The organism is Ewingella sp. AOP8-B2-18 (assembly GCF_052376015.1).
In the GTDB taxonomy this organism is placed as follows: Bacteria; Pseudomonadota; Gammaproteobacteria; order Enterobacterales; family Enterobacteriaceae; genus Ewingella; species Ewingella allii.
The window spans coordinates 1-55025 of record NZ_JBQSVB010000015.1 but is presented as its reverse complement, the minus strand read 5'-3'; the positions used below and the strand labels follow the sequence as shown (position 1 = coordinate 55025).

General features: G+C 52.8%; 67 protein-coding genes and 2 pseudogenes (1 of these 69 running past the window's edge). 18 read left to right on the top strand and 51 right to left on the bottom strand.

Annotated elements, in window-relative coordinates; all coding sequences use genetic code 11:
• From traG to ACT3RR_RS20785, 30 genes are all read right to left on the bottom strand, one after another.
• Positions 1-303, bottom strand: partial view of a conjugal transfer mating-pair stabilization protein TraG gene (gene traG / locus ACT3RR_RS20930; RefSeq protein WP_496201066.1) — the 5' portion only. It extends 2970 nt beyond the left edge of the window; the window shows 303 of its 3273 coding nt (coding positions 1-303); the start codon lies at positions 301-303; its stop codon lies off the left edge, out of view.
• Positions 296-1663, bottom strand: a complete 1368-nt coding sequence (gene traH / locus ACT3RR_RS20925; RefSeq protein ID WP_448313620.1) for a conjugal transfer pilus assembly protein TraH — start codon at positions 1661-1663, stop codon at positions 296-298. The genes traG and traH overlap by 8 nt, the downstream gene beginning before the upstream one ends.
• An 8-nt stretch (positions 1664-1671) precedes the next feature.
• Complete coding sequence (locus ACT3RR_RS20920; protein WP_496201065.1) at positions 1672-2118, bottom strand: hypothetical protein; 447 nt, start codon at positions 2116-2118, stop codon at positions 1672-1674.
• 94 nt (positions 2119-2212) lie between these two features.
• A complete protein-coding gene (gene trbB, locus ACT3RR_RS20915; protein WP_496201064.1) occupies positions 2213-2854 on the bottom strand; it encodes an F-type conjugal transfer protein TrbB in 642 nt (213 codons plus the stop codon).
• Positions 2851-3063, bottom strand: a complete 213-nt coding sequence (locus ACT3RR_RS20910; RefSeq protein ID WP_448313622.1) for a hypothetical protein — start codon at positions 3061-3063, stop codon at positions 2851-2853. The genes trbB and ACT3RR_RS20910 overlap by 4 nt, the downstream gene beginning before the upstream one ends.
• Positions 3056-3532 carry a hypothetical protein gene (locus ACT3RR_RS20905; RefSeq protein WP_448313623.1) on the bottom strand — a complete coding sequence of 159 codons (477 nt, stop codon included), beginning with the start codon at positions 3530-3532 and terminating at the stop codon, positions 3056-3058. The genes ACT3RR_RS20910 and ACT3RR_RS20905 overlap by 8 nt, the downstream gene beginning before the upstream one ends.
• 39 nt (positions 3533-3571) lie before the next feature.
• Positions 3572-3832 carry a hypothetical protein gene (locus ACT3RR_RS20900; protein WP_250981452.1) on the bottom strand — a complete coding sequence of 87 codons (261 nt, stop codon included), beginning with the start codon at positions 3830-3832 and terminating at the stop codon, positions 3572-3574.
• A gap of 14 nt (positions 3833-3846) precedes the next feature.
• Entirely contained in the window at positions 3847-4644 is a 798-nt protein-coding gene (gene traF / locus ACT3RR_RS20895; RefSeq protein WP_250981471.1) for a type-F conjugative transfer system pilin assembly protein TraF, read from the bottom strand.
• Positions 4644-6482, bottom strand: a complete 1839-nt coding sequence (traN, locus tag ACT3RR_RS20890; RefSeq protein WP_250981451.1) for a type-F conjugative transfer system mating-pair stabilization protein TraN — start codon at positions 6480-6482, stop codon at positions 4644-4646. The genes traF and traN overlap by 1 nt, the downstream gene beginning before the upstream one ends.
• On the bottom strand, positions 6482-7108 hold the full coding sequence (gene trbC, locus ACT3RR_RS20885) for a type-F conjugative transfer system pilin assembly protein TrbC (protein WP_250981450.1): 627 nt from the start codon (positions 7106-7108) through the stop codon (positions 6482-6484). The genes traN and trbC overlap by 1 nt, the downstream gene beginning before the upstream one ends.
• Positions 7109-7117: 9 nt before the next feature.
• Complete coding sequence (gene traU, locus ACT3RR_RS20880) at positions 7118-8110, bottom strand: conjugal transfer pilus assembly protein TraU (RefSeq protein WP_448313527.1); 993 nt, start codon at positions 8108-8110, stop codon at positions 7118-7120.
• A complete protein-coding gene (locus ACT3RR_RS20875; protein WP_448313528.1) occupies positions 8080-8652 on the bottom strand; it encodes a hypothetical protein in 573 nt (190 codons plus the stop codon). The genes traU and ACT3RR_RS20875 overlap by 31 nt, the downstream gene beginning before the upstream one ends.
• 2 nt (positions 8653-8654) lie before the next feature.
• Positions 8655-9050, bottom strand: a complete 396-nt coding sequence (locus tag ACT3RR_RS20870) for a hypothetical protein (protein WP_448313529.1) — start codon at positions 9048-9050, stop codon at positions 8655-8657.
• Positions 9037-9750 (bottom strand): hypothetical protein, encoded by a 714-nt coding sequence (locus tag ACT3RR_RS20865; RefSeq protein ID WP_448313530.1) that lies wholly within the window; start codon positions 9748-9750, stop codon positions 9037-9039. Before ACT3RR_RS20865 ends, ACT3RR_RS20870 begins: the two co-directional genes overlap by 14 nt.
• On the bottom strand, positions 9750-10025 hold the full coding sequence (locus ACT3RR_RS20860) for a hypothetical protein (RefSeq protein WP_014695883.1): 276 nt from the start codon (positions 10023-10025) through the stop codon (positions 9750-9752). The genes ACT3RR_RS20865 and ACT3RR_RS20860 overlap by 1 nt, the downstream gene beginning before the upstream one ends.
• Positions 10022-10642 carry a type-F conjugative transfer system protein TraW gene (gene traW, locus ACT3RR_RS20855; protein ID WP_377434709.1) on the bottom strand — a complete coding sequence of 207 codons (621 nt, stop codon included), beginning with the start codon at positions 10640-10642 and terminating at the stop codon, positions 10022-10024. The genes ACT3RR_RS20860 and traW overlap by 4 nt, the downstream gene beginning before the upstream one ends.
• Positions 10639-11073 carry a type-F conjugative transfer system protein TrbI gene (gene trbI / locus ACT3RR_RS20850; RefSeq protein WP_213053024.1) on the bottom strand — a complete coding sequence of 145 codons (435 nt, stop codon included), beginning with the start codon at positions 11071-11073 and terminating at the stop codon, positions 10639-10641. Before trbI ends, traW begins: the two co-directional genes overlap by 4 nt.
• A complete protein-coding gene (traC, locus tag ACT3RR_RS20845; protein WP_448313531.1) occupies positions 11066-13735 on the bottom strand; it encodes a type IV secretion system protein TraC in 2670 nt (889 codons plus the stop codon). Before traC ends, trbI begins: the two co-directional genes overlap by 8 nt.
• Before the next feature lie 109 nt (positions 13736-13844).
• A complete protein-coding gene (traV, locus tag ACT3RR_RS20840; RefSeq protein WP_448313532.1) occupies positions 13845-14411 on the bottom strand; it encodes a type IV conjugative transfer system lipoprotein TraV in 567 nt (188 codons plus the stop codon).
• Between the two features lie 116 nt (positions 14412-14527).
• The gene (locus ACT3RR_RS20835) at positions 14528-15202 is read right to left on the bottom strand and encodes an adenylosuccinate synthase (protein ID WP_448313533.1); all 675 of its coding nucleotides are present in this window, start codon (positions 15200-15202) and stop codon (positions 14528-14530) included.
• On the bottom strand, positions 15199-15588 hold the full coding sequence (locus tag ACT3RR_RS20830) for a hypothetical protein (RefSeq protein ID WP_448313534.1): 390 nt from the start codon (positions 15586-15588) through the stop codon (positions 15199-15201). The genes ACT3RR_RS20835 and ACT3RR_RS20830 overlap by 4 nt, the downstream gene beginning before the upstream one ends.
• 20 nt (positions 15589-15608) lie before the next feature.
• Positions 15609-15995 (bottom strand): hypothetical protein, encoded by a 387-nt coding sequence (locus ACT3RR_RS20825; protein WP_496201063.1) that lies wholly within the window; start codon positions 15993-15995, stop codon positions 15609-15611.
• A gap of 132 nt (positions 15996-16127) precedes the next feature.
• On the bottom strand, positions 16128-16499 hold the full coding sequence (locus tag ACT3RR_RS20820) for a hypothetical protein (RefSeq protein WP_496201062.1): 372 nt from the start codon (positions 16497-16499) through the stop codon (positions 16128-16130).
• Positions 16500-16506: 7 nt separating this feature from the next.
• Positions 16507-16710, bottom strand: a complete 204-nt coding sequence (locus tag ACT3RR_RS20815; protein ID WP_200227467.1) for a hypothetical protein — start codon at positions 16708-16710, stop codon at positions 16507-16509.
• A gap of 12 nt (positions 16711-16722) precedes the next feature.
• A complete protein-coding gene (gene rfaH, locus ACT3RR_RS20810) occupies positions 16723-17262 on the bottom strand; it encodes a transcription/translation regulatory transformer protein RfaH (RefSeq protein ID WP_496201061.1) in 540 nt (179 codons plus the stop codon).
• 14 nt (positions 17263-17276) lie between these two features.
• Positions 17277-18677 (bottom strand): F-type conjugal transfer pilus assembly protein TraB, encoded by a 1401-nt coding sequence (traB, locus tag ACT3RR_RS20805; RefSeq protein WP_496201060.1) that lies wholly within the window; start codon positions 18675-18677, stop codon positions 17277-17279.
• On the bottom strand, positions 18674-19405 hold the full coding sequence (gene traK / locus ACT3RR_RS20800) for an F-type conjugal transfer protein TraK (protein ID WP_448313540.1): 732 nt from the start codon (positions 19403-19405) through the stop codon (positions 18674-18676). The genes traB and traK overlap by 4 nt, the downstream gene beginning before the upstream one ends.
• A gap of 4 nt (positions 19406-19409) precedes the next feature.
• Complete coding sequence (locus tag ACT3RR_RS20795; protein WP_113877811.1) at positions 19410-20009, bottom strand: TraE/TraK family type IV conjugative transfer system protein; 600 nt, start codon at positions 20007-20009, stop codon at positions 19410-19412.
• Between the two features lie 51 nt (positions 20010-20060).
• On the bottom strand, positions 20061-20363 hold the full coding sequence (traL, locus tag ACT3RR_RS20790; RefSeq protein ID WP_037035618.1) for a type IV conjugative transfer system protein TraL: 303 nt from the start codon (positions 20361-20363) through the stop codon (positions 20061-20063).
• Positions 20364-20371: 8 nt separating this feature from the next.
• Positions 20372-20797 (bottom strand): type IV conjugative transfer system pilin TraA, encoded by a 426-nt coding sequence (locus ACT3RR_RS20785; protein ID WP_014695870.1) that lies wholly within the window; start codon positions 20795-20797, stop codon positions 20372-20374.
• A 199-nt stretch (positions 20798-20996) separates the two neighbouring features.
• Here ACT3RR_RS20785 and ACT3RR_RS20780 point away from each other — a divergent pair, with 199 nt between their 5' ends.
• Positions 20997-21611 (top strand): Arc family DNA-binding protein, encoded by a 615-nt coding sequence (locus ACT3RR_RS20780; RefSeq protein WP_496201059.1) that lies wholly within the window; start codon positions 20997-20999, stop codon positions 21609-21611.
• A gap of 43 nt (positions 21612-21654) precedes the next feature.
• Here the strand turns inward: ACT3RR_RS20780 and ACT3RR_RS20775 are convergent, their stop codons facing one another.
• Positions 21655-22044, bottom strand: coding sequence for a relaxosome protein TraM (locus tag ACT3RR_RS20775; RefSeq protein WP_496201072.1), 390 nt, complete (start codon positions 22042-22044; stop codon positions 21655-21657).
• Positions 22045-22794: 750 nt separating this feature from the next.
• On the opposite strand from ACT3RR_RS20775, the gene ACT3RR_RS20770 reads away from it, so the two are divergent.
• Positions 22795-23337: a lytic transglycosylase domain-containing protein gene (locus tag ACT3RR_RS20770; protein WP_496201058.1), complete on the top strand. Its 543-nt coding sequence runs from the start codon at positions 22795-22797 to the stop codon at positions 23335-23337.
• 128 nt (positions 23338-23465) lie between these two features.
• On the opposite strand, the gene ACT3RR_RS20765 is transcribed toward ACT3RR_RS20770, so the two are convergent.
• The 18 genes from ACT3RR_RS20765 to parM all read right to left on the bottom strand — a co-directional run bounded on the left by ACT3RR_RS20765 (position 23466) and on the right by parM (position 36728).
• Positions 23466-23756: a DUF5983 family protein gene (locus tag ACT3RR_RS20765; protein WP_200227449.1), complete on the bottom strand. Its 291-nt coding sequence runs from the start codon at positions 23754-23756 to the stop codon at positions 23466-23468.
• A 57-nt stretch (positions 23757-23813) separates the two neighbouring features.
• Positions 23814-24638: a DUF932 domain-containing protein gene (locus tag ACT3RR_RS20760; protein ID WP_454834645.1), complete on the bottom strand. Its 825-nt coding sequence runs from the start codon at positions 24636-24638 to the stop codon at positions 23814-23816.
• A gap of 92 nt (positions 24639-24730) precedes the next feature.
• Positions 24731-25102, bottom strand: a complete 372-nt coding sequence (locus ACT3RR_RS20755) for a hypothetical protein (RefSeq protein WP_421589735.1) — start codon at positions 25100-25102, stop codon at positions 24731-24733.
• A 695-nt stretch (positions 25103-25797) separates the two neighbouring features.
• Positions 25798-26598 carry an N-6 DNA methylase gene (locus ACT3RR_RS20750; RefSeq protein ID WP_496201057.1) on the bottom strand — a complete coding sequence of 267 codons (801 nt, stop codon included), beginning with the start codon at positions 26596-26598 and terminating at the stop codon, positions 25798-25800.
• Entirely contained in the window at positions 26595-26969 is a 375-nt protein-coding gene (locus ACT3RR_RS20745; RefSeq protein ID WP_496201056.1) for a hypothetical protein, read from the bottom strand. Before ACT3RR_RS20745 ends, ACT3RR_RS20750 begins: the two co-directional genes overlap by 4 nt.
• Before the next feature lie 50 nt (positions 26970-27019).
• Positions 27020-27265, bottom strand: coding sequence for a hypothetical protein (locus tag ACT3RR_RS20740; RefSeq protein WP_496201055.1), 246 nt, complete (start codon positions 27263-27265; stop codon positions 27020-27022).
• Positions 27266-27350: 85 nt separating this feature from the next.
• A complete protein-coding gene (locus tag ACT3RR_RS20735) occupies positions 27351-27707 on the bottom strand; it encodes a hypothetical protein (protein WP_496201054.1) in 357 nt (118 codons plus the stop codon).
• A gap of 47 nt (positions 27708-27754) precedes the next feature.
• Positions 27755-28126: a hypothetical protein gene (locus ACT3RR_RS20730; RefSeq protein WP_250981643.1), complete on the bottom strand. Its 372-nt coding sequence runs from the start codon at positions 28124-28126 to the stop codon at positions 27755-27757.
• A gap of 629 nt (positions 28127-28755) precedes the next feature.
• Positions 28756-29436, bottom strand: a complete 681-nt coding sequence (locus ACT3RR_RS20725) for a plasmid SOS inhibition protein A (RefSeq protein ID WP_496201053.1) — start codon at positions 29434-29436, stop codon at positions 28756-28758.
• A gap of 50 nt (positions 29437-29486) precedes the next feature.
• Positions 29487-29870, bottom strand: coding sequence for a conjugation system SOS inhibitor PsiB family protein (locus ACT3RR_RS20720; protein WP_496201052.1), 384 nt, complete (start codon positions 29868-29870; stop codon positions 29487-29489).
• A gap of 103 nt (positions 29871-29973) precedes the next feature.
• The gene (locus ACT3RR_RS20715; protein ID WP_496201051.1) at positions 29974-32022 is read right to left on the bottom strand and encodes a ParB/RepB/Spo0J family partition protein; all 2049 of its coding nucleotides are present in this window, start codon (positions 32020-32022) and stop codon (positions 29974-29976) included.
• Positions 32023-32092: 70 nt separating this feature from the next.
• Positions 32093-32374: a DUF905 family protein gene (locus tag ACT3RR_RS20710; RefSeq protein ID WP_496201050.1), complete on the bottom strand. Its 282-nt coding sequence runs from the start codon at positions 32372-32374 to the stop codon at positions 32093-32095.
• A 730-nt stretch (positions 32375-33104) separates the two neighbouring features.
• Entirely contained in the window at positions 33105-33329 is a 225-nt protein-coding gene (locus ACT3RR_RS20705; protein WP_496201049.1) for a hypothetical protein, read from the bottom strand.
• The gene (locus ACT3RR_RS20700; RefSeq protein ID WP_496201048.1) at positions 33326-34009 is read right to left on the bottom strand and encodes a DNA methyltransferase; all 684 of its coding nucleotides are present in this window, start codon (positions 34007-34009) and stop codon (positions 33326-33328) included. The genes ACT3RR_RS20705 and ACT3RR_RS20700 overlap by 4 nt, the downstream gene beginning before the upstream one ends.
• Positions 34010-34548: 539 nt before the next feature.
• Complete coding sequence (locus ACT3RR_RS20695; RefSeq protein ID WP_413536286.1) at positions 34549-34782, bottom strand: hypothetical protein; 234 nt, start codon at positions 34780-34782, stop codon at positions 34549-34551.
• A 295-nt stretch (positions 34783-35077) separates the two neighbouring features.
• On the bottom strand, positions 35078-35311 hold the full coding sequence (locus ACT3RR_RS20690) for a hypothetical protein (RefSeq protein WP_496201047.1): 234 nt from the start codon (positions 35309-35311) through the stop codon (positions 35078-35080).
• A 37-nt stretch (positions 35312-35348) separates the two neighbouring features.
• Positions 35349-35744, bottom strand: a complete 396-nt coding sequence (locus ACT3RR_RS20685) for a plasmid partitioning/stability family protein (RefSeq protein ID WP_224266898.1) — start codon at positions 35742-35744, stop codon at positions 35349-35351.
• 18 nt (positions 35745-35762) lie between these two features.
• Complete coding sequence (gene parM / locus ACT3RR_RS20680; RefSeq protein ID WP_421589578.1) at positions 35763-36728, bottom strand: plasmid segregation protein ParM domain-containing protein; 966 nt, start codon at positions 36726-36728, stop codon at positions 35763-35765.
• A 269-nt stretch (positions 36729-36997) separates the two neighbouring features.
• Between parM and umuD the strand changes: the two genes are divergently transcribed.
• From umuD to ACT3RR_RS20640, 8 genes are all read left to right on the top strand, one after another.
• Positions 36998-37420, top strand: a complete 423-nt coding sequence (gene umuD, locus ACT3RR_RS20675) for a translesion error-prone DNA polymerase V autoproteolytic subunit (protein WP_224267004.1) — start codon at positions 36998-37000, stop codon at positions 37418-37420.
• A complete protein-coding gene (gene umuC / locus ACT3RR_RS20670) occupies positions 37420-38694 on the top strand; it encodes a translesion error-prone DNA polymerase V subunit UmuC (protein WP_496201071.1) in 1275 nt (424 codons plus the stop codon). The genes umuD and umuC overlap by 1 nt, the downstream gene beginning before the upstream one ends.
• A 499-nt stretch (positions 38695-39193) precedes the next feature.
• Positions 39194-39844, top strand: a complete 651-nt coding sequence (locus tag ACT3RR_RS20665) for an AAA family ATPase (RefSeq protein ID WP_140475075.1) — start codon at positions 39194-39196, stop codon at positions 39842-39844.
• Between the two features lie 30 nt (positions 39845-39874).
• Entirely contained in the window at positions 39875-40144 is a 270-nt protein-coding gene (locus ACT3RR_RS20660; protein WP_496201046.1) for a ribbon-helix-helix domain-containing protein, read from the top strand.
• Positions 40145-40225: 81 nt separating this feature from the next.
• Positions 40226-41044, top strand: coding sequence for an FRG domain-containing protein (locus ACT3RR_RS20655; protein ID WP_496201045.1), 819 nt, complete (start codon positions 40226-40228; stop codon positions 41042-41044).
• A gap of 327 nt (positions 41045-41371) precedes the next feature.
• A complete protein-coding gene (locus ACT3RR_RS20650; protein ID WP_275859725.1) occupies positions 41372-42253 on the top strand; it encodes a RepB family plasmid replication initiator protein in 882 nt (293 codons plus the stop codon).
• Positions 42254-42676: 423 nt separating this feature from the next.
• On the top strand, positions 42677-43615 hold the full coding sequence (locus ACT3RR_RS20645; RefSeq protein WP_213052962.1) for an Rpn family recombination-promoting nuclease/putative transposase: 939 nt from the start codon (positions 42677-42679) through the stop codon (positions 43613-43615).
• Between the two features lie 102 nt (positions 43616-43717).
• Positions 43718-44317 carry a DUF2913 family protein gene (locus ACT3RR_RS20640; RefSeq protein ID WP_496201044.1) on the top strand — a complete coding sequence of 200 codons (600 nt, stop codon included), beginning with the start codon at positions 43718-43720 and terminating at the stop codon, positions 44315-44317.
• Positions 44318-44380: 63 nt separating this feature from the next.
• On the opposite strand, the gene ACT3RR_RS20635 is transcribed toward ACT3RR_RS20640, so the two are convergent.
• The gene (locus tag ACT3RR_RS20635; RefSeq protein WP_496201043.1) at positions 44381-47002 is read right to left on the bottom strand and encodes a TrlF family AAA-like ATPase; all 2622 of its coding nucleotides are present in this window, start codon (positions 47000-47002) and stop codon (positions 44381-44383) included.
• A 346-nt stretch (positions 47003-47348) separates the two neighbouring features.
• Here ACT3RR_RS20635 and ACT3RR_RS20630 point away from each other — a divergent pair, with 346 nt between their 5' ends.
• The gene (locus tag ACT3RR_RS20630) at positions 47349-47996 is read left to right on the top strand and encodes a recombinase family protein (RefSeq protein WP_491728786.1); all 648 of its coding nucleotides are present in this window, start codon (positions 47349-47351) and stop codon (positions 47994-47996) included.
• 64 nt (positions 47997-48060) lie between these two features.
• On the opposite strand, the pseudogene ACT3RR_RS20625 reads toward ACT3RR_RS20630, so the two are convergent.
• A pseudogene (locus ACT3RR_RS20625) lies at positions 48061-48303 on the bottom strand (GNAT family N-acetyltransferase); the annotation flags it as partial.
• Between the two features lie 131 nt (positions 48304-48434).
• Here ACT3RR_RS20625 and ACT3RR_RS20620 point away from each other — a divergent pair.
• The 7 genes and pseudogenes from ACT3RR_RS20620 to ACT3RR_RS20590 form a co-directional block, all read left to right on the top strand.
• A pseudogene (locus ACT3RR_RS20620) lies at positions 48435-48644 on the top strand (GNAT family N-acetyltransferase); the annotation flags it as partial.
• 300 nt (positions 48645-48944) lie between these two features.
• A complete protein-coding gene (gene dgoR / locus ACT3RR_RS20615; protein WP_496201042.1) occupies positions 48945-49643 on the top strand; it encodes a D-galactonate utilization transcriptional regulator DgoR in 699 nt (232 codons plus the stop codon).
• The gene (locus tag ACT3RR_RS20610) at positions 49640-50536 is read left to right on the top strand and encodes a 2-dehydro-3-deoxygalactonokinase (RefSeq protein WP_496201041.1); all 897 of its coding nucleotides are present in this window, start codon (positions 49640-49642) and stop codon (positions 50534-50536) included. The genes dgoR and ACT3RR_RS20610 overlap by 4 nt, the downstream gene beginning before the upstream one ends.
• Positions 50520-51137, top strand: coding sequence for a 2-dehydro-3-deoxy-6-phosphogalactonate aldolase (locus tag ACT3RR_RS20605; protein ID WP_496201040.1), 618 nt, complete (start codon positions 50520-50522; stop codon positions 51135-51137). Before ACT3RR_RS20610 ends, ACT3RR_RS20605 begins: the two co-directional genes overlap by 17 nt.
• Complete coding sequence (dgoD, locus tag ACT3RR_RS20600) at positions 51134-52282, top strand: galactonate dehydratase (RefSeq protein WP_496201039.1); 1149 nt, start codon at positions 51134-51136, stop codon at positions 52280-52282. Before ACT3RR_RS20605 ends, dgoD begins: the two co-directional genes overlap by 4 nt.
• Before the next feature lie 158 nt (positions 52283-52440).
• Positions 52441-53757 (top strand): MFS transporter, encoded by a 1317-nt coding sequence (locus tag ACT3RR_RS20595; protein WP_013575994.1) that lies wholly within the window; start codon positions 52441-52443, stop codon positions 53755-53757.
• 9 nt (positions 53758-53766) lie between these two features.
• Positions 53767-54717 carry a 2-hydroxyacid dehydrogenase gene (locus tag ACT3RR_RS20590; RefSeq protein ID WP_496201038.1) on the top strand — a complete coding sequence of 317 codons (951 nt, stop codon included), beginning with the start codon at positions 53767-53769 and terminating at the stop codon, positions 54715-54717.
• Positions 54718-55025: the final 308 nt, after the last annotated feature.

The window sequence follows — 55025 nt, the reverse complement described above, 5'->3', positions numbered from 1 at the left end:
CATGGCCAGCCCCAGCGGCACATTGTCCACCTCGTACACGGCGGCCGGGTCGGTGATGTCGAGGATTTGAACTGACCGTTTTGGCACCAGTAACACGGACGTAATAAACATAAATACGGCCAGCCAGTGCATAAAGACGCGCGGATCACGGGTTTTGATAAAGGACACCATCACCCCCAGCACGCCGAACGTGCTGACGATACGGAGCAAGGTATCAAACGTATCGGCGCCCAGAATGGTCACGACGCCGTTTAACACCTGCCGCCACATGTCCCCGCCGAATATCGTATAGACTTCAGTCATTGCTGGTACCCCACCGGTAATTACCCTGATATGACGTTGAAATAATGGTCGAGACCTGTTGCTGGAGGTACTGCATGTTGCGGTCAATCCCGTCCAGCGCGTTCTGATCGGCCGCCGACTGCAGCTTCATGTTGGCCAGCAGCTGCTGTGCCTGGGCCACGTTCTGCCGCAACTCACCTGCCGCCTGTTCCGGGAAGTTTTTCCCCGCCAGCGACTGACTGGCCTGCTTCACCAGCTCCTGCAGGTACTGGATCATTAAATCCTGCGCGATGTAATCCGCCACCTGGATGAGGTAGGTCGGGCTTTGCCCCATACTCTGCGAGTTGGTCAGGTATTTCAGGACGGGGACAGAGGTGGTGTTGAGAAACCCTTTTTCCTGGTCGGATAAGCCGGTGTCATCCGTCAGCTTCTGGTTCATGGACAACATGATGTTTTGGACCAGCGTGACCAGCGCATTATTGCTGCTGATGGTGACGCTGGCCACCGTCGGCCCGAGGCAAAGGTCGGGTTCATCACAGCCGTAAATCTTGGCGGTCCCGCCGCGCATCAGTACGGTGATCACATCCCGGTTATCCACCATCGGCGTCAGGATAGTCACCTGCCCGGCGCTGTTGAAAATGATGGATCCGACGATACTCATCACCAGCTCTTTCAGCTGGCGGTTCCCGTCGAAAAGATGATTGCGCCCGAGCGCATCCCAGATGAGATTTTTGTTCTTCAGCACCTGGTCTTTTTCATTGGCGTTGGCCCGATTCGTGACGCTGTCACCCTGCCCGCCGACCGTGCACCCCTGCCGGGATGAGGCCCAGTCCGAGAAAATATTGTCATCACCGGCAATGTCCTGGCAGATTTTCTGGTTGGAGAGCTGGGACACGGGCCAGAGGCCCCCGATGATCCCCTGCGCTGCCTGGCATGAACTCATGTTGGCGGAATTCACGTCGGAGGCGATTTTTTGCAGAAAGTCTTTGGCCTGTTTCAGTTCAGGCACCATCGTCTGCAACGCCAGGTCGAACGCGTAGCCCGCCGCATTACTCATGATTTGCTTGGCAAAGCGCTGAATTTCCTCACCACTGATAAATGAGAAGGCGCCCAGATAGGCATCAATGCCCCCGCAGCCGGAATTCAGGGAAGGCACCTGCATCGAGATCAGTTGGACCTGTTTTACCGGATTTCGCAGATAAACCGAACCGCCGGTGATGTAGCCTGCGGCCTGCCCTTGCCAGGCCTGCGCTTTGGAGACGTTGCCGTCATAGCCCAGACTGCCGAAAAATCCGTTCAGGTCGCCCTGTACGTCGGCCAGCGCCGGTGTGCTGATACACATTGCGGTCAGTAATGTCAGCATGACCTTTTTGAGTTTCATGGGTATCCTTATATTTGTGGTTTACGACCCAGACAAAGCAGACAAAATATTGTCCATAGCAAGAGGTCGGAAAATCTAGCGCCGCCCGCCACAACATCCGGATAATTACGCTGACTGAAAATCCAGAACGCCGTACCCAAGCTGGCTGCAATAATGACTCCATAGCGTTGAAGCCAGCCTTTGAGTGTGGGCAAGCCTGAATAGATTTCGTGGTCTATATAAAGGCACCCAACAGGCAACAGGGTGAACAACCACCCGGGCAGGCTGTACAACCTCATGTCTGCCAGATACCGCCAGCCTGCATCGGGGGGAAACGTGGGGATGGTATCGACACGGGTGTAGAAGAAAAACCACCACGTTGTACCGCACCAGATAATGGCGCACAGCAGCACAAGCCTTTCAGCGGGTGTTCTCTTCGTCTTTACCGGCTGTGCGCACGGATCTGTTGTCTTCATCTTTTTTCTTCCTTTGGGATAACCACGACGTCACCGCTCAGCGGGCGGCGTTCTCAGGCTCGATGTTCATCTACTGTCGGGGAATGGACGTTCGTTACTGCGGGCTGACGGCCTGACTGGAAGGCACCGGCCCCAGCGTATTGGAGGGCAGATTGTCGATATCCGCCTCAATCATCAGCGCGACGCGCTGGCTCAGGGTGCCCATGTCGGTATCCCCCTGATAAAGCGGAAAAGCCGCAATGGTATTGTCCGGACGCGGGGTGGCGACGTTAACCAGAAACGTGGTCGGCGTGGCGATGGGCAAGCCATTGCCAAAAAACGTCATGATTTCACCCGCCAGCGGCTCATTGGCGCCGCGTTTACGGGGAATAAGGGCCACCGGAAAGGACGTATCACCATAGCCGTCAAGCGTATAGGGATAAACCTTGATACCGACCTCATCTGACCACTGCTTTAACTTCGGGTCGAATTTCGCGCTGTACGGACACCCCCGCTGCATAAACACCACGATGGCATAATTGTTCAGGTTCACCTCGCGCCCGTCGGTGAGCGTCATCATGTGCGGCGCACGATTTGAGGGAATACGCGCCTGCGGTAACCCCAGGTCAGGCAGCGCCGGTGACCAGTTCGTTTGTGTCTTGGACCTTTCCAGTGCCGCTATCTGGTCGGCCACGGTTGCCTGCGCGACCAGCGGAGTCATCAGGCAAAAGAAAGGCAACAGAAGGGTAAGTTTCACGATTTTGCCTCCCGGTTCTTCCTGTGCGCCTTACGGTGTGCGAGGACTTCAGACGCGATGAGCACGACCAGCGACAGGATAAGGCAGGTGAAGGTTGAAAAAACCAACACCTGTCGCGTCAGCGTCGCCGAGTAGGCCAGCAACTCACTCAGGCAGTTAGCGAGGATGCCAAGCAGAAATAACACGGCCACGACGGGCAAATTATTCATGTTTTTGCTCCTGTTTCCCGCCCTGAACCGCCATGCCAAAAGCCGCCACGGACATCCGGCCTTTACGTGCCACCATCAGCCAGCGTGCGGCCAAATAGACACACGCGTAAAGCGTGGTAATAAGCCCGTAGAGATTAAGCAGGTTGTGATTAAACCCCGTGATATAGGTTTCACGGCTCACCTGTTCGGGGACACATTGGTAAGGTGACGGCGTGACCGGCTGCGGTAGCGCCCGTTCATTGACTGTCATGCCCGCCGGGAGAGCAGCACATCCCCATACGTTACCCGGCGCGGCCCCCTCCACCAGCCCTTCGGCCTGACGGATGACAAACGCCCCCGGCGAAGGCCAGGCATTAACCACTATAAAGAGAGAGAAAATAAACACCGGCCCGATGACCATGATATCGAGCACGAGCCTGACCGCAGCCCAGCCGGCTGCGGCGCCCGTTTTGAGCGCTGAAAGTTGCATGAGAAATCCTCGGTTCTGAAGAAGGGGTTAAACGGGGGGTTAGTCGGTGAGGTCTGCCGCGTAAGGCACGATACGTTCACCGACACTCAGGAAGGAGCAGAGCAAGATGAAATCGCCCGTCCCCTGCTGTGGGCAATAGTCAAAGTTCAGCATGTCGTCCATGAAGTGCGCCTGTATCGCACTTTCCAGCGCATGACAGTCCAATCCGGGGCGCGTTGAAAATGTCACAACGTCATACTCAATGCCGGTGAACGTTTCACCTTCCCTGATGCTTTCAATATTAAGAATAATGCTTTGCATAATGGGGTCTTACTTTAGAAGTTAGGTTTGAAACCCGTGGCCACGTTCAGGAAGCGCTTCGCCAGGTCATCCTGTGTCATAAAGCCATAAGCCAGCGGACGAAAGTCGCGGGAGGCCGGGTTAACCAGGAATAAAGCGGGGAAATGGCTGATGCCCATCCGGGCACTTTGCCCTGCGTCCTGGCGGCTGTCCGGCACCTGCGGGGAGATTTGACCGTCCACGCTCACCGGAATTAACGAGATATGCCGCGTGCGGGCAAAGTCAGCCACCACCCCGGCCATCTGCGCATCAATCGGATCACTGCCGCGATAGAAGTAAAACATCCCGTACTGGGCAGACAGTTCGCTGATGGCCTGTGCCTGTTTGGCCTGGTCGCTGGCTTGCTGCAGCGGTGCCGTACTGTTGTAGTGCGGGTGTTCGAGGTTGTAATCCAGATCGGGATGATCCAACTGCGCCACCGCAAACGACTGGCTGAACATCGATGCCCTGTCCGTCCAGAACTTCTGCCAGCGCAGGAAGGTGGCGGTATTTTCGCTCGACGGGTTAAGAATGGCCCGGTCCAGCGCCTCCTTCGTGTAACGCTTGAGCACTGCCGCCTGCTCTGACGGTGACAGCTTGCTAAAATCCGGCACTTGCGGGGACGGGGCCGGTTTGGGTGCCGGCGTGTCCGCCGGCTTCTTCGGTTCGTTGTACCAGTGCCAGCCGGTGAACGGATCCGCTGGTGTCACCACCGCATCAGCCGGTGTATCTGTACCGTCCGCCCACGCCGGGAGCGCGAGACTGAGCAGGCAGGCAAACCACAGTGTTTTCATCATTTCCCTCCGCCCTGCGCGTTAACCTGCGCCGCAATCCGGTCTTTCACCTGCTGAACCATCACCGACGAGTTCGGGATTTTCTGGTTGGTCATCAGGTCGCTGTAGAAATCAGCAAAGTTAATCAGGTCAAAGTTGATGGCCTGCAGCTCAGGCACGGTGATCCCCCGGCAGTTCGGTGAATCACCGCTGCCAAAACTCACACCCAGCTGATCGCGCCGCCCCTGCTCCTGAATAATGCGGGCCAGCTTGCCCCCGAACACGCAATACACCTGTTTTTTCTGAATACAAACGCCCAGCACGGCGCGATTGCAGGCCTCACCGACGCTGACTACCACCTTTTTCGCCTTGGCCTTGCCGATGGCCATTTCATCACTGTTGCAGTTCGCCAGCCCGGCGTTGTTCCCCCAGCCGGAGTCCACACAGCAGTTGGAGAATCCCGCCATTGCCTTGCGACAGGACATCGCCTGACCGGTAAAGGCTTTGATGTTGATCTGGTCGTTGACGACATCATCACCGGCTGATGCCAGTCCCGCGAGTTTGGCCACCGCCGTGTCAAAACCGCTGTCTCCGGCGCCGTTGGTATCGTCACAGTCCCCTGACATGCACAGGTAATTGCCGCCGCAGAGTTTGCCGGTAGAGGTGTAGGTCTTCTGGCACTGATACGTGACCTGTTGGTGCGAGCATTGCCCTGCCGTTTGTTCAGTACAGTGACTTCCGACGACGGTACAGCTGGCATCAGACATTAAAGCGGCACAGTTACCGTTACTGGCCGGCGTCGTCAGATAGGTATCGGTGTACTGCCAGCAGTCGCTGTGAACGGTGTAGGTCTGTCCGTTCACGGTGGTTGTCCTGTCGCCGCCGCCCACCGTGCATTGCGTGCTGATTAACTGGCCGCCCACGCTCTGGTCATCACACGCCTGCTGAACGTTGGTCTGGGGTTGATACGTTTGTACGGTAGTGACAGCCGTCATGCTGAGCGTCAGGGACGCAGATCCGTTACTAAAACCACGAATGATGCCGTCAAGGAAAGTCGTCTGGTGATTCACTGACCCAATCGTTAAAGAAAGCGTGACCGTCTCTCCCTGATTCATGTGATAGCCCGAAACAGACAGATTCTTTTGCGTGGTTCCCGAAATCCTGTCCGGTACGACCATCGCGTCCCCTAACACGCTCCAGGTGACTGTCCGGGCCAGATACCCCGACATGTTGAAGTTCGCCAGCTGAAGGTCGCCGGTAAAGGGTGCGACAAAGGTGGCATAAACCGTCAGGTTGTTGCGGTAGTAGGTGAAGTCCCCGGTATTGATTACCGCTGTCTGATTGGTTTGCGTCGTCACATACGTCCCACCTATCGTGACGGCACGGTTACAGCTTTGGGTCACCGCCACGTCTTTGTCGCAGGTGTAATTCTGGAAGGTGCTTTTACTGACCACTTTGTCCGTACACTGATCGTAGGTGCCGTTGACGACCGTGCCGGCAGTGCTCTCAGCATCCTTGCCGTTGGTAATGAACGGAGCCTTGGGGTCAATAGTCACCGCCGGATTGGTCGTGCCGGCGCTGATAACCGCCTGCCCGGCGTTGTTCTGGCCAAGTTCGGTCTGTCCTTTGTCACTGATACCGCCGTCTCCTCCCTGTACGCCCCCGTAATACCCGCTCTGTGACGGACTGGCGGTGTACCCCGGAATGACACTTGAGGGTGAGGTATTTTTCATCCCCGATGTGCCCTGACCGCTGTTAGATTTTCCGTAGCTGGAACCGGCATTAAAAGCATCGCTGACGGCATCGGCCTGTGCCCCCTGGGCACACAGCAGCAACAGTGGCAAAAGCAATCGCTTCATTATTTTCCCTCCGCCGTTTTCAGCAGCTGTGTCGCCGTCGCCGCACAATCTCCCCGGCGCACGACTTCTTCGAGTGCCTGCTTAACCGTCAGGCTGCCGTAAAGCACGTCATAGTTGCCCTGACAGGTGACCACCAAGGCGGGCACAGCCTTGATGCCGTATTGCTGATACAGCGTCGGGTCAATCTGCACCCCCGCCTCTTTATCTTTCTTGGACAGCTCAAACATCACCGAGGCCGTTTTGCGAAAATCGTTATCCAGCAGGCCACGCAGCGTCGCCGGTATACCAAAGCGGCGGGCATCGGCGAGCATGGGCAGTAACCCTTCTTCCGGAATGCCCAGACTCACAAAATAGAGCGCCTGCGGCGTGGGCCGGTCGGCGCTGTTCTGGTCAGCCTGGGACGCGGCGATTTCGTTTTGCAGCTGAGACACCTTATTTTGCTGTGCCGGTGGCAGGGTAATGTTCATGCCCTTCAGCTGCGCCTGGAACTGCTCAAGCTCGGTTTGCTTTTGTTTCATGTACGCCATATCACCGGCGGACACGGTGGGCTGCTCGGCTGCCTGCACGGATTGCGCGCAGAGCAGCGCGGCGCTGAGCGTCAGCGCCGTCATCAGGGGTCTGTTCATGGAAGGTCCTTACAGATAAGCGCAGTTACGCTTTCGCCACAGGAGGTAGCCGAAGTTCTTTTTGGATGTCGGGGCGTTATGTACCGGGCCCCACAGCTGCGTGGTCGTGCCAAAGGGGTGGCAGTCGCTGGCTTCGGGATACATGTTGACCATCTGATATCGCCAGCGGGATTTCGGGATAATCGGGGACGGATACTCGTAGCACACCGCCACGTCCGCCCCGACCGTCTCCATCACGAGTCCCTCCCGGTGCAGTTTGAACGCCATCCGTTCACTGACCAGCACCGACGCCTCAAGCGGCGAAAACTCGTTGCTGGTGTAGCCCGTGAAGGGGTACATCGACCCCTGCGCACCGGCACACCAGAACAGCGGGTCCAGCGGCACACCGGCTGTGGAGGCAATCGAGTCGGCGGCGCAGGCCCCCTGTGCCAGCAGGTTAGAGAACAGGCTCACTTCCGGGTTGATGATCATCGACAGCGTGCTGTCATTCCACAGCGGGTCAACCTCGGAAAGGTAAGCAATATCCATGTCGCCGGTCTGCATGCAACCGGTGCTGGTGATGATATTCAGCCAGTAAATCAGCGGATATTTATACCAGTGCACATGGTAGAACGCGCCGGGTGAAGGCTTGTCACTCTGCCCGCCGGTGCCGGTACCTGTCCGCCCCAGGTCAATTTTAAACCCGCCCATATTGACCATCACGCCAGGTTCGCGCGTCACGTCCGTAAGGGCAACGGGTTCCCAAAAGCCGATGGCCAGCCCCAGGCGGTAAAAAATGCCGTAAGGGCACAGCTGGATAGGCGATGCCGGATTGGGGGTGTCCGGGTGCGAACCGGAAGCCAGCTGAATGCTACCGAGCGTCATGGGAAACAGGCATTTCCAGCAGACATCACTGATAGGGTTCACCCAGCGGCCGTCTCCGGCGTTCGTACTGGCCGCCTGTGCCGGCATGCACAGAAAGGCCGTCCAGATTAAGGTAAGGCAGAGAATGAGCTTGCGCATTCGTCCTCCGGTTCCCTGACCCTGACCACCGGCATAACCTTCCAGCCCAGCCGTTCACAGCTGCCGATAAGCTGGATAAGAAACATCAGCGCCCGCCCGGACTGTATCTGATAGCCGATATCGGCTTCAACGTCTGTGCCTGCCAGAGTCATGTATTCCTGCCGCGCACGGTCGACGTCCCGTGCCAACATGTCCAGCGTCACCTCTGTCAATAGATATAATGAAGGCGGCCCCACTTCCCTGTCTGATAATGTGAAGCCGGCTCGCTGCAAACTGCGCAAAAATGCGGAGAAGATGGCATCGAAATATTCCTCATTCATCTGTAAAAACAGGGCTTTTCCGGTAACGGGTGCCGTGTATCGGTGCCGCGTTGAACGGATCTCATCGTCCATCCGTGCGTCATGCAATGGTTCGCCACGTTGCGTATTCGCTTTATACTCAAGCCAGTTGACTCCCACGAACACTAAAATAACGAGGTATAACGCCAGGAAAAATAATCGGGGGTGCGCTTTAGCCATTTCAATAAAATTAAACCATTCCATGCTTATTCAACCTTCTGATAGGAGGCGAAAGAAGCCACGTACAATCCGCGCTGACGCAATCGCCTGAGCATCCGGTGCACCTTCTGTGCACTTATGCCGGCAGCGATCTCCATCCGGATTTGGGCAATTTTCTCTTCGGGTTTGATGTGGGCGGGCAGTGTGCCAATCCAGGAGTAAAGGAGCATGTTGGCCAGCTGTGTGAGCACGATTTCAGGCACAGGAACTTCGTATAAAGGATTGGTACTCAGGAAAAGCCCGTGGTCTTTAAGCAGGTGCTCCACATCGAGGGCCACCGCCAGATAAAGCGCCTCTTCCTGCCCGCCTGTATTTCCCCCGGCGTCATGCTGACCGATAACGCACGTCAGCAATGACTTTAGCCAGGCGCTAACCGCGTTCACAATGTTTGCCCTGGGCATGTTCGCGATGTCGCTCAAAGGCAACGGCTGAGTATGCGCGAAAAGACCACCCCGCATCATCGTCATGCATCGTGCCTTCCGTTTTCCCCTGGTCTAAAAGTGTCGGGATATTGACCAGCCAGTCAGCCAGCGTGTCGTTCGGGGTCGTTCGGATCCCCTGAAGCAGGATGGCAAGGTGTTCTTGCGTACCGTCCCAGTCAATGCTTAACGGCGTAAACTCACGGGCAAAAGTGCCTGCTTGTGTTTCGCCGCCATAGGGGTCTGCAAAAAAGGAGTTCCCCTCAGGCGTGACGCGATAACGAAGACGCCAACTGACAGAACCGCGACTTGCGCCCGCAATATGCACGTCTTCATCACCTGTGATGTGCCCCGCCCTCAAACGGTCGGCGAGTTCACGCAAAACGGGGGGTAAATCAGTACGGGCAGTTTCCGGCTTCATCTCCACCAACAAGACCATTTGCTTTAATGGCCAGGCTTGTCTGAACCAACCTTCAGCGACATGATGTGGCGGTGTGGGCCGCGGCTGTTCAGGCAAGATTGCAGGGACGACGGGGGGTGAGTCCGTTTTTGTCCCCCTCCTGCGTATCGAGTCATACAGTAAGTAAATGAGCAGAAACACTTCGACCAAAATAACAAACTGTGCCTGATGGCTATGAATATCGATGTTCGTCAGGCTGTCCATCACACGCTCCTTTCTTTAGACAGAGGCCCGTGACGCTGGAGTACCGTGCGAATATCGTGCTCATTCAGTGACGCCAGGATGAGCGAGGTGCGAAGCTCAGCGCTCAGGGCCAGCAGCGTCTGCAGAGCCGCGCGGATAACCACCGATTCGGTGTAAAGCGGGTGCTCTTCGGTCATGGCCCGCAGGCCGTTTTTATCGGTATCGCCCAGCCGCACGGTGGTGGCAAAGCGTTTGATGTTATCCGCGTCGTGATTGTCTTTAACGCAGTGATTCATTTCAGTGCCACCTCCTCGACCTTGAGCGTCCTGTCGTCGCGGCTGATACGTACCGGCGTATGCTCGAAGCCAAATTTTGTTGTCAGGGTGCCGTACTGGTCGAAGTACACCGGTTCATCCAGCGCATTGCTGCTGTCCCGGATATTGCCGTTCACCAGAATAACTTTGAAATTAACCTGCCCGGCCAGCTGCTGTTTCACCCACTTCATCTGCGCGGGGTTGTCGCCGTCAATGAAGTACAGGGTTTCGCTAAACGGCACTTTATCCAACGGATTGACCTGGTCACCGGCACGGGCGATCACGTTACCGCGCATATCGCGGATAGTTTCACGCACGGTAAACGTCGGATCATAGTGCAGCGTGCGGTCGGTTTTCGCCGGGGTCAGGCCCGCCACCGGATCGGGGCGAACGGCGTGGGCTTTCACCCTGGCTTCGGCTTCGCGCTGGATCCTGTCCATCTCACCGCTGTCTTTCATGCCCTGCAGGCGCTGACCGATAAAATCCAGCAGGTCAGGCTCGGCTATCGGAAACAAATGACCAATAGTGCCCAGATCCTTTGCCCCTGCTGACAGGCTAAATAAGCCTGCCAGCAGGCAGATAACCCAGCGTGATGTCATGGTGCCTCCTGCATGCGGTGGGCAATGTCAGCCTGGATCTGAGGTGTGATGTCCAGTACGGGCATCACCACCGCCGGCGGCACCAGGATCAGGTCACCGTGCGCCTGTTGCCAGTCATTCAGGCTGGCTTTAAGCGCCTGATCAAACCGGGTGGTCAACACCCGTGCGCTGTTCTCATCCAGCTGCTTTTTAGCCGACTGCTGCATAAACAGATCGATGGTGCCCTTCATGTCAAAGACCACTGTCCGGCGCTGAAATTGTTGAGCGACCAGTGCGCTGATACCGGCACACACCGTGACCAGCAGCAGTGTCAGCAACAGTGCCACCGCCCCAGCCCGCACGAATTTCTTGTTGAAAAAACCGGCCTTACTGGCCGGTGTGATGCTGATGCCCTGCCTGACGTTTTGCGCGTCGATATCGGTTTCATTCACGGTTGATTTCCTCGGTTTCTTTCACACGCAACCCTGCCCAAATTTCCAGCTCGCGGATTTCGTCCTGATACATGTCGGGTTCAGAGGCCAGCAGGTAGGCCGCCTCTTCACTGGTGGCCCCCGCATCCTGCGCCTCGCTCATGTACTGGAAATCCTGCCCGCGCGTACTGAACATCGCCCGCGTGACCGGATCGACGAAAACGCGATGGAAGGAACTGTTTTCCCCGGTCGAAATCATCACCGAACTGAAGCCCGTTTCTTTCGCCGGCTGGAAGCCGCGAATGACCTGCGTTTCCAGCTCGGTAAATTGGTCAGGGTTGGCATTGAGGTAGGTTTTAAAGGCTTTGGCATCCTGCAACAGCGTCACCTTCGTCCCGCTACAATCCCAGGCTGCGGCCGCCGCCGGCGGTGCGGCCTGGTCTTTGGTCCCGGTGAAGTCCTTAATCCCCTGCGTGATGGTGATGAAGGCCCCACGGTGGCGACGCACCGTCCGGTAGCCGGTTTCGATAAAGCGTGCAGCATGCGGGTTAGAGCCGCTGAACAGACGCCAGGCTTCGTCGATAATGGCCACTTTTTTCAGGTCACGCGGCGAGTGGTACATTTTTTCCTGTATGGCCAGAATGAGCGAATACAGGATGGCGGACAGCAGGTGTGGCTGGTTTTCCAGGCTCAGCAACTCCAGCACGGCAAAGCGTGTTTCGCCATCGAGCGTCGGATTATCGGAGTTGAAGTACTCCCCGTTCGCCCCCCAGGTACACCAGCGGTCGAGCAGCAGAACCAGCTCGTTAATACGGTCACGGATGGTCGGCTGGGATTCGTAAGTGGTGGTGACTTCTTGCGAAATCATGTACGCCACCACGTCATCAATACGGGCTTTGTTGGCTTTCGCTTCCCAGGCCGCGACCACGCCTTTGAGCAGAATGGTTTCGCTGACCTTATCCAGCGGCTCGTTAGGGCTGGCCAGTACGGTCAGCAAGCCAGTGATGCCTTCTGCCGACTCTTTAATGTCCACCACGTTCGCAAAGGGGTTAAAGCGCAGAGTGGCACCGTCCAGGTATTTCCCGCCGGCTTGTTTACAGAAGTTTTTGTAGCTCGCCCCCATGTCGATAACCCAGGCGAAGCCGTGGGAGTTCAGCACCTGCCGCAGGATTTCCTGAATAAAAAAGCTTTTGCCCGCGCCGGTGGTCCCCGTCACCGCAATGTTGTAGTTAGTGCTACCACTGGTTTCGCTGAACATATCGAAAAATGCCAGCTGGTTACGGTAGGTCGGCAACGGACTGCCTATCGGTGACATTTGCCGCTCAGCCACCACCGGCATCAGGTTGACGGCGTTAAAGCTTTTACAACGCAGCGTCGAACCCATCACCACCATGTCTTCCCACAGCCCCTCCTGCATCATGAAGGGGAAGGAGCTGATCCAGTTTCGCAACTGCTGAAAGCGCGGGGCGGAGATTTCCAGATCATTTTTGCGAAAGACGTTGATGGCCGCCAGTTCACACGACTGTTGTTCGCTGGCGTCATCCGGCGTGAACAGGGTCAGGTTCAGCGAGAAATTGCACATGGCAATTTCGTTACTGGCCAGCCCCTGCCGCAGGTCTCGCCATTCCTCATACGCCCGCTGGGTGCCGGGGAAAAGCTTGGCGTAGGATGTACCGGCTTTCTTACCCAGGTCCTGCTCTTTACGAAACGCGTCGTTCTGGCTTTTTACCTGATCTTCCACGGATACCGTCCAGCTGAGGATGAACGGACAGGGAATACCCAGATCGGGAAAACGCATGTTCTGCAGATTGTCTGACGCCTGCCAGAGCGCAAACCTCGCCGGGGCTTTAGTCAGTTGCATATTCACAATACGGGTGCTGGCGACGGCGGTATCGCGGCTGTCTCCGAGGATTCGGTCCTCAGGCTGACGCGCGGTGGTCAACCGCAGATAGCCCGGACGCACTTCCATTTCGGTACTGTGGTCGACGCACTGGCGGTGCAGTTCCTGGTCGGTGTTCCAGTGATCGGGACTGCGGGTCACCTGTCCCGGCCGGTAGTTAAGCTGTTCCCGCATGATCGACAGAAATTCCGGGGCACCAACGCGGCGGGTTTCCATATGGGCCGCCATCAGTGAGACGCGCAGCGTCTCCCGCAGTTGCACAACGGCGTCCATCGCCCGGATACCGCCTCGCCCTGAGCGGGCATACACCAGAAACACGCGGTAGTTACGCAGATAAAGCGGGTATTCCCGGTCATTACTGAGTCCCTTCAGGGCCGCCCGCTCCCAGTAGGCTTTGGTGATGGCATTAAGCGGTTTCGCCATGCTGCCTTTCCACATATCCTTACTGAGGCCATTGTCGAGCATCTCACCCACACACTTACTGGCCACCATCAGCACGGTCACCGGCGTTTTGCGGGACATTTTTTTGCGCAACAGGTCATCGAGCGCCTGCACAACCTGCTGATTGGCCCCGGCCAGCGGGGCCACTTCCATGATGAAGCCGATGGATCGGCTGTTGATAAACAGTTCGGTTTTTTCATCATACATACGGTAGGGCAACAGGCTGGTGATGGACGGATAGCTCAGGCTTTGCTGCAACATGTCGGCCGCCATCTTTGCCCCGCCTTCATCTTTACTGCCGGCAAAAATGTTAGCCAGCTGGTCTAACCAGGAATCGCTCATGACGCCCCCATTTTTTCAAAGCGTTGTGAATAACAAATAGGATGCGGGGATGACGCAGGCACAGGCTGCGCGTCAATAAATTCGGGCGTTAAGGTCCGCTTCATTGGCCTCATTCCCCTTCACTGATCACGCGAAAATCGGCATCCCAGCGGGATTTGTTCTTCACGAACTCGACCACGGCGGGCTGATGGAAGCTGTCTTGCTCATCCACCCAGGGGGCGATCCACAGACGCTGCGTGGCATCGGGAATACGACGGGCGTCCACCTGTCCCGGACCGGCATAGTCAGCCGGCGTGATGGGGCGGATGGCCGAGAGAGATCGGGTGTTACTGCCTGCGACCGGAATGGTTGATGCCCGCAGCATGGCGTCGTTATTGGATACTGGCGTGCCGGCTATCGGCCGGGGGGCCAGACCGGCGACGCTGATGGGACGGTCAGGCGACACGTTGGGTTTGATGTTTGTTGTGGGAGCCAGTGACTCAGCGGCAGGCTTTGGGACGGTTTGCGCCTCCGCCGTCAGGTCGTCCAGGCTTTTGCCTTTGGCGGCCAGGTGACTGGCGTCTGACATGGACAGGCATTGATCAGTGGCTGTCTTGTTACAGTCGAAATCGGAATTCATACCGGCGCAGCCGGTCAGCATGCCGCACAGCAGCACGACAGGAAGGACTTTGAACATGGTGTTTACTCCGGATGCGGCGATGCCGCCGTTTGTGAAAGAAAAAATGAGTGAATGGTAGGCAGTGCAGTGGGGGGACTTTCTGTGTTCTGAATTACGGGTGCGCGATTCTTAGGTTAACGGGATAGTACATATGCGGGATTTGCGGGCAGAAGGCCGAACATTTCTTCATATCGTTGCACCAGGCGGCGGAGCGTATATGCTTCTGTTTCCGTTTTCTTCAGGTTTTGACGCAAATGGTCACACTCGCTGGCTAGCCGCGACTTTTCCCTGACCGCTTTTCGGACGACCTTTTTAGCGCCTTCTGGATCAGCAAATTTCGCCAATGCATAAGCCAGCATATCCAGTTCAAAACGCAGGTCTGTCGGATGTTGCCAGAACGGCGACAACTGGTGCCCCAGATACCCGCATGCGAGACAGCCACAAATATGACCGGCCTTCACCCTGACATGTCCGCGTGTGTTCACCCACAGCAGCCCCCAACGGTCGGGAAGATCATCAAGGCCGATTAAACCTTCCGGACAAATGTAATACCGGTAAGTGCCCATGCCCGTTATCTCGCCACTGCGGTGGGGTTTTGCCCGGTCAGCCAGAAAATCAGAGCGGCTGACCTTGGACTCCACCACCACCGAACCGCCGTCAAAACCCCACCGGTACGCAAAGACATCGGCGCGCTCACCACCGTACAGTCCGCCTACTTCCGTTAATGCCACCTGACAGCCGGGGCCGTTACCGCTCGCCGGACGCTTACACCACTTCGCCGCAATCGCGTTCAGTTCGTCATGGGTCATACGCCATAAACCTCGTATAACTTTGCCGCCACTCCCCCCGTTAACACGCAGCAGGCTTCTATCAAAAAGAGTGCGTTGATATCGTCAGCGTTTAATACCGGGAGACGCCAGGCCACGATGATCCAAAAGGTAAAACCCAACAGGCCCAACACGAGGGGGAACCCGAGTGCAGTCAGAATGATTTTTCCGTTGAATGATTTTCGTCTGCCGGCGAAGAAAACACTGAAAAGATAAATACTCCCCAAAAGCAGCGTGCACCGCCATATGCTCCATTCTGCCCGTATATGCGCGAACTGATTGATAGCGGCCCAGCCGCCAAAATAGGCGATAAACGCCAGGGCAAGAATGGCAAAGGGCCACCGGTTGTGCTTACTCAGCATCATCATAGTCTTCCCTATTCGTTGTGCTAATACTGCACGAATTGAAACATTCGGCCCCACACGGCACTCCCGAGTGAAATAATGCAATGCGTCATTAAAATATCGTTAATAAGGGATGGGCCGAGGTCAGGTAATTTCCAGGTGACAAAGGCACACAGCACAAACAAGACAGCCAGCACGCCCCAGAGCGCGACCATTATGCAGAGCGTATTGATGACCGAAAAATCAATTGCGCTGGCATAAATCAGAAACAGATAAATTGCGCCGACAACGAGGGCAAAGCGCCAATCACTCCAGTCTGCCGGTGTTGTTTGGTGTAATTCGTATGCCCATGTGCCATAAAATCCGAGGGTTATCAGACAAAGGATGACATAGGGAATACGGTTGTTTTTACAATCACTCAGAAACATCATGTTCTCCTCAATATTCCGAAGTTGAGGTCATTCAGATTAGCCGGGTAGTAAGCAGCGCAGATGTGGGGGAACCACCAGATAAAACGTCTTGTGACGTGCTGATTTCCCTAGCGTATGAAGGATAAAAATTGACTAAAGGCTTTCTACAATTCCTCCACAAATGACGCCATAACCTTCAATCAGGAACAGAGCCGCGACATCATCCGGTCTTAACTCGGGAAGCCGCCAGTAAATGACGACGACACCCAACAGCCATATCAGCCCTAAGAGCAGCGGAATAATGGATGCAACCAAGACGGTAAAAACGTCGAAATACTTATCCCTTGCGACGAAGTAAACCCAGACTAAAAAAAGGCTTCCTACAAGAAGATAACCCCGCCACCTCGGCCAGTTAACCTGCATCTGCGCATGCTGATTGATATACGCCCAGAGGTTAAAATAGGCGATAAACCCCAGGACAAGAATGGCAAAGGGCAACCGGTTGTGTTTACTCAGCATCATCATGTTCTCCTCAATATTCCGAAGGGCAGGCTTCCGGCCCACTGACTGGCTGCGTCGCGTTCCCGGCGTCAGCATCAGACTGGCCGTGCTCAAGTTTTTCAATGTCACTGAGCAGTGCCGACAACTCACAGGATGACGCTTTGCGCTTCCAGGCCTGGCGGTAACGCACTTTTAATGCGCCGAGCCGGATACGTTGTTCCCGATTTTTCACCACGTTTCCCCCTTTTTATGCCGCAGCTCCCCGCCCCAACACCCGGACACGCAGCGTTTCCGGTGCCCGGCGCCCGCTGACCGGCACCCGTACAACCTGATTCATCAGCGTCAGCATCAGCATGGCTCGCCTGGCTCCGTTGGGTTCGTCCCAAACGGCTTCCAGCCCTTCAAACACCCCGCTGAGCACCTCCACCCGGTCACCGTGCACCGGCATAGTCGGTGCAGGTGACAGGCAGTCATGGGTTTTGAGCCGCTCCACCACCGCATCGGGCACCACTGATGGCATGCCGCCAAAACTGATTAAGGACGACACCCCCCTTGTGCTTTTGATGGTGGTGGTGTGAATAACCTCCGGATCAAAACGCACGAAGATGTAACCGGGGAAAAGTGCCTGAGGTGACACCGTTTTAATCAGCGGGCTGCCGAGTAACATGGGGGTGATGACTTGTGCCGTATAAAGCGGCAGGAAACAGGTCACCCCCTGATTGTCCAAATGCTGTTGTGCGCGTTTTTCCTGTGCATACTGCGTCTGTGCCACGTACCAGTGTTCCATATCCCCTCCCCCTGTCAGTTAATGGTATCGCCCAGCTTCAGCTGGCTCGCCTGACGCAACACGTCATCAGGATTGAGGACGGCGGCGCGGGTGACGTTATTCACCTGCGTGGAGGCATTACCGGCCACCTGCTGCACGTTGTTCTGTGCGTCCCCTTTTTTGTCTTTATCCGCTTCAATGTCTTCAATGGTTTCCAGACGGAAGCCCTGCTGGAAGACCACGGTCACGCTGTTGCCCGCGCCGATGTCAATCACCGGATGATACTGCTCAGCCCGTTTTATCCAGTACTGGCTGAGCGTGTCAGCCGCCTTGCTGGCACCGCCGCCAATCCCCTGCTTAAACACATCGCCGGCACCCACTGACGCCGTAGCCCCCAGTCCGACTGACGGCGTTGCGGCTGACTTGATGCCTTCCCCGAAGCCAGAGAGCAGCCCTGCCATACCGGCGTAGCCGATGATCTGACCGTTACGCATCACCGGCTTGCCGCGAATACCCTGCTTGCCCTGATAGGCCACGTGTCCGTCAAACGGCATGTCGATATGCTTGCCGTTTTTCAGGATGCAGCTGATGTTTTTGGTTCTGACCTCACCGCGTTCGCTGGAGATGTCCCCCCAGATTTCGCCGGTGACGCGGCACTGGTCCATGTTGTAGGTTTTACCGTTGGGCATGGAGACATCACCAATCAGGGTGATGACCACGGGAGAGGTGTTCTGCTGACCGGTCACGCTGGCGTTGGCATCGGCCCCTTCAATCATTACCGCTTCCGAGAAGGAGCCGGACGGTATCCACGGCAGTTTGGTTTTCCTGGCCTGCAGTGAGGTATAGCTGAAAGTTTTACTGGTCATGCCCCCCAGATGGCCCGAGCCGGTGCCGGGGTAAAAACCGGCACCCTGTCCCTGACCCTGCCCCGGATAAAACTGACTGCCCTGCCCGCCCCCCGGCCCACGGTTGGGGTCGGTGACGTTCCACTGCGCGGGGCTGGCCGGGCCGGTGGCAACCGGGCCGTTTGTGCCTGCACCGGGACCGTTGGCTGTCCCGGATGGCGGTGCGCCGGGCACGGGCGCAGAAGGCGGCTGACTTTGCAGCTTACTCATGGCGTCCATGATTTTAGAAAGCTGTTGCTTGAGGGCTTCGTTTTGCTGCTGCTGGTCGGTTTTGAGCTGGTTCACGCTGCTTTCCAGCGCCGAGGTTTTGTTTTGCTGCTGGGCCAGCGCCGCCGTGGCCAGGTTGTCGGTAAAGGAGCTGGTGACCACGCCGCCGGTCATATCGACAGCTTTGGGTTTGGTCGGGTTCTTCAGCGCTGTCTGATGGTGGGCATACGCCCATATCCCGCCCCCGACGCCGAGGGCCACCGCGACACACACGCCGGTCATGACCCACTGCTTGCGGCGGGTCGTGGTGTTGATGTTGCTCATACCCCGCCCTCCGTTGCCGTGGAGAAGATAACCCACACGTACCCTTCACCGCCGGCGTAAAGGTTATGGGTGGACAACATCACGGCACGGACACCCTTCTGCCAGAACTGTTTCTCTGACAGCGATCGCGTGATGTAGCCAGTGTTTTTCATGCGATAGCGCATGACCAGCAGGTGCGAGCCGACCAGCTGGCGTTCAGGGGTCAGCAGGACGCCCGGCATCGGATTGTAGGCGGGTCCGCGCGCCGCTTTGGCTTCGGTATAGCTGTCAGGCACGCCGCCGTTCACCACCGTGCGGGCCATGCTCACCAGCGTTTTCTCCCAAGGCTGGCTTTCCTCCCAGGCTTTTGCATCCGGGTTGGCCTTAAGCGGTGCTGAGGCGGGGATAAGGTGCAGCGTATGTCCGCTGCCCGGCTTTGGCGTCACGTCCAGAGAGGCGCCGATACCGCTGGCCGTTTCCAGAAAGAGCGTGAAGTTCTGGCCGGTCAGCGGCGTGATAAGCAGTGCCCCGTCTTCGGTGTTTTCCTGGGTAAAGGCCCCGTCGGGGCCGGTGACGCGGGTGATAAGCTCACCCTCAATGACAATTTTGTTCGGGCTGGTATTGCTCAGCTGCGCTTTCAGGTGCGCATCATTTTCAAATACGGTGCCCGCCGGGCCGCTGACGTCGGCCATCGCAGCCGGTACGAGGCAGAGGCCGGCGACGAACGCGGCAAGAAGTCGTGCTTTCATGCGGTTATCCCTGATGCTGTTTTGACACGGGTTGAGGGGGCTGCACTTCGGGGAAGGCGGTCAGACGGATAATGCCGTCCACATATTTCACGTTGAGCCGGTAGGCTTTATGCACATCGGGGATGTCTAGCTTCAGGCTGCCGTTAGAGGTGCTGGCAGAGAGCGTACCGCTGACGATGATGTCTCCGGTCGCCGAGTCGAACGCCTCATCCTCGATGCGAAACACCGTGGAAATGCCGTTCTTCTTGATGTAATCCGCCTCGACGGCCAGCGCTTTTTTCAGCTCAGAACGGGCTTCGGGCGGTACCCAGCGCAACAGGGCGGCGTGCTGGCTGTCAACGGTGTCAGGCGTCACGCTCAGACGTAAGTTAACAAACGAGCGCACCAGCATGTTGTTCAGGTTGGCATCCCCCTGCGACGCATCGGAGGTGAATGACCGGTCAAATAACATCGGGGTGGTGATGGTTTTTTGCGTGGTCGCAAAATGCCAGGCCATTGCGCCGGTGATGCAGGTACCCACCAGGCTCAGAGCAAGGAGCGAACCGAGTGACGCCAGAGCCAGCATCGTCACCCGGTTTCGCGTTTCTTTCACTTGATACTTCATCGTTTCTTCCTTCGGGCAGGGAAAAGGCGCCACCCGAAAGTGGCGCACACGCTACTGCATCCAGTGACGGTTGCCTGAATCAGGCACCCGCCTGAACTGCACCCGGAAAAGCACCGTTGGCAGATACCAGTAAAGAAGGTTTAAGAGCCACCATGAGCCCTGGCCTTTTTTAAGATGTCGGATAAGCAGCCACAGAACGGCACCCACGCACAGCATCACGATAAAAATGTCGCAGAAGAACCCCGTCACCCCACAGGCTAAAAGCACAAAGGCTTCCTCGGGTGGCAGTCCGGCAACGCGTTTTTGCTGATTGAGAGTTTCCGGGAATCGATATTTCAACGAGTCCTGGTCCATAGAAGGAATTAATTAATGAGGGCGAAGAAAGCGCGGGTGATAAGGATGAGCATAATAAGGCCGGCAAATACCATCGGGTTACGGGTTTTAATAAAACCGGTCACCGACACGATAATTTCCGCCACATATAACACCCACTCCACCGTCGAACCATGACCAAAAGTATCATTGGCATCCGCTTTTTGCGTGGCCATTAAATCCGTTGCGTGAACCAGGTGAGGGGAAATAACAACCGCGAGGGCCAGCGCAAAGAAAATAAGATTTCGCCGGGCGGCGGGAGACTGCGAAATAACGGGTTTAATACGGTGAGAATAAAAAGCACTAAAGTAAAATGGAAGGTTGCCGATAACCCCCTTCTGGAGATTATGTCCCCCTTCAGGCAAAGCTACCGCTACCCCTTCCGTCATACCGGAATCGGTCATCACTGATTTCATTATGAAAAACCTCGATTTAAGTAATAAAAATGTCAGCGTGCGTAAACAGACGTAACGCCCGCCTATCTTACATTGAGTCAAAAAAAAAAAAACTGTGACACATATCACAGTTTTTTCAGTTTCTAAGATATTTCTTATCATCCACCGGTAGTAGGCTCACACTCTCATTTCCTGTGTTATTTCAATCAGGCACAAAAATATGAAAGTAAAAGAGAAGATATACGAACGGCGCGGCCGCCCGAGAAAGTATACGATGGGCGAAGTGCGTTACCGCGTACTCTGGGCGCCTGAAAATCTGCTGCTGGAGTTGCGCATTGCCGCCCGCGTTCGCGGGGTCAGCATGAACGATGAGGTGGTGGGCCGGCTGATTCAGTCGCTGGATTTCACCCCGAAAAAACCCATTATTAAAACCGAGGAGGGAGAGCGATTATTAGCCCTGGCCCGTTTGTTTGATGAATTTATTCAGGCGCACCTGGATATGCTGCGGGAAAAATATGCTCAGGAAGCCACGGTGGTGGATGATAAGCGGCAGTTTGTGGCCGGTAAAATGCGACGTTTTAGCAGCAGTTTCCCGGTGAATTTAAAAAAGGACATGGAAATCAGCGCGCGGTTTAATCAGCGCAGTATGAATCAGGAAATCGTTCAGCGCCTGTTAGGGTCACTCAGTTATTTTACTGAGCAGCAGTTGCCCGAAAATGAGGAAATAAAACGACTGCGTTCGCTGGCGATGCTGTTCGATGAATTCATTGTGTCGAAGGTGGCGGTGGCGGAGAACCCGTTAACGAATAAGGAAAATAACGAATTGGGATCTTAGATATCCTGACAAGATATGCCGGGCAGCCAGCCCGGCATAAACTTCACTCTTCTGCGATAAAATGTTTTGATTCCGACCTGTCTTCGGCGGCGCTCATGCCGGAGAGGTTTCTGTCGAGCAGTTCCTCCAGTTTTTCATTCCCGATCTCACCGCGCAGCTGCAAATACATTTCTGACATCATGGCCATCATAATGCTGATACCCTCACGGCTGCCGGAAACTTTGCGCATTAAATCCCGGTTAAATCCTTCCTGGTCAAAGCTATTTCCTTCGCCCTGGTGTTTTTTCACCATCAATCCGATGTTAACCAGTTCATTGACCACGGAGGAAAAGTTCACCTCGCCGTGCGAGGCGCCGTTTTGCAACTCAATCTGCACCAGCTCCAGCACTTCCCTTTCGGTTTTTTCTTTGAAATAAATATTGCGTCTGGCCATCTCTTTTTCCTGTGTGTCCGGCAGGGGTTTATTGCCGGTGATGTTCGCGTTATTTCCCGAGGTATTAGGCAACCGCATGGGTGAGATAAAGCGAAAGGTGTTATTCTGTTGGTGGCGATTATTCTGCCGAAACTCAGTGTGTGTCAATACGGCACTGCAAATTAACCTCGTCCGTTTTGGTTTGGGTGTGTTAATCCGGCACTGTGGAAAGTTTTTATGTGTGTGGGTTAGGCACTATATGCGTTTTGAATGTGTGTTAATCAGGCACTAGTGAGATTTTCAATGTGTGTTGATTAGGCACTGCACACATTTAGATGATATTCAACCCATTGATAAACAGTCTTACACACCATCAGCACACCAGATAGTGCTGGATGCAGTGCCGGATTAACACACAATCAGACACCTTGATAACACACCATTCAGCACTGCAAGGTGTGCTAATTAGCACACACTTTCCGGGATACTTGTAAAAATACATTAAAAATCACGGTTAACGCCATGAATTATAACAATAAAACCGCAAGATGAAATCTTGCGTGGGGTGTGATGTAAGTTGTAAGAAAAAGCGGCCTGGTGAAATATCCCTATTCTGTTGATTTATTTAATTCCGTGGTGACATCAGAAGGCGTTCGCAGAGCGCCCTGTGCGCGTCTGTAACTAATTATCTTGCATCGGGAAAGGTGAAAGCGTATTTTCGCCAGAAATCACGCCGCGCTTATCCGGCGCATTCCTGGGGAATATAAAATAATGAAATGGTATGCTCTGCTTACGCTGGCGGCGGTGTTTTCTGCCCAGGCCAGCCCGGAAATTTGTTTTAACAAGGCGGGACGCGATTACGGTATTGATCCGCTTTTACTGACCGCCATTTCAATAAAAGAGTCGCGCCTGAGAATGGACGCCATTAATGACCGTAACCGTAATAAAACAGAAGATGTCTGCGGCATGCAGGTTAACAGTTCACATTATGCGGCGCTGCGAAAATTTGATATTACCCGTGAACGGTTACTGAAAGAACCCTGTACCTGTATTTACACCGGCGCCTGGGTACTCGCGCACAATTTCCGGGCTTACGGTAAAAACTGGGACAGCGTCGGGATGTATAACACCGGTCCATCACCGAAGCTCATCGCGCAGCGACGGGCCTACGCAACCGCTATTAAAAATATATATCGCATCCTGCTGGCCACACAAATGATTCAAAATAAACAAATCGCACAGCGTGACGAAAACCCGCTTCTGGCCAGGTCAACGGCATCAGCAAATACAGAAGCAAAAAGAAACAATCATTAATGCAACCACGAGGCGTGCGTATACGTTTTCTGATTTTATGGTGCGGGAGGAGAAATAATTCGAAGGGGAGAATAATATAATGACGTCAAATATCCGGCGCTTTTCGATTGCGCCGGACAGATAAACCGCTACCATTCAAAAACATCGTACCCGTCAAGAGTATCAGCGTCCGGGTCAAAACAGATCATCCCGATTTGATGTTGTTTGCGCATACAAAACACCAACTTCCTCACGGGCTTTGAAATCCCCATTTCTTTTAATTTCAATACCGGATACCGGTATTCACGCAGCATTAAAAGATAGCCATAGCCGGTGTCAAATACCCAGGGGAATTTTTCGTTGACGTATTGCGATAAAATTTCTCCATCGCCCGGCGTTATATGTGCCGTGCTGCATGTCATGCCGTGAATCTTTTCCATACTGTTGACCTTATGCACAGGGAGAGCGAACACTCTCCCTAATTTAAATGCAAAATGTTACGCCTTCATTTTTTTAAACTGTTCGGCAATCATCCACAGTGCACGGTTTAATTTCACGTCGCCGTCAATCCCGTTAACCGCCCGCGTCGTGGTGCGTTTTCCTTTTTCGCTGCGACCGGTTAATCCCCCCTTAATCATATTTTCCTGCACCCGCTGAAAGGTCACCCATAAATCATTCTGGCAGTCTTCGCGGCGGCGTGGCATTAATACACTGGCCGGGGTCACCGGGATTTTTTTATCCTCTTCTCCGTAGCGATACATGAGCGCCGCCTGGGCGAACAGGTCTTGTTCGTCACGGTTGAGGGGGATCTCTTTCATGATGTTCATGTGCTCATCGACTTTGTCAAAGATGCCGAGTACCTCATACGCCCCCTCAATAACCTGCCCGGTCACATCGCCTTTGTGGGGGACACGCACCTCGCCAAAGTCCTCACCGCACACCATGCCGTTCGAACAAACAAAGCGGAAAATTCCCGGCAGCATCTGATAACTGCTGCTGCCGTCGTGTGAATTGAGCAGGATAATTTCCGGCACTTCGCAGCCGTTGATTTGATTTTCGCGGCGCAGCCGCAGCATGTGTTTGGTGTGGCCTTTCCGGGCTTCATCCCGCACGCGGGTCTGACAGGCAAAGAACGGCTGAAAGCCTTCTTTGCGCAGGCTGTCGAGCAGCTGAATGGTCGGAATATAGGTATAACGGTCACTGCGGGAGCCGTGTTTTTCTTCTGAAAACACGCTCGGGACGACGCTGGCCAACTCGTCATTGGTCAGCGGACGGTCGCGGCGGATCTGATTTTTGGCACCAAAGCGGGACGCTAAACGCATAATATTATCCTCGATGTTGATCATGTTGTTGGGTCAGGTGTGAGTCATGAAAAGCGCGCCGGGCAGCTGACGTTCACCGCCCGGCAAAGACGCTATTCCTCTTCAAACAGTTCATTGCGCAGGTCGCAATAGGCGTTTGCGGTGCGGACAACTTCCTCGTCCGTGAGCGTCAGGCCTTTCTTTTCCGCCGCCTGCAAAAACACCGTCTGGTCTTTTTCCGGCAGGCGTTTCAGGTGCGCGACGGCGCTGGAAATCAGGGTGTACTCGTAAATTTCGGCATGCTGGCCGCAGGTGTTGCCTGCATAAATTTCCAGCCGGGAAATCACCACGTCGGCGCGGATCACATCAAACGGATGAGACGACGAAATGTCAGTAATGAAACCGTCCCTGCGCAGCGAGGTGGTTTTCGCCCCCCATCTTTCGGAAGATTCAGGAGCGGCGGTCTTGACGTTTTGTGTGTGCATTCTTCAGGTCTCCTTCGGGTTAATGGTCATCTCTCGGTGAGTTCTTTCGCGGCAAAGGGCGAAGTAGCGACGACGGACGGGGGAACGCAAGGGCGCCGCAGGCGTGCATTTCACCCTTGCGTTAACCTGGGCGGCGGTGCTACACCCAGCCCTCCGCGTAAGGGCTTGCCGCGAGATGGATAACCGCATCCGGCAGAATGCACACACCCGACGGCGGGGAACGCGCCGGCGTCCTTAGCGGCCGGTTTACCGGCCAGTGTCCGTGCGGCGGCGCAGCCGGCTGCGGGGGTTGACCTGGCTTTTTACCATCAGACCCTAGCCGTCAGGCCGTAACCCCTGTGGGGTTACGCGGAGCTTACCGGCTTGCCGGTTAGCGTAGTCGGGCTCGACGATTGACCAGCTTGCTGGTCATGAGCCGAAGGGGGACAGGTTCCAGCCCTGGTGGTTTGTTGTGGAAAAGAAAAGCCGGACACAGATGACCAGGGAAAAGGGTCAAAGGAATAGTCAGAGGAAGAAGAAAAAGAAGAAGAAGAAGAACAGAGAAAGCCAGGAGAGGAAACGTACGAAAGTAATGAAAGAGAGAAACCGGAGAAACAGGCCGGAGAAGCAGCATGACCGCCGCGGCGCAGCCGCAGCAGTTTGACTGCTGAGGGTGTTTTACGGGCTAAAAGCAGGGATTGCTCCCTGCCCTCTCCTCAGAATGTCCGGCAACTGCCCTTAATGCGATACCAGAACGGCGTGTACATTTCTCGGGTGATTTTCTGGCTCAGCGAGTTGCCTATCCTGACACAGGCGGGAATGCCCAGCAGGGACAGCTGCACAAAGCACATACGCGCCGCCACCGGATCCAGATCGGTGCACTGCACTAACAGCTGCGTCTGCGGGTTATAGCCACGGTCAAGCAGCACTTTAGCGGCGGCGATCACCATACCGCCTGCGCCGCAGGTCGGCTCATCGAGCGTAACATAGAGCGCACCATCCGCCAGCTCCTGCACGCGCTGCCCCATGACCAGCCCCGCGATCAGCTCGCTCAGGGAAAACGGAGTGAAAAACTGCCCCATGTCCTTGCTGCCGATCTCCAGCTCCATAAAAATGGAACCCAGAAAATCACACATACCGGCGTCAAGTCCTTCCGTGACCAGAGCCAGTAAGCGTGCCATGCGGTTCAAATCGTCTTTTTCGTAACCGGCTATCGTCTGAAAATATTCATTTTCCAGCTCGTCACACTGCAAAAAGGCATTTTCCAGAGCCACGGCGGCCATCGTCACAAAGTCCCTGAACACCTGATACCGGTTGTGATAGCGAGCCGTTTCACGAAACAGTTTCACAAAATCTTTGCGGTGATTATCCAGCGGCGAAACGGCGCTGTCGCGCACAGGCAGGGAAGGTGCAATCACGTCAGCGTGCGGTACGGCTGTCACGAAAACCGGTTTAACTGCGCTGGACTCCGGCATTTCAGGCTGAGAAAACAGCGAATCAAAAGATAACTGGCTCATGCTGTTTTGCCCGTTTCACACACCGCCGCCCTCAGGGAAAATTCACCGCCATCAATGCTCACCGTCAGATCGGCAACGCGGCTAGTCAGCAGTTCCAGCATCTCAGGTTCAACGTTCAGAACCTCCAACATTGCCCCCTCAATGCCTGTCGCTTCATCCATTGCGACAAACAGCTCCCCGATATCATCCCAATGCTCGAGATCAAACCCTTCGGCATAGGCAATGGTGCGTTTTGCCCCCACGTAAGACGGTTTTTCAGCGGTCAGAAAAATGCCTTCCTCACCGACCAGCAGCAACGCGCCGCCGTTCGTTTTCAGATCCATCATGACCGGCCTCAGCGTTTCCGCCCTAAACATCAGTTGCTTACTCATACGGCCCCCAAAAAGTCATTGAATTGCCGCCCCGCAGGGCGGCAAGGTCATCAGGCGTAAGCCCGTTTCAGTTCCAGTGTGCGCAGCACCTGACCGAGTTCACTGGCTCGCATGGCGGGTACTCTTACGGACTGGTGTTTGCGCTGACATTTGGCGATGTGACGCCCCAGCGCCTTAAACGGCACGGTGATGTCCTGACTTTTCAGCGGTTCCCGCACAAGGCGCGGGTGCTTTTTTGCCGTCTCAGACTTTACAAACGGCGCGGGGGATGCAATTATCTGTGGGTCGAAATTCATGGCTTATCTCCGTTAATTTTTGACAGCCGGCCTAGCTTTGAACGGGCGAAACCGGCATGAGAGAGCAGACGAAAGTCTGCTTTTTTCATTTCTGCACTACGGTTTCTTTGCTTAACACCTCCTTAATACGTCGCACAATTTCGGCATGGCTCAGGGTGCATTCATCGCATAGCTGGAAATACCGGCCTTCGACTTTCGCGTAAATGTCCGTCACGCTGCCGCACATCATTTCGGCAAACTTGAATGATTCGCTGTCCCGATCGCCCTGCCAGTCCAGCGGCGGTAACGTCCCCAGCACGTCCATATATCTGTGCAGGTCGATTTCCACCGGCGCGGTCACATAAGATTTTGCCCGCGCCTCCCAGTAAGCGGCCTCCGCGCCTGCACTCCATTCGAACCGGTTTTTACCCGCTTCGCCGGTGATGATGTCAGGTGTGTACATGGTTTTTCTCCTCGATGTTGACGGCGGGACAATCCCGCCGTCGGCTGTTATTCCTGCTCTGCCGCAATCTCTGCCATTAATTCGCAATAGGCGTTTTGAGCCTTTTCCTCTGCCGCCCACGAAAGCGTGATCCCTCTGCGGTCTGCCACACCGATAAATACCGGACGGTCTTTCATCGGCAGACGCGAAAGATGATTTAACGCACTGCTGATCAGGCGGGATTCGTAAATCTCGTAATGCAACCCGCACCCAGCATGAGCCTGCTTTTCAAGGCGGGAAATCACCACGTCCGCGCGGATCACATCGAACGGATGGGAAGACGAAATGTCAGTAATAAAGCCGTCCATGCGCAGGGTCGTGGTTTTTCCACATCTTTCGGAAGATTCAGGAGCGGCGGTCTTGACGTTTTGTGTGTGCATTCTTCAGGTCCCCTTCAGGTTAAATGTCATCTCTCGGTGAGTTCTTTCGCGGCAAAGGGCGAAGTAGCGACGACGGACGGGGGAACGCAAGGGCGCCGCAGGCGTGCATTTCACCCTTGCGTTAACCTGGGTGGCGGTGCTACACCCAGCCCTCCGCGTAAGGGCTTGCCGCGAGATGGATAACCGCACCCGGCAGAATGCACACACCCGACGGCGGGGAACGCGCCGGCGTCCTTAGCGGCCGGTTTACCGGCCAGTGTCCGTGCGGCGGCGCAGCCGGCTGCGGGGGTTGACCTGGCTTTTTACCATCAGACCCTAGCCGTCAGGCCGTAACCCCACAGGGGTTACGCGGAGCTTACCGGCTTGCCGGTTAGCGTAGTCGGGCTCGACGATTGACCAGCCTGCTGGTCATGAGCCGAAGGGGGACAGGTTCCAGCCTTTGTGGTTTGTTGTGGAAAAGAAAAGCCGGACATCGATGGACAGGGAGAAGAATCAAAGAAATAAGCAAATGAAGGAGAACAGGGGAAGCCAGGAGAGGAAACGTACGAAAGGAATGAAAGAGAGAAGCCGGTGAAACAGACCGGAGGCAAAGCAAAGCCGCCGCGGCGCAGCCGCAGCAGCTTGCGGGTTTATCTTTCTTTTCTCTCCAGGTCAGACAGACGATTCGGCAGCATCAGGCGATCAAGGTAGACCTCAAACTCACTCTGTTCGTCAGCGTGCCGGTTTACTTCCAGCATCACCACCCACAGCGGTTCATACCGCAGAAAGTACCGGTCAAAATGCCCGAGACTGGGAAAGCGTGAAAACCACGCGTAAACCAGTTCGCCTAAATCGTGGAGTAGCAAGTCTCTGCGCGACCAGTTGTCGTACCACGGCCTGACCGTGCTCGGGGTACAAAATGCCAGCTCGATCTCAGCCTGCCCCAACAGCGTTTCATAGCGTATCCGCTTCTGTTCCCCTGCTTTTGCTTCAACATTTTGCCTGCGGTTAGCCTTCAGACGGGCACGCTGCTCCCCCCGCTGCCGCTCTCTGCGTTCAACTTCAGGGAACAGGCTGTGCCCTACTCCGCCCGACAACGGAGAGGGGCACGATGCGCCCCGTGTCGAAATAAGCATATCGAGGGCGGCGATATATCGCTCCTTACCCAGACGCCCCCGCTGGCTGGGGTCAAAAGTACCGTCGAGCATCCGGATGTCATCTACGCCAATAGCCGGTTTGCCCATAAACCGGAAAAAGGCATGGGCATAGGGGTATCTCCCCATCCGGTGGGCCGTCTCACTGCGGCTTTCAACATAACCAATGGCCTGCATGGCTGCCCGCCGCTGAGGCTGTAACGGGACTACCGCATGTGAGCGGGGGATCATACGGCCACCCCCGTAAACCGCAAGGCGGCGGCCAGTCTGCCCGCGCCGGTATATCCCGCATGCACATACTCATCGATGCGCTCAATTTCGCGCCCGATAGCCGCTATTGCAGCGTTATCGATAACCTCAGACACAAATAACCACGCGACCGATAAATCGTTGTCAAACAACAGCCCCATCGACCAGAAGGGGGCATCTGCTCCGCCATGCCCGAAGATAAGCCGGATATCAGGCGCCGCCGTCAGCACGCAGCAGCTCGACAGAAACCCCTCTTCGCAGGGCGCAGGCACATCAACAGACCATGCAGCGGGCAGATCAACGTTTTGCAGAACAGAGTCCGTAAACATCTGACGGAAGTTGCCACGCAGTTCCAGAGGCATTTCAGCCCCCGCCGGTTGGCAACCGAGAATATTGGCAAGAAAATGAGATTGACTGTTTTTCATGGTGTTATATGCCGCCCCTTAACGGAGCGGCGTCTCCTTATCAGGCGGCAATGGCTGCGGCGGTGTGAGTGTCAGTATCCGTACCAGCGTCCGGCTGCTCACAGACAGCCATCAAGCATTCAGGCACCCAACTGGTCAGTGTGATTTTGTCTTCAGCCAGTTCTGCTGCCTCGGCTTTTTTCATTTTGAGGGCGTCCCGTGCCGCGCCGTCCAGACCGGCCTGCGACAGGCTGTCGGAAATCTGCTCTTTACTGATACGCCCGAAGAAGTTGGCCTTCGTCGGCAGCCACCAGTCACGCAGCGTGAAGCCCAGCATCGCCTCCACCGGCTCGAGTTCTTTTCCTGCCTTGCTGTCTTTGTGGCTCAGGCGTTCTGATGCCCCGTTGAGCGTTTTGGCAAGGCAGTAGCCCATGACAGAAATCAGCTGCTGCGTATCCCACTTCAGTAACCAGTCCCAGCTTTCGTGCCAGTTGTCCGGCAGCTGTGCCTGCCACGCTTCGTGCATGGCGTTAAGATGCTGCATCGCCAGTCCGTCGTTTGCGGTCGGGGCATTGTCGAGCAGGTTGCCGGTGTGAGCATGCAGCGAAACTTTGAGGGTGGATGCCGTATATGAATGGGTGGTAAAGGTGGATTTCAGGCAATCGTGCACAAAAATCACCAGTGCCATTTGAGGTTGTGCCGCCAGTGCCGCCTGTACGGCTAAGGTGCGCTCGCTGGACAGGCTTTTGACCAGTGCGGCGCTCAGCGGTTTGGCCTGTGGTTGCGCAGATTCTTCTTCGCTGCCTTCAGTGCGGATACTGCTGAGGTGCTGATTAACACCGGTTTTATCATCTGCGGCAATTTCCGGCAGGTCGCTGCGCAGCATCACGCCGCGACGGACAGAAATCGCCCCGTGCAACAGTGACACCACCACGCCGCCGTGGGCACGAACATCGTCATCCCATGCCCGGATGTTTGCGGCGGCTTCGATGGCGTCCATTTCGGCCTGACAGCCATCTGCAGCCAGTTCCAGTGCGTCATGGTCTGCGTCTTCGTCATCATCCTGCTCAGACAGCGTTTCCAGCTGCTTACCGAGGGCATCAAACCGCGCACGTTCCTCCGGAGTCAGTTCACCGGCAGGCTGTTTGAGTAACAGATAACGCTCTGCATCTTCACCGTAGGTGCTCACCCCCTCGGTGCGCCCCTCCGACCATAACCAGCCTTCGGCCTGCGCAATGCCGGCGGCAATATCCGTCAATTTCTGTCGGGCGACGGTGTGGAGCAGCACGGTATCGCCGATAAAGCCTTCATCAGAGAACAAATCGTAGCGGAACCCGCCGCCTGCCTGTTCGTAAGCTTCACGCCCGACAAAGTCGAGCAGGCGGTTGCCTGCAGCGGGCACCTCGCCCTTGAGCACCGCTTCCCGCAGTTCCTTCGGGTTGCGGTAATAGCCGAAGGCATTTTCCCAGACGTTCAGCTGGCGTTCCTGATCTTCGCTGGCCGACAGTGCCTGCAACTGGTCAACGTTGAGCTTGTCTTCGGCCAGCGCCGCAAGCAACGCCGGAGCCATGCCTGCCAGCCGCAGGAATTTCTGAACGTGTTTAGTGCTGTAGCCGAGCACACCCGCGATTTGTGCCGCCGTTTTCCCTTCGCGGCTCATTTCACCAAACACCGCAATCTGGTCGGCAGGGTGCATCTCTTCATGCTGAAAGTTCTCCGTTGCGGAGACGATTTTTGCCATCTCTTCGGTGACGGTCTTCACCGGCACTGCGTAATCTGCGGTGATCATCCCGCCATTCAGCAGGATGTTCAGGGCACGAAAACGGCGGCCACCGGCGGCGGTGCCCAGCAGGCCATCCGGCAACAGATGTACGATCAGGTTCTGCAACACGCCCACGGCGCGAATGCTGTCTGCCAGTTCCTGCAATTTCACCGGATCGGGGGACACTTTACGCACATTCAGCGGTGACAGTGCCAGCTGGCTCAGGGGCACCATCTCGACCGGCGTATTTGCCAGTGCCTGCTCCACGGCGGCGCTCTGCGCGGCGTTTTTAGGATTTTTTGCCGCTTTACGGGTTGTAGATACTGCTTTAGACTCGGTTACTGACATAGTGAAATACCTCAAGTGTTGATTTATGTCTGCCGGACGACCCCATCGTCCGGCACCTCACTTCACTGCCTTACTGCTTTCTCACGCCGTTGCTGACGATGAATTTGTTAAACTCTGCCCCCGCATCAGGCTGGAAATTCCACGCCCGCCAGACCATCTGCCCGAACACGCGCAGGACAAGGCGGAAATGCGTCCCCTGATCGTCCTCAATAGCGATATTGCTGTATGCCGCTGCTACGGCCTCCGCCTGCTGACGGGTGAATTCACCGGCAGGCAACAGGACGCGTTGTTCTTTCGTCCCCCATCTTTCGGAAGATTCAGGAGCGGCGGTCTTGACGTTTTGTGTGTGCATTCTTCAGGTCTCCTTCGGGTTAATGGTCATCTCTCGGTGAGTTCTTTCGCGGCAAAGGGCGAAGTAGCGACGACGGACGGGGGAACGCAAGGGCGCCGCAGGCGTGCATTTCACCCTTGCGTTAACCTGGGCGGCGGTGCTACACCCAGCCCTCCGCGTAAGGGCTTGCCGCGAGATGGATAACCGCATCCGGCAGAATGCACACACCCGACGGCGGGGAACGCGCCGGCGTCCTTAGCGGCCGGTTTACCGGCCAGTGTCCGTGCGGCGGCGCAGCCGGCTGCGGGGGTTGACCTGGCTTTTTACCATCAGACCCTAGCCGTCAGGCCGTAACCCCACAGGGGTTACGCGGAGCTTACCGGCTTGCCGGTTAGCGTAGTCGGGCTCGACGATTGACCAGCTTGCTGGTCATGAGCCGAAGGGGGACAGGTTCCAGCCCTGGTGATTTGTTGTGGAAAAGAAAAGCCGGACACAGATGACCAGGAAGCAGAAGATAAATCCAGGCCACAGCAGGTTGCGGAGAAGCTACCTCACGAAAATCACGCGACAGCACAGGCCCGGTCGTCCCGGAACACCGACTCCCTTCGTCAAGTTTATTGCGCATTGAGCGGGCAGCCGCGGTGGCGAAGCCACGGCAGCGCCCTGTTCAATGGCATTTGACGTTCGCCCTGGCAAACAAAGCATTCAGGCTATAGCCCCGCCGCTCAAATGCGGGGCCATGCTTTTAGGGTCAGTCCTTGAAGGCGTGGTCGAGTTCGTTAATTTGTTTGTAGATTTCCAGCATCTGGCCGCTGAGCTGGTTCACCACCTGCCCGGCCAGGCGCTGGGTTAACTCATCGCTGCCCCAGAAGTATTTTTTCTCAAACGCCCGGAACTGCTCGCGGAGTTCATAGGTCGCGTTCGCCAGCGACGCCACGTCCACACGCAGGGCAATATTGTCTGAATAGTTGCTCATATCAGGCTCCCGTACTGCTGAAAGGTTGCAACCGGCGCCGCCGGACGCAGACGCTGAAATTCCGCCAGGCGACGCTGCCCCGCCGCGTGGTACTCCTCCATTAACTCGATGCCAATCCAGCGTCGCCCGCACTGCGCCGCCGCGACGCAGGTCGAACCGCTTCCGGCAAAGGGGTCGAGGACTATCGCACCCGGCTGCGTGAAGGACTCAATCAGCGGCCGCAGGATAGAGACGGGCTTTTCCGTCGGATGGTGACGGTTGCCGGTGTACTGCCAGGGCATGACGTCCGGGAGCGGTTTTTCCGGCAACGACGGGCGCCCTCTGGCGAGGACATAGGCGCTTTCGTGCTGATAGCCGACGAATGCGGATTTCGAAGCATAGGTCTTGGTGAAAACAATGTGGCCTACCACGCGAAAGCCGGCGGCTTTCCATGCGGCCATAAACTGATCCACCCGGTTCCAGCCGTAAAAACTGACCGCCAGACTGTCGTTTTTCAGCACCCGGAACATCTCGCGGCTGGCCGGCAGTAACCAGTCCCCCTGTTTATCGTTGGCAATAGACCGCCCTGACCGATCAGTAAACCCCACCAGGTAAGGCGGATCCGTGAGGATAAAATCCACGGAACGGGACGGAAATGTTGACATGACCTGCTGACAGTCACCCTGCATATATCGGGACATAGTGTTACTCACAGAGAGTGCCGGAACCGGCCGGCGCCGTGCCCCCACGACAGACGGGCGCAAAGCGGAGCAGGCAGGTGCGTCCCCGGAAGCCGCAGCGCAAACCCGGAACGGGCTGAATGCGCCGTGACGGATGCGAACGGGTGAGGAGACGACGGAGTGAACACTTGCAGGCGCAGCGGCCCGGCTACAGTGCGGGCACGGCGTTGGCGCTAACATTTTGGGAAATAAGGGATGATGCGGGATATGTTGAAGCGCGTCGGCACCGCGAGGTGCCATAAATGTGGAGCAACGCGACATCCTTGGGTGAAAGGCCACCAGGTACAGGACCGGCGCAGCAAGGTTCACCGACTTATCCCCCGCGAATACCGAAGTTACTCAGTGAATCTGTGGATAACCGAAAGTGGTTTGAAATGAGGCGGTAGCCTGCGACGACCGGGGCGGTACCCGAAATGAATGGCAGCAGGACAGACACCGGCCATGCCGGCCCCTGGGGTCAGACGATGAATGAAGCTGACATTTTGTTTATCGCGGGCAACTCAGCGGTGGCCACGATGCTCTTCAAGCAGGTTAATCGCCTGCTGCATCACGCCGGCCGTATAGTTGTCTTCAATGATTTTCGCGTAAGCCTGCCGGTCGGCCAGGCATTCCACCAGGGTATCGTGACAGATTTCTTTACCTGTCAGAAAAATGCGGGTCGCCGCGTCAGCGACGGCATCTTTGACGTCCGAGAAGAAAATCAGCTCTTTGGGAAAGCGGGGATTAATGACCATGTCATGCCTCCAGCGGGGTTAAGCGCCCCTGATCATGCGTCCGGGTTCTGAGCCGGCCAGCACGACCGGGCCGTTGTCTTAAGAATGTCGAAAAGCGGAAAAAAAGTCCACCCTGTAAAAACCCGCAACGCTCGCCGCAGACTCGGCTGAGGCGTACCGCAGCACCGCGAGGAACGAACAGCCGCGACGAGGAAGCGTCATATCGTCTGCAGCTGAGGTGAAAACCGCACACTCCCGGCCTGAGGTAGTCATAAAAAAAACCGGCACGCAGGCCGGCGAAAAACGATGATCGGTTTTACTTACGGTTTTTCTTCCAGGTTTCAGAGGCCAGAAAGGCCGCGCGTACCACCACGATCGCCCAGCACAGCTGCAGGAGTATCTTCACGGGCACACTGAATCCGTCAAATATCAGCAGCGGCACAATAAACAGGCAGCTGAGGAGAAAACACCACTCCGCCGCGCTTTTGCGCGTCCTGCCCGTCAGCGTCTCCAGTCCGATTATCCCTTTGCATAACAGCATCAATGACATGGTTCTCTCCACAAATCTTCCGGCACGCCGGAGGGCTTCAGTCTTTTTTCAGCATGCGTTTGAAATTAGTCCGGGCCTGCCCTTCCCCTTCCGTACTGCCGGTGGGTTCCGGGAGCACTGAGGGGGCAGATACCTGGCCAGCGCAGGCGGCAATGACGTCCTGAATGCTGGCCGTCGTGGGCTGCCATCCCGTCGTTTGCTGAATAATACCCACCAGCTGGTCGGCGGTCAGCTGGCCATCGAACAGCATGGACAACAGATAAGGCAGACGCTTATCCAGCTGGTATAACGCGCTTCCGCCGACGATCGCCGCCCGGAAAAAATCACCACGGGTGCGCAGGGGAACTGACTCGATAATCTCCATCGCCCTGGCATCCTGACTGTCGTCTTCAGGGTGCAAATAGACGGTCAGTTTCTTACGTTTGTCGGTCACGGATAGCGCTCCTTGGAATTAAAGTAAAACAAGTTCGCGAACCAGCGCCGTCTGGGGTTCATTGACCACCACAATACGGTCGGGGGCCAGTTTCCAGGCACGGCGCACGGCAGCCTCAATCAGCGACGCCCCGCCACCCACCAGCCAAACCCGGTTCACCTGGCGGTACGCCGACAGCTCATTGACCACCCGTTCCCCGAGTCGCTCGATGGACGAACTTATCATGTCCAGCACATAGTCCACTTTTGACTCATCGTTGACAACTGTGGCGGCAAACTCGCGGTCATGCCGTCGCTGTATCAGTTGATCGGCCACAAAGGCGCTGGTGTCGCTGTTGGCCATACGCAGTGCCGTGAGTGTGGCCTGTGTCACCATCGATACGCCGATCGTAGAATTGCCCTGAATGGCACTGACATCTTCAAACTGCCCCACCAGGACACCGGCATCGAGCGTCGTTCCCCCCAGATCAATAACCAGCGAGGTTTCAAGCGCCCCTACCCCTGCACGTTCCAGCGGCGATATCACGGCAGGCAACGATTCCGGCATGACGTCAACGTGTGCGATGGTGAAGGTTTCGCGCTTGTTCAGCGTTACCGGCCGCAGCAGGTTATCGATTTTACGCTGTATGTTGGCCTCGTTATGCTGACAGTCGCTGGTGTAGAACTCACTGATAGGTAAGGTGACCGTCAGGCTTACCGGCTGTGGCGGCAGGCCACTGGTGAGCAGTGCATGATGTACGGCCAGCAAATTGGTGTCGCCATACTGGTATTCGATGTTGGTGGTATTGATCGCCTGATGGCTGACGCTGTCAAAGGAGTACTTCAGCCCGTCAATTTCATAGTTGTACGTTTCACTGCTGCCGATCCCGGCGACCTTCCACCCCGCTTTAAACGAATTCGGCGAGACAGAGGTACAGATTTCATCGCCGTCCCGCCAGGCCAGTTTTACGTTCGTCGAACCGTCGTCACAACCCATCTTTTTCATGACACACCTTTATATTTACTCAATTAGAGTAAATATAATACCCCAAAAAGGACTAATGGCAATTAATATTACTCATAATGAGTATTATTAAACCATCAAAATAGGGTTTATTTGAGGTGGGATGCCTTTTGTTCAAAGAATGTTCCCACGAATTATTTCCGCCTGAGAAAACAGGGAGCTAGTTAAAAGAAGCCATGCGGCGCTTGCAAGTCTGATTTTTCACAACAATAATACTGTAATTATATACAGTATTATTAAAAGGAGTTGCCATGCTACATATCACTCCCGCCGCCGTTGATCCGGTGAAGGTTTCGTTACCCCTGTTTATTGAACGATGCCCCGCCGGTTTTCCCAGCCCTTGTGCCGACTACGCTGACGCAGAACTGGATCTGAACGATTACTGTATAAAGAAAAAATCCTCCACGTTCTTCGTCCGGGCGATTGGAAATTCGATGACAGATATCGGTTTGCACAGCGGTGACCTGATGGTCGTAGATAAGGCAGAAGAGGCACATCATGGTGACATTGTGATAGCGGAGATAGACGGTGAATTCACGGTAAAGAGACTGTTACTGACACCTCGCCCAGGGCTTCAGGCCATGAACCCTAACTTTCCGACAATCTATCCGGAGGACTTGCAGATTTTTGGAGTCGTTATGGCTTTTGTGCATAAAACCCGGGGGGGAGAATGATGTTTGCCCTGGCGGACGTAAATTCATTTTATGCAAGCTGCGAAGCGGTTCTTAACCCAAAACTTCGAGGTAAACCATTGATAATATTGAGTAATAATGATGGTTGTTGTGTGGCAAGATCCGCAGCAGCCAAAAAATTAGGCATAAAAATGGGCATGCCGTGGTTTCAGATCCAGCAGATGTCGTTCCCTGAGAAGGTGTACGCGTTCTCCAGCAATTATTCCTTATACCACTCATTTTCCCAACGAGTCATGAGTCATTTAGAGGAACTTTCGCCACGCGTCGAGCAATACAGCGTGGATGAAATGTTTATTGATATCAGAAGCATCGAGAACTGCATGGATTTTGAAACCTTTGGCCACCAGTTGCGCGCGCACGTTCTGAAGGGAACTGGCCTGACAATCGGTGTAGGGATGGGACCCGGCAAAGTTTTGGCCAAAGCCGCTCAGTGGGCCTCGAAGGAATGGCCACAATTTAAGGGTGTACTGGCTCTTACGCCGAGTAATCCCCGGCGGACTGAAAAATTGTTATCGCTGATGCCCGTTCAGGAAGTCTGGGGCTGCGGAAGCCGGATTTCAAAAAAGCTAAACCTGATGGGTATTCACACTGCCCTGCAGCTCGCTCGCGCGAATCCCACTTTTATCAGGAAGAACTTTAGCGTTGTCCTGGAAAGGATATGTCGGGAACTGAACGGCGAAAGCTGTATCAGCCTGGAGGAAGCCCCGCCTGCAAAGCAGCAAATTATCTGCAGCCGCTCTTTCGGCGAGAGGATCACAACCTATGAGGCGATGCGTCAGGCCGTCTGCCAGTATGCCGAACGGGCTGCGGAAAAGCTCAGGGGTGAACATCAGTACTGCAGGCATATTTCCGTTTTCGTGAAAACATCACCTTTCGCAGTCAACGAAACCTATTACAGCAACGTGGCCACTGAAAAGCTCATCACACCGACACGAGACACCCGCGATATTATAGCGGCCGCAATGAAGGCGCTCGATCGCATCTGGGACGATGGCCGCCGGTACGCTAAGGCCGGAATAATGCTCAATGATTTCACACCAAACGGTGTATCACAGTTGGATTTGTTCGATGAAGTCCAGCCCCGCCCTGCCAGTGACGCGCTCATGCACGTCCTCGATGGCATCAATACTTCTGGCCTGGGAAAGGTATGGTTTGCGGGGCGTGGAATTGCACCCGAATGGCAGATGAAACGTGACATGCTATCCCCTGCTTACACCACAAGATGGTCGGATTTACCGGTTGCCTCGATTCGTTGACCCTTCTCTATCTGCGTGTAAATCTTAGCCGCAATACGATATTAAATCAAAATCATTGTGATTGTTAAATCATACTTTTTTAATATTGTAATGATATTAAAATAACTTACATACCATTAATCCATCTCAACATTTAAAATCTGGATTGTGCTTCTACTCTGCCCTACCTACCCAATTCCCACAGTATGGTCGGACGGGAGTTTTATGCTTGGAATATTTTAAATAGTATTTTAAAAACTAGGGCTATCGAAGAGCCACCTAAGTGGAGAAGAAGTGACTCTGATGCAATAGCAATTGCATCTAGCCCAGTTAACCCATGCAAGAAATTTATCTTTATCTAGCTAACAATCAGTTACACATCAAAAACAAATCATATTAATATTAAAACGATATCATTTTATGATGATTATCTAATAAAATGCTGGTTTAAAAAGATATTTTACTGCTAGTATAAGAACATCATAAGCACAGCATTTTAATATTAAAATGAGGGTAAAAAATGATTCTTACAGTTGGGAATACTAAAGGTGGTGTAGGGAAAACAACACTTGCAGTGAATATTGCTGCCGCCAGAGCCATGCAAGGCCGTGATGTCCTACTTATTGATGCTGACCGGCAGGAGACAGCACAGACGGCAATCAGCATAAGAGCACAAAACGATATCCAACCAGGTATCGCATGCTCGGCTTATGCCGATGGCCCGATTCTGCGCTCACAACTTATGCAGCAAAAAGCAAAGTATGATGATGTGATCATTGATGCTGGCGGCAGGGACTCAACAGCATTGCGTGCAGCACTCGTTTTAACAGATGTCCTTTTAGTTCCCTACCGTCCAGGCAGTTTTGATGTATGGGCTTTGCAGGATATTTCAGACCTAATTACAGAGGCACGTAGTGTGCGTGACGGGTTGAAAGCTTACTCAATCATTAACGTTGCCGATGCAAATCGTAACTCAATAGACAATAGAGAAGCTGCAGCCATCTTTACCGATTACCCGGAGCTTGAGTTTATCCCTGATCATATTGTTGGCCGTAAGGCATTTTCAAATGCTGCTGGTTCAGGCCAATGTGTCTTTGAATATAAGCCACAAGATGCTAAAGCTAATCTGGAACTTACCACCCTCATAAACATCCTATTTAACAATCAATAAAACATCATATTAATATTAAGGTGATATGAAATGGCAATTACCAAACCACCAAAAAGAACAAATGAAGCCAATGCTAAACTAGATGCTTTCATCGAAGGTGCTCCAGATGGCCAGTCAGCCAAAAAGAAAGGTGTCATTAAAGGGAAAAAACAACAAATCACGTTAACTATCACCCCAGATATCCTTGACCAATTAGACCAGAAAGCAGGAGACCTAGGGCTTTCGCGCGCGGCTCTGATCAACATCGGGATCCGGCATGTACTTAATGAAGGCGCAATGATTGGTGGGAAGAAAGACTAGAGGATGTTCTCTATCGTTTATTTTAACACTTATAATACTATCATTATAATATTAAATTGATTGTTTTTTAGAGTCGTAATAATGATTAAACACGTGCATAAAACGCAGACTGTGTTGTTTGGTGAAATATACACTCCTAGTAAATTTAGCCAGATTTTGGAAATTATTGATGACCATTCTGGTGACAGACGAAGTGTATACATGTGGAGAGGGCAGGGTGATGTGAGTTGGGCAATACATAGTTCAGCATATCGCCGTCTCTTGAAAGAAAGACGCTGGGAAGAGCCACCTTCTGAGGTGACGATGCGCGATTATGAAAGAGATCTGCTACTTAACGCTTGGCATCAGGGGTATGGCTATGAAAATGGCAGGAAGTTGACTGATTTTGAGTTACTGGCAAAGCTTCAACACCATGGTGCTGCAACAAGGCTGATCGATGTATCAAGAAATATGTTAGTGGCTTTATGGTTCGCTTGCAGATCGCAAACTGACAAAACAGGCATTCTACTGGGATGGCATATAAGTAATATTCTGGGTTTTGAAGGTCGTTCTAAAGAAAGGGGATATAACGAAATTTTTGGGGCAGGTGACACTAAAGGTCTTGATACGGGCTCACATCCTGTTGTCTGGCAACCACCTGTAGTAACAAAAAGAATTGCTGCTCAAAGCGCTGAATTTTTATACAGCAGAGTTTGTGATGACCCGGTAAGTAGTTTGGTGTTTAAAAAAGAAAAGAAGACATTCCTGGCGATTGGTCTTACGCCGGAAATGAAAAGCGTTTGTTTAAGGATCCTCGAAGATAGCTTTGATGTACGCCAGTTAACTTTGTTTCCTGATATCGACGGTTTTGGTTATGCCAACAGTGAAAATTTTGGACGTTACAGCAACGAAAGATGGTGAATGAATAGGAGAAGATCCCTTTAATCCGTTCCGAACTGAAGACTGGATCTAGTCAGAGTCTTCTGTATCAATAAGTTATCCACATATACACCCGATATTACAATTCTTAAGATCATAATTAGATCATATTAAAAAAAAACAGATCACCCGTCTCGTATTCTATTGAAAATATTACTTAAATTGGTACTTTGAGCGGTTACTTTCATAAAAGAAGCGGTTACTTTCATAAATTTAGCGTTTACTTTCATAATAAAGGCGGTTATTTTCATAACCTTTAGGCGGTTACTTTCATAAATAGTTCTCAAATTTCAAATACGGTGTGGATAAATGGAAAACTCTAATGATATCAATACACCTGAAAGTCCATTCGCGATCATCAAGAAAGATTCAGGCACAGCTTATGAACTGATCCCGAACAGCAGCAAAACTGTCCAGCCTGTAGCACTACTTAGATTGAGCGTGTTTACCCCTGTTTCACCTAAGGAAAAAGGGAAGCGGGAATTTTTGATTGATGCGTCAGAAGAACTTTCCAGCTTAGAGGTTGCCAGGCAGGAAGGGTATACAAATATTAAGATTCAGGGCGCCAAGCTCGGTATGTCCACTGATTTCAAAACGTGGATAGGGATCATTTCTGCCTTTTCAAAATACGGTTATTCCAGTGAAAAGATAACCTTACCGTTTTCTGAGTTTGCACGTATGTGTGGTTTGAAGCCCACAGATATCAACGGACGTGCCAGAACGCGTCTCAGCGACTCTCTGTTCAATTTATCGAGTGTTACCCTGGCATTTCGCAGCAAAGATGGCAAACGCTCCCTGGTAACGCATTTGGTTCAACGTGCGGTGTTAGATATGGATGCTGATCTGGTTGAAATAGTTGGGGATCCAAGCCTTTGGGAACTTTACAGATACGACCACAAGGTTTTGCTTGGGTTAAAAGCACTTTCTGAGTTATCCCGTAAAGAAGCCGCTCAGTCTCTGTATGTGTACTTTGAAAGTATGCCCCCATCTACGCTGTTTGTTTCTATGAAACGCCTAAGAGAACGTCTGGCGATGGAATCGCAGGTGAAGGACCAGAACGCGACGATCCGCAGGGCTATGTCTGATTTGAAGAAAATCGGTTATATCGACTACACAGAGACGAAAAAGGGCAGGGAGATTATGTTCATAATCCATACCCGTTCACCCAAGCTCGGATTAGCGACTTCTTAAAAGCGGTCACTTTCATAAATGTTTGCGGGAAAAGCGGTTGCTTTCATAAAAACCTTGAGCTAAGCGGCCACTTTCATAAATATCATTAAAATTGTCTTCGCTTCTCACCGTTTATGTACGAATAGTATACAAATCCAAGGGGTGTATTATGAAAGCAGCATCATTTTACCAGATTTTATGAAAGTGACCGCCTTCATTATGAAAGTAACCGCTATGCGGTTTGGATGTGCAAAAACCTATTAATTTAATATTAAAATGATATTTTATAGATATTGAAAAATTCCATGTTAATAGTCATTTTAGCTGTTTAAAAAATAATATTAGGGTGAATACACGGCTGAATGGGAAGTTTGGCAAGGATGAATATTGCCAGAAGGATGCCTATGGTAAGATCATCACAGGAATATGTCGGCAGGAGTAGCCATGAAGAAGAATACGACCCCAACATTACATGACGCTGTGTTCAAACAGTTTTTGACCCATCCCGAAACTGCTCGCGATTTCCTGGATATCCATCTGCCACCGGCGTTGCGTAAACTTTGTGATTTAAATACGTTGCAGCTGGCGTCGGGATCTTTCATCGAAGACGACCTGCGGCCGTATTATTCCGATGTGCTGTACTCCCTGAAGGCGGGCAATGGTGAAGGATATATTTATTGCCTCATCGAACACCAAAGCACGCCAGATAAACACATGGCGTTCCGCCTCATGAGATATGCCATTGCGGCAATGCAACGTCATCTCGATGCAGGGCATAAAACTTTGCCTTTGGTTATCCCGGTTCTCTTTTACCAGGGCAAAGTCAGTCCTTACCCGTATTCGATGAGCTGGCTGGATGAGTTTGAAACGCCTGAATATGCACGAACCCTGTATGGTGAAAATTTTCCACTGGTAGATATCACGATAATTCCGGATGATGAAATTATGCAGCATCGTCGGATGGCCATACTTGAGTTGCTGCAAAAACACATTCGCCAGCGCGACCTGACAGAACTGTTGGACCAGCTGACTACCTTGTTGCTCGGTGGCAACACCACGCAGGAACAGTTAATATCTGTGATAAACTATATGCTTCAGGCCGGTGAATCCCGTGACCCGGCTGCCCTGATTAATACGTTGGCATCACGCGTGCCGCAACATGAGGAGACTCTTATGACCATCGCTGAGCAGTTACGCCTTGAGGGTGAACAACGCGGAATCCAGAAAGGTCTGCAATTAGGTGAGCAAAAAGGGCGTGAAGAAGGCGAACGCGAAGCTGCATTAAAAATTGCCCGCACGATGTTGGCCAGCGGTCTCGATCGCGCAATGGTCATGAAAATGACCGGTCTGACCGAAACTGAAGTCGAGCAAATCCGCCACTAATACTCTCTGAGGTTGGGACTTACCCGACCTCTCTTTAATTTTATTTCCGCACTCATGAGCTGAGCTATTACGCCTCGCCACATCTGACTACGAGATTGCCCAGTGACCGCCGCTTACGAAACCCGCCCGACATCCGAATTATCCCACTTAGCCTGGTGTGCGCTTGTCGCTGTCCGCCTCGCGCAGCAGGAAGGAAAAGCGCAGTCCCCACTGCAACAACACCTCTTTATCATGCAGTGGCTGATGACCGCACAGAAACGGCGTCTGCTGCCCAAAAACGTCGCACCGGATATTGCATGGTTGTTGGCTCAGGGCAAAAAATATGGTTTCTCTGCCAATCTGTTTAACAAAATAGATTATATATATCGTTCCAGCGTGGGCGAACTCGCCACCCAGAGCGTACTTTTTCGCTTCACCTATTTTATCGAAACCCTTAAGACAATGGGATGGCTTGATTTTCTGGTTCCGCCTAAAGACTGGGAGAACGGCTGGAAGTGCTCTGAAACAGCTAGTGCCGTCTATACCCCAAAAGCCCAGCTTCATCCGTCATTTGATGACACCGGAGCGCTGATAAAATCTTTGCCAATACGCTTCACGGGCGATATTTCAGGTGTTTACGCCCTAATGGAACAGTGTTATCTCTCTTTCCGACAGCAACCTGAATTAACAGAGTTTTCCGTTTTTACCCTTGAATCAAGCTAATTGCCAAAGTTTAAGCGAGTAAACGAATGCTCTCAGGCCTGCTTTTAGAAAGGCCTGATTAAATCAACTCTGGCTGAGCCAGGAACCGTAAACAGCCCGGCGTCGCTCAAAGGCTTCACGTCCCCCCTCCATTACAGCAATAATTTGCTTCTGAACGGTCGGCGCATCAACTCCGCCCCCAGTAGACTTAATTTTGCCACGTTCATATTCACAGGTATGCACGTTTTCTGCATCGCCAAGAACTGGAATATTGGCATTGTGCGTGGCAAAGATAAATTGGGTCTTGGGTTTCATAATCCTGATAATCTTGATTACATCATCATAGATAGTCTGATTATCAAGGTCGTCCTCTGGCTGATCGATAATTACCACATCGTTATCTTGCTGATTCAGGACAAAAAGCATTAACGCTGAAGCTCGTTGGCCTAGTGAATGTTCCTCCAACGGTTTGCCCTTGAACTCGATGGCATAGGTATTGCGTGGCTGCCAAGTAATGAGAGTCTCTATCTGCTTTTCTAGATGTTCGATAAATGTATCGGCGGATCCCGTAACGATGGTTGAAACTTTGTCCCTGTTTAACCAGAGTTCTCCAAAGTCACTGAATTCATCAATAACAGCTTGGATAGTGCTTTCCCGCAATCGGCTACCGGTAAAAGCCTCTTTCAAAACTATCAGCATGGTTTTTTTATCATTCGCAAAGACGGGGATAATCTTCAATGCTGAATCCGCTCGGTTGACAGAGGCTAATACCGTTTCAATTTCTTTGTATTCCCCTGCCCAGAGATCACCCAGTTTGGACAGTTCCTCCTTAAGTCTTTGGTTCAGGGCTTCTTTTCCGGCTTCGGTTCGGATGAGCCCAGCGATCTTCTGCTCCGCTGTTTCCAGTCCTGATTTGAGTTGCAGAAACTCGGTCGGGTCAATTTTATCTGCACCTGCCTGTCGCAAGTCTTCGGCCAGACTACGTTCAATTTCGGCAAATTCATCATTCAGAGCATGCTTTTTCTGAGTGAAAGCTTGCTGTTTTCCATTTAGTTCTTCAAGGATTTGGCGAGAATCGGCCATGACAGTAGACAGTGTGTCAAGGTGAGCAGTTAGGCGGTCATACCCCGCACGGTAATCATCAATGTCGAGTTGGTTATGGGCTGACAAATGTACCTGCTCGGATTTCAATCCAGCGAGAGTTTCGTCAATTTTTTCGTGCAATGCGTCCAGAGCTTCGGTTGCCTGCTTGTTGGTACTGCTGATGTAACGCTCATCGCGTTCAAAGATTGTCTGCCGCTCAAGTTTTTCTTCAATACCGTGTTGTGTGTAAAAACTGAGTCTAAATTTTGCATCCTTCTCTTTCGCCTGCCACTCTGCCAACTCTTCACCCGTTTTTTTCAGGCGTAGCAACTGGCGTAACACGTCAATGACAACAGCGTTTTGGTGGCTTATTTTCTCGCGAACAGGAATCAATAATTCCCCCGCAAGTTTTTCAATTAAATCATTTTCAAATCCAGCACCGGTATTGGATAAATCTTTTTGACCAAAGTAGACAGGCTTATGCAGGATGGTCTCTCGCAAGGCAATTCCGTCTCGAACCTGCCCGTTTACGGTGATTTCAGGCGATTGACCGTAGATACGGGTGATCTGATAAGCCATCCCACGACGGCAAATCGCATCCACTGTAATTTTTCCACCGCTTTTGAGCAGATTGCTGACGAGATTTTCCTTATACTCCCTGTCAGAGGCCTTTTCACCGAACGGTATATCGAGAGCGTAACGCACCCCTTCTAAAATGGATGACTTTCCGCTTCCGCGGATCCCTATCAGGGTATTAAGCTCTGGAGAAAATCTCACAACAGTTCCTCCCAGAGAGCCGGCGCCCTCAAACGCTATCTGTCGGATATGGCTGTGTGTTACTAGCGGCATATCGGGTCTGACCCGATTATTGAAATCCTGCAATGCAAAACGCACGGCATCAAAACTATAGTTCCCCAATTTTAGGTAACAGGCGACCTTTCTGGCACCTATATCTTCAAGTTTTTTTGCATCACAACCTTGTAATTCGGCGGGATAAAGACAACCAAGACTTTCCTGAATTTTTACGCGCCAATCACGAGTCGTGACTTTCTGAAAACCAAGTGCACGGTGGCAAACATGCTCATTTTCAAAAAGTTCTTTAATCCTACCAGGAGTCATCCCACCCCATAATCCGTTATCTGCCTCAACATGAGCAAAGACAATAAAGTAATCTCGTCCATATCGGTCTAGGCTACGGATGGTCTGAACAATATTTTCCGTAGACCTGGCATTCTCATTTTCAAAGTTATCAATCCCTGCAAAGGTTGCAGTAAGGAAGCTCTGTATATGATTAGTCTGCTGCTGATTAATGAACCAGGCATCTGCAAATACCACAAGAGTATGTACACCTGCCTTACCATCATTGACCGACAACTCCACTCCCGGCAGTAATCCGATCCCCTCCCGACCAGCCGCTCTACGCAAAGCCTTAAATTCATCAACATCAAACTTGTTATGATTGGTGATAACCCCCAGCCCTATACCCGCCTCTTTGAGGGTCTTCACGTAGTCAGAAATAAATCTGTCCGGTTCGCCTCTATACCTGAATTCTTTGTCTGCCTGTGTATGGAGATGAAAATCGGCTTTAATCCAGCAACTGCCATTGTTGAAGATGGGAAACATTCCTTGACACCTTATTCATTAAAAGCTCAATGACTCATGAGCAGTATGAGTCGATTCTAGGCCGGATTAAATTCAGCTTCATTCCCTTTTCGTTTTCATCAAGCGAATTCACGATCTGACTAAAATTCCGACTCAAGGAAAAAGGTCCGCTGGTATTGTCCTATAGAACACTTCGCACCAAATTAATAACAACTGTTAATTTTCTCTATGTAATTATTAAAATTAACATGATATTTAGGTATACTCTAATGTCACCACCAAAAATTCCGCTTATTCTGCGTTGGATCATTACTTATCTGTCATGTACATTATGATCATCATTTAAGTGTCACTTAGGGTACGAAAAATGTACATTCATGGATATCTGCGTGCATCAACGAAGGAACAGGATGCTCTCCGGGCAAAAAATAGGATGAAGGGGTTCGTTGAAGAGAAAGGTTTTCGAATGGCCAGTTGGTACACCGAAAATGTCTCGGGAGCATCACTTCAGCGCCCTGAGCTTTTACGCATGCTCGATGACGCAGCACCGGGTGATATTATCCTGATCGAGCAGGTTGACCGTTTATCTCGACTGGATGAAGAAGGGTGGCAAAAACTTAAGCGGCTTATACAGGATAAACATCTTGTTGTGGTCAGCCTGGATTTGCCCACCAGCCACATAGCGTTAACTGCAGCTGCTGGTGACGAATTTACTCAGGCTATGCTGAAAGCCATCAACGGTATGATGCTCGATATGCTGGCTGCAATTGCCAGGAAAGATTATCAGGATCGGCGCAGGCGGCAGGAAGAAGGGATCATTAAGGCTAAAGCAGCTGGGAAATTTCGTGGACGCCAGGCGGACCAGCAACTGCACACAAAGATACTTGAACTTCGAATCAAAAATAAACAAAGCATCCGTGATACGGCCAGATTGTGCGGGGTATCTGAAAGAACAGTCATACGCATTGTTAAAAATTCTATCATCATGAAGGATACTGATAGGCAAATAGAATAAATACCAAAATGGTGATCGGTCGCTTTGGGGAGTTATCCGGTATACGGGAAAAAACCTAACATTTTCGCAACTCGGGTGGAAGATAAAAAAGATCTATAAACAGGAGTCCCAGCGATGACCGCCCTTGCATTCCGCCAAGTACATTACCCGTGCGGGTTGATCTGACCAATACAGACAGTGGTTTACGATCGTTTATACCCGTCATAAGATCGTTAAATTCATTGAGCCCTTCTTCAATTAGCAGCAATTGCGCTGCATCTGAATCTTCACCTACCTCAAGACTGATTTCTTCCGCTAAGCTGACCATTCCCTATGCCCTTTCAAAAGTGATAGACCCAATGCCTGAGTAATCAGTGAGGTTAGCGCGGACAACCTGGATTTACCAGTTGCCCGCCTTTTCAGAATGCATAAACACCTGCCAGATAATATGAGGTCTTAATGATTTTAACTACCACACCGCGACTCATTATTCGCGCATTCAAACAGAAAGACGCATCGGCACTTTTCGATTATCTGTCTTCACCCCGCACACCTTGTTTTCAGGACGAGAAACTCAATTCACGGGAAGATGCAACAGAAGAGGTTGACAGGAGAGCCCGTGATACCAGCCAGTTCGCTGTATGCCTAAAAGAGACTGAGGGCATCATCCAGCCTGTTTAATTCAATTCGACGCATTTCTCTCAGGCCAGAAAGCGATAAAAGATTCTCATCTTGTTGGATTTTCGCCAAACGAAAACGATCTTCGTGCTAACCCCTGCTGTTCAGCAAAACCGCAAGGCATCGACCACTTTGTGATCTACATTGCAGTATGTGATTAATGTTTTGTACTACAATTTTAATCAAGGTTAAGAACAATAATTGTGAATTGTGCGGTGATCTTGCGACGCATAGGCTCGATACAGGTAAAGTACCCGGCAACTTTTCCTTTTAGTCTTTTGTGGAGCATCTATGAGTAGCCAGGAGTTGAGCAAAACCGATCGCATTATTCTCGAGATAGGGCAGCAAATCGTCAGTGGCAAATATGCCCCGGGGTCTGCGCTGCCAGCGGAAACGGAGTTGTGCGAAGAGTTCCAGACGTCACGGAACATCATTCGTGAAGTGCTTCGCTCGTTGATGTCGAAGCGGCTGGTGGAGATAAAGCGTTATCGCGGTGCTTTTGTGGCTTTACGCAACCAGTGGAATTATCTGGATACCGATGTTTTGCAGTGGTCGTTGGCGAATGAATATGACCCGCGGCTGATCCCGGCGATGAGCGAGGTGCGTAATCTGGTTGAACCGGTCATTGCCCGCTGGGCTGCGGAAAGGGCGACCTCCAGTGAATTAGCGGTTATTGAAAAGGCGCTTAACGATATGATCGCCGATCACCAAAATCGAGACGCCTTCAATGAGGCTGATATCCGTTTTCACGAAGCGGTACTGGCGTCGGTGCATAACCCGATGCTGCAACAACTCAGTGTGGCGATAAGTTCCTTGCAGCGTGCCGTATTTGAACGGACCTATATGGCCGATAAAGCCAACATGCCGCGCACATTGAAGGAGCATCAGGATCTGTACGATGCGATACGGCATCAGAACGCAGATGCAGCAGAACAGGCGGCACTGACAATGATCGCCAGCTCGACCAAAAGGCTGAAGGATATTACATGAGAGAAAGTTATATCGCCATTGACTGGGGCTCGACCAACTTGCGCGCCTGGCTCTACCTGAACGGTGAATGTACCGATCACCTGGAGTCAGAAGCGGGGGTTACCCGGCTCAATGGCCGTACTCCTGAACAGGTTTTCCGCGACACACTTTTACCCTGGCAAGCTCATCAGGTACCGATTCTGATGGCGGGAATGGTTGGCAGCAATGCGGGATGGATGACGGTACCGTATCTGCCTTGCCCGACGCGGCTGACTGATTTCTCCAGACAGTTAACGCGGGTGGAGCAGGCCACACCGTTCAACGCGTGGATTATTCCCGGTCTGAGTGTGGTCAGCGAGGGTAATTGCAATGTCATTCGCGGTGAAGAAACACAGTTAATCGGTGCTTATACAGAATGTCCGGCTTCGCTTTACCTGATGCCGGGAACGCACAGTAAATGGGTACAGATGGACGGTAGCGAGATTGTTGATTTCCGTACCGTCATGACCGGCGAACTCCACCATTTGCTGATGCACCATTCGCTGATTGGTATCGGGTTGACTGAGCAACAGGCAAATCCGGCGGTATTCCAGCAGGGGCTGGAGAGTGGTTTCAAAGAAACCAACATTATTCGCAGTCTTTTTGAGACCCGCGCGGCGCATGTGTTAGGGCAATTAGATAAAAGCGCCGTCAGTGAATGGCTATCGGGGTTGTTGATCGGCAATGAAGTGTCGCAAATGCAGCGGCAATACGGCATCACTGGCGATCAGCCCATTACCTTAATTGGGAGTCCCAAACTGACCGCACGTTACCAGCAGGCATTGAAGTTTGCCGGACTGACCTGGCAAACGCTGGAAGGCGACCGCGCTTTCCAGGCAGGTATAAGGAGTATTATCAATGAGTTGGAATACTGAACTTCCGTTAATCGCCATTCTGCGTGGTATCACGCCACAAGACGTTCAGGCGCATGTGGCAGCATTGCTGGAGGCAGGTTTTGATGCCGTGGAGATCCCACTCAACTCGCCTGACTGGCAGCGCAGCATCAGTGAAACGGTGAAAGAGTTCGGGCATCGGGCGCTGATTGGTGCCGGGACGGTTTTACAACCTGCGCAAGTTGATGAACTGAATGCGATGGGCAGCCGTCTGGTGGTCACCCCTAATATTCAGGCGGAAGTGATTCGCCGGGCTGTGGGGTATGGCATGACCGTCTGCTCTGGTTGCGCGACCGCGACGGAAGCCTTCAATGCGCTGGATGCGGGCGCTCAGGCGCTGAAAATCTTCCCTTCCAACGCCTTTGGACCGGATTACATTAAAGCGTTGAAAGCGGTGCTACCGCCAGAAATTCCGGTCTTTGCCGTGGGGGGTATCACTCCTGAAAATTTACATCTCTATCTTAATGCCGGTTGTATCGGTGCAGGGTTGGGAAGTGATCTCTACCGTGCCGGACAGTCTGTTGAACGTACGACACAACAAGCTAACGCCTTTGTTAAAGCTTATAAGGAATCAACCCGATGAAAGTGACTAAACTAACCACCTACCGGCTGCCGCCGCGCTGGATGTTCCTGAAAATAGAAACTGATGAAGGCATTGTCGGTTGGGGAGAGCCGGTTGTTGAAGGCCGTGCCCGCAGTGTGGAGGCTGCTGTGCATGAGCTGTCTGAATATGTGATCGGACAGGATCCGGCGCGCATCAATGACATTTGGCAGACCCTCTATCGCGGTGGATTTTATCGCGGTGGTCCGATTCTGATGAGCGCGATTTCCGGCATCGATCAGGCACTGTGGGACATTAAGGGCAAAGCCCTGGGCGTTCCTGTCTATCAACTGCTCGGTGGTTTGGTTCGCGATAAGATTAAAGCCTACAGTTGGGTTGGCGGCGACCGCCCGGCAGATGTGATTGAAGGCATTAAAAAGTTGAAAGGCATTGGTTTTGATACCTTTAAACTCAATGGCTGCGAAGAAATGGGCATGATAGACAATTCACGTAAAGTTGACGATGCCGTCGCTGTTGTGGCGCAAATACGTGAAGCATTCGGTAACAGCATTGAGTTCGGACTCGACTTCCATGGCCGCGTCAATGCACCTATGGCGAAGATTCTGATCAAAGAGCTCGAACCTTACCGTCCGTTATTTATCGAAGAACCGGTACTGGCCGAACAGGCAGAATACTATCCTCGTCTGGCTGCTCAGACACATATTCCCATTGCTGCCGGTGAACGCATGTTCTCGCGCTTTGAGTTCAAACGTGTATTGGCCGACGGTGGTTTAGCCATTATCCAGCCGGATTTGTCGCACGCGGGTGGGATCACGGAATGCTTCAAAATTGCGGCGATGGCAGAGTCTTACGATATTTCGCTGGCACCGCATTGTCCGTTGGGGCCGATCGCACTGGCTTCTTGCCTGCATCTGGATTTTGTGGCGCGTAATGCGGTATTCCAGGAGCAGAGTATGGGTATCCATTATAATAAGGGTGCCGAATTATTGGATTATGTCATTAATAAAGAAGATTTTACCATGACGGATGGTTATTTCTACCCGCTGAATAAACCCGGGCTGGGCGTTGAAATTAATGAGGAGTTGGTGATTGAGCGCAGTAAGAATGCGTCTGACTGGCGCAACCCAATTTGGCGTTATGAAGATGGTGCTGTCGCCGAATGGTAACCTGCTCTATATATTATAAATAATAGAAATATCAGGTAAAACTATATCAATAAAGCAATTAATAATATCGATATATCTGTATTTGTTTTTATTCCACATTACGTGGAATGGCCATCTTATGCCCTGACACCAGGGACAGACTCATTAAGGTGATAATAATGAACATCGATCTGTGCTCTACAACACTAAAAAAATTAAACGCAAAAATAATACCTTTTATTATTATTTGCTACTTTGTTGCCAATCTGGATAAAACCAATATATCCGTTGCGGCACTGCAAATGAATGCCGATTTGGGCCTGTCTGCCAGCATGTATGGCCTGGGTGTCGGTATGTTCTATATCTCCTACATCATTTTTGAAATACCCAGTAACGTCATTATGACGCGGGTTGGTGCACGCATCTGGATTGCGCGCATCATGATTACCTGGGGGGTTGTCAGCGCCGGGATGTCACTGGTCCATACGCCGACACAACTGTACGTGATGCGCTTTTTGCTGGGTATGGCAGAAGCCGGGTTTACACCGGGGATTATCTACTATATCTCCTGCTGGTTTCCCAAGAGCAACCGCGCCCGTGCCATGTCGTTCTTCTATATGGGATCGGTGCTGGCGTCAGTGATTGGATTACCGATTTCCGGCAGTATTCTCAATATGCACGGCATTGCCGATATCGCGGGCTGGCGCTGGCTGTTTGCGATGGAAGGCATCCCGGCCATCATTCTCGGCTGTCTGGTACTGTTACGTCTGCCGGATACGCCAAATCATGCCACCTGGTTGAGTGCGGACGAGAAAAAATGGCTGAACACCCGGTTACAACAAGAGAATGGTGACGTAGAAGTAGGGAAACATCATTCATGGGCCAGTGCGCTCAGGAATAAAGTGGTATTGATGTTGAGTCTGGTGTGGTTCCTGCAAGCATTTTGCTCAATTGGTATTACACTCTTCCTGCCGCTCATTATTAAAAGTGTGGCTACAGAACAGAGTAATTTCGTTATTAGCGTTTTGTCGGCCATTCCTTTTGCCTTTGCAGCGATCTTTATGTACGTGAATGGACGTCATTCGGATCTCACCAAAGAGCGCTCGCTACATCTGGGAGTGCCGTTGATTATTTCCGGCTTACTGCTGGCTGCCTCGATATATACCAGCAACCTCTTTATTGCCTATATTATGCTGGTATTGACTGTAGGCTTTAACTTCGCACTGACCCCGATATTCTGGGCGGTAACGACCGAAAAATTAGCAGGTGTCGCTGCGGCGGCTTCTATTGCTTTCATTAATGCCATTGCCAACTTTGCCGGTCTGGGATTGCCGCCATTGCTGGGAAAAATAAAGGATGTCACCGGCAGTTTCCATTATGGCTTATTGATCATTGCTACGGCACTGGTTATCGGCGGCATCGTCGGTATCTATGTCGGCCGTCCGGCTAAAGTAATAGCGACAAAATCGTCAGCCTCATCATTATCGCAACACTAAGGTCTCGTTATGAAGAATATCGCGGTTAAACAGAAAGTATTAAAACAGGCATCGCTGCCAGATCAGTTGAATGCGCAACTGAACGCGCTATACGATGTGTATGAATACAACGACATGGCCGCCGGGGAGTTTGACCGGTTAGCCGCCGAGTTTCGTGTAGTACTCACCAACGGCGAAGCCGTGGTCAGTCGCGAATTTATGGGACGGCTACCTAACCTTGAACTCATCAGCGACTTTGGTGTTGGCTATGACGGTATTGATGTTGCCGCAGCAAAAGAGCGTGAGATCGCTGTGACCCATACTCCCGGCGTATTGACGGATGACGTCGCCGACCTGGCCATGGGGTTGATACTGGCAACGTCACGCCAGATCCCCGCAGCACAACGCTTTATCGAACAGGGAGCATGGCAGAAGGGCGGTTATCCCTGGACCCGTAAAGTCTCAGGGGCGCGGTTAGGCATTATTGGCATGGGGCGTATTGGGCGTGCTATCGCCAAACGCGCTGCGGCATTTAATATGTCGATCGCCTATACGGATCGCGCCGCACTTGCCGACACGGATTACACCTTCCATGCAACATTGCTATCGCTGGCCGGGGCGAGTGATTTTCTGGTGGTCTGTACCAACGGTGGTGCCGAAACCCGCGGCCTCGTTAACCGCGATGTATTGAATGCTCTGGGCGCGGAAGGCATTCTGATCAATATTTCCCGTGGTTCGGTAGTCGATGAGCGGGCGCTGATTGAAGCCATCGAAGAGGGGACACTCGGGGGAGCCGGTCTGGATGTTTTCACCGACGAACCGCACGTCCCGCACGCATTGTTACACCGGGCAAATGTGGTGGTCACGCCGCATATGGCCAGTGCTACCTGGGCGACGCGCAAAGAGATGTCGCGTCTGGTGCTGGAAAATGTCAACGCCTATTTTGCTGGCGAGCCGTTGGTGACACCTGTTCCGCAGTAAGCGAATGAAAACGTATTCTGCATTTAAATCAAAGCGCGGCGTTAAGCCGCGCTTATTGATTGTCAGCGTTAAACCCCCATCCGGGAGGGGATAATTGTCCCGGAGCGGAGGGAAGACTGGAAATGCCTGAGGTATTCAATGGCAGAGGGGTCTGAAGCCCAACCGTACGGAAACGTACGCTAAGTATGTTTTTTGAACAACCTAGCTGTAGCGACCTGCGTTTATAAATGGCCAAACCTGCATTTATCGCACTTTTTCAGCCCACATTAGCTGCAACCAGCGCGAGGCCTAAACCCACAATACGGGGG

Excerpts from the sequence above, each read along its gene's own strand:
- ACT3RR_RS20635 (WP_496201043.1), bottom strand. The coding sequence starts at position 47,002 with ATGTTTCCCATCTTCAACAATGGCAGTTGCTGGATTAAAGCCGATTTT.
- dgoR (WP_496201042.1), top strand. The coding sequence starts at position 48,945 with ATGAGTAGCCAGGAGTTGAGCAAAACCGATCGCATTATTCTCGAGATA.
- ACT3RR_RS20920 (WP_496201065.1), bottom strand. The coding sequence starts at position 2,118 with ATGAAGACAACAGATCCGTGCGCACAGCCGGTAAAGACGAAGAGAACA.
- ACT3RR_RS20750 (WP_496201057.1), bottom strand. The coding sequence starts at position 26,598 with ATGAGCCAGTTATCTTTTGATTCGCTGTTTTCTCAGCCTGAAATGCCG.
- ACT3RR_RS20720 (WP_496201052.1), bottom strand. The coding sequence starts at position 29,870 with ATGCCTCTGGAACTGCGTGGCAACTTCCGTCAGATGTTTACGGACTCT.
- umuC (WP_496201071.1), top strand. The coding sequence starts at position 37,420 with ATGTTTGCCCTGGCGGACGTAAATTCATTTTATGCAAGCTGCGAAGCG.
- ACT3RR_RS20875 (WP_448313528.1), bottom strand. The coding sequence starts at position 8,652 with ATGGAATGGTTTAATTTTATTGAAATGGCTAAAGCGCACCCCCGATTA.
- trbC (WP_250981450.1), bottom strand. The coding sequence starts at position 7,108 with ATGAACAGACCCCTGATGACGGCGCTGACGCTCAGCGCCGCGCTGCTC.
- ACT3RR_RS20740 (WP_496201055.1), bottom strand. The coding sequence starts at position 27,265 with ATGAATTTCGACCCACAGATAATTGCATCCCCCGCGCCGTTTGTAAAG.
- ACT3RR_RS20715 (WP_496201051.1), bottom strand. The coding sequence starts at position 32,022 with ATGTCAGTAACCGAGTCTAAAGCAGTATCTACAACCCGTAAAGCGGCA.
- ACT3RR_RS20650 (WP_275859725.1), top strand. The coding sequence starts at position 41,372 with ATGGAAAACTCTAATGATATCAATACACCTGAAAGTCCATTCGCGATC.
- ACT3RR_RS20730 (WP_250981643.1), bottom strand. The coding sequence starts at position 28,126 with ATGCACACACAAAACGTCAAGACCGCCGCTCCTGAATCTTCCGAAAGA.
- traK (WP_448313540.1), bottom strand. The coding sequence starts at position 19,405 with ATGAAAGCACGACTTCTTGCCGCGTTCGTCGCCGGCCTCTGCCTCGTA.
- ACT3RR_RS20690 (WP_496201047.1), bottom strand. The coding sequence starts at position 35,311 with ATGTCATTGATGCTGTTATGCAAAGGGATAATCGGACTGGAGACGCTG.
- ACT3RR_RS20905 (WP_448313623.1), bottom strand. The coding sequence starts at position 3,532 with ATGCAACTTTCAGCGCTCAAAACGGGCGCCGCAGCCGGCTGGGCTGCG.
- ACT3RR_RS20755 (WP_421589735.1), bottom strand. The coding sequence starts at position 25,102 with ATGCACACACAAAACGTCAAGACCGCCGCTCCTGAATCTTCCGAAAGA.
- ACT3RR_RS20725 (WP_496201053.1), bottom strand. The coding sequence starts at position 29,436 with ATGCAGGCCATTGGTTATGTTGAAAGCCGCAGTGAGACGGCCCACCGG.
- ACT3RR_RS20820 (WP_496201062.1), bottom strand. The coding sequence starts at position 16,499 with ATGATGATGCTGAGTAAACACAACCGGTTGCCCTTTGCCATTCTTGTC.
- ACT3RR_RS20590 (WP_496201038.1), top strand. The coding sequence starts at position 53,767 with ATGAAGAATATCGCGGTTAAACAGAAAGTATTAAAACAGGCATCGCTG.
- ACT3RR_RS20765 (WP_200227449.1), bottom strand. The coding sequence starts at position 23,756 with ATGGAAAAGATTCACGGCATGACATGCAGCACGGCACATATAACGCCG.
- ACT3RR_RS20735 (WP_496201054.1), bottom strand. The coding sequence starts at position 27,707 with ATGTACACACCTGACATCATCACCGGCGAAGCGGGTAAAAACCGGTTC.
- ACT3RR_RS20830 (WP_448313534.1), bottom strand. The coding sequence starts at position 15,588 with ATGATGATGCTGAGTAAGCACAACCGGTGGCCCTTTGCCATTCTTGCC.
- umuD (WP_224267004.1), top strand. The coding sequence starts at position 36,998 with ATGCTACATATCACTCCCGCCGCCGTTGATCCGGTGAAGGTTTCGTTA.
- ACT3RR_RS20630 (WP_491728786.1), top strand. The coding sequence starts at position 47,349 with ATGTACATTCATGGATATCTGCGTGCATCAACGAAGGAACAGGATGCT.
- traV (WP_448313532.1), bottom strand. The coding sequence starts at position 14,411 with ATGTTCAAAGTCCTTCCTGTCGTGCTGCTGTGCGGCATGCTGACCGGC.
- ACT3RR_RS20835 (WP_448313533.1), bottom strand. The coding sequence starts at position 15,202 with ATGACCCATGACGAACTGAACGCGATTGCGGCGAAGTGGTGTAAGCGT.
- traW (WP_377434709.1), bottom strand. The coding sequence starts at position 10,642 with ATGACATCACGCTGGGTTATCTGCCTGCTGGCAGGCTTATTTAGCCTG.
- ACT3RR_RS20780 (WP_496201059.1), top strand. The coding sequence starts at position 20,997 with ATGAAAGTAAAAGAGAAGATATACGAACGGCGCGGCCGCCCGAGAAAG.
- ACT3RR_RS20865 (WP_448313530.1), bottom strand. The coding sequence starts at position 9,750 with ATGGACAGCCTGACGAACATCGATATTCATAGCCATCAGGCACAGTTT.
- traL (WP_037035618.1), bottom strand. The coding sequence starts at position 20,363 with ATGGACCAGGACTCGTTGAAATATCGATTCCCGGAAACTCTCAATCAG.
- ACT3RR_RS20860 (WP_014695883.1), bottom strand. The coding sequence starts at position 10,025 with ATGAATCACTGCGTTAAAGACAATCACGACGCGGATAACATCAAACGC.
- ACT3RR_RS20785 (WP_014695870.1), bottom strand. The coding sequence starts at position 20,797 with ATGAAATCAGTGATGACCGATTCCGGTATGACGGAAGGGGTAGCGGTA.
- ACT3RR_RS20770 (WP_496201058.1), top strand. The coding sequence starts at position 22,795 with ATGAAATGGTATGCTCTGCTTACGCTGGCGGCGGTGTTTTCTGCCCAG.
- ACT3RR_RS20665 (WP_140475075.1), top strand. The coding sequence starts at position 39,194 with ATGATTCTTACAGTTGGGAATACTAAAGGTGGTGTAGGGAAAACAACA.
- traH (WP_448313620.1), bottom strand. The coding sequence starts at position 1,663 with ATGAAACTCAAAAAGGTCATGCTGACATTACTGACCGCAATGTGTATC.
- traC (WP_448313531.1), bottom strand. The coding sequence starts at position 13,735 with ATGAGCGATTCCTGGTTAGACCAGCTGGCTAACATTTTTGCCGGCAGT.
- ACT3RR_RS20760 (WP_454834645.1), bottom strand. The coding sequence starts at position 24,638 with ATGCGTTTAGCGTCCCGCTTTGGTGCCAAAAATCAGATCCGCCGCGAC.
- ACT3RR_RS20695 (WP_413536286.1), bottom strand. The coding sequence starts at position 34,782 with ATGGTCATTAATCCCCGCTTTCCCAAAGAGCTGATTTTCTTCTCGGAC.
- ACT3RR_RS20710 (WP_496201050.1), bottom strand. The coding sequence starts at position 32,374 with ATGCACACACAAAACGTCAAGACCGCCGCTCCTGAATCTTCCGAAAGA.
- ACT3RR_RS20610 (WP_496201041.1), top strand. The coding sequence starts at position 49,640 with ATGAGAGAAAGTTATATCGCCATTGACTGGGGCTCGACCAACTTGCGC.
- parM (WP_421589578.1), bottom strand. The coding sequence starts at position 36,728 with ATGAAAAAGATGGGTTGTGACGACGGTTCGACGAACGTAAAACTGGCC.
- ACT3RR_RS20910 (WP_448313622.1), bottom strand. The coding sequence starts at position 3,063 with ATGAATAATTTGCCCGTCGTGGCCGTGTTATTTCTGCTTGGCATCCTC.
- ACT3RR_RS20795 (WP_113877811.1), bottom strand. The coding sequence starts at position 20,009 with ATGAAGTATCAAGTGAAAGAAACGCGAAACCGGGTGACGATGCTGGCT.
- ACT3RR_RS20745 (WP_496201056.1), bottom strand. The coding sequence starts at position 26,969 with ATGAGTAAGCAACTGATGTTTAGGGCGGAAACGCTGAGGCCGGTCATG.
- rfaH (WP_496201061.1), bottom strand. The coding sequence starts at position 17,262 with ATGGAACACTGGTACGTGGCACAGACGCAGTATGCACAGGAAAAACGC.
- ACT3RR_RS20700 (WP_496201048.1), bottom strand. The coding sequence starts at position 34,009 with ATGTCCCGATATATGCAGGGTGACTGTCAGCAGGTCATGTCAACATTT.
- ACT3RR_RS20705 (WP_496201049.1), bottom strand. The coding sequence starts at position 33,329 with ATGAGCAACTATTCAGACAATATTGCCCTGCGTGTGGACGTGGCGTCG.
- traU (WP_448313527.1), bottom strand. The coding sequence starts at position 8,110 with ATGCGCAAGCTCATTCTCTGCCTTACCTTAATCTGGACGGCCTTTCTG.
- ACT3RR_RS20605 (WP_496201040.1), top strand. The coding sequence starts at position 50,520 with ATGAGTTGGAATACTGAACTTCCGTTAATCGCCATTCTGCGTGGTATC.
- ACT3RR_RS20825 (WP_496201063.1), bottom strand. The coding sequence starts at position 15,995 with ATGATGTTTCTGAGTGATTGTAAAAACAACCGTATTCCCTATGTCATC.
- traN (WP_250981451.1), bottom strand. The coding sequence starts at position 6,482 with ATGAAGCGATTGCTTTTGCCACTGTTGCTGCTGTGTGCCCAGGGGGCA.
- ACT3RR_RS20900 (WP_250981452.1), bottom strand. The coding sequence starts at position 3,832 with ATGCAAAGCATTATTCTTAATATTGAAAGCATCAGGGAAGGTGAAACG.
- dgoD (WP_496201039.1), top strand. The coding sequence starts at position 51,134 with ATGAAAGTGACTAAACTAACCACCTACCGGCTGCCGCCGCGCTGGATG.
- ACT3RR_RS20660 (WP_496201046.1), top strand. The coding sequence starts at position 39,875 with ATGGCAATTACCAAACCACCAAAAAGAACAAATGAAGCCAATGCTAAA.
- ACT3RR_RS20655 (WP_496201045.1), top strand. The coding sequence starts at position 40,226 with ATGATTAAACACGTGCATAAAACGCAGACTGTGTTGTTTGGTGAAATA.
- ACT3RR_RS20595 (WP_013575994.1), top strand. The coding sequence starts at position 52,441 with ATGAACATCGATCTGTGCTCTACAACACTAAAAAAATTAAACGCAAAA.
- traB (WP_496201060.1), bottom strand. The coding sequence starts at position 18,677 with ATGAGCAACATCAACACCACGACCCGCCGCAAGCAGTGGGTCATGACC.
- ACT3RR_RS20645 (WP_213052962.1), top strand. The coding sequence starts at position 42,677 with ATGAAGAAGAATACGACCCCAACATTACATGACGCTGTGTTCAAACAG.
- ACT3RR_RS20775 (WP_496201072.1), bottom strand. The coding sequence starts at position 22,044 with ATGGCCAGACGCAATATTTATTTCAAAGAAAAAACCGAAAGGGAAGTG.
- traF (WP_250981471.1), bottom strand. The coding sequence starts at position 4,644 with ATGAAAACACTGTGGTTTGCCTGCCTGCTCAGTCTCGCGCTCCCGGCG.